The 57671-nt window shown below is 70.1% G+C and carries 48 protein-coding genes (1 of these 48 cut by a window edge); 22 read left to right on the top strand and 26 right to left on the bottom strand.

The annotated features are described in order from the left end of the window. Positions 1–2: 2 nt before the first annotated feature. The gene (locus A33M_RS01670) at positions 3–1061 is read right to left on the bottom strand and encodes an NAD(P)-dependent alcohol dehydrogenase (protein ID WP_008382701.1); all 1059 of its coding nucleotides are present in this window, start codon (positions 1059–1061) and stop codon (positions 3–5) included. 479 nt (positions 1062–1540) lie between these two features. Between A33M_RS01670 and A33M_RS01665 the strand changes: the two genes are divergently transcribed. Continuing rightward, a complete protein-coding gene (locus A33M_RS01665) occupies positions 1541–3055 on the top strand; it encodes an amino acid permease (protein WP_008382700.1) in 1515 nt (504 codons plus the stop codon). A 216-nt stretch (positions 3056–3271) separates the two neighbouring features. Here A33M_RS01665 and A33M_RS01660 read toward each other — a convergent pair whose 3' ends face one another. The 5 genes from A33M_RS01660 to A33M_RS01640 form a co-directional block, all read right to left on the bottom strand. Further along, positions 3272–3478, bottom strand: a complete 207-nt coding sequence (locus tag A33M_RS01660; RefSeq protein ID WP_008382699.1) for a hypothetical protein — start codon at positions 3476–3478, stop codon at positions 3272–3274. 225 nt (positions 3479–3703) lie between these two features. Continuing rightward, positions 3704–4138, bottom strand: a complete 435-nt coding sequence (locus A33M_RS01655) for a CBS domain-containing protein (RefSeq protein WP_008382698.1) — start codon at positions 4136–4138, stop codon at positions 3704–3706. A gap of 217 nt (positions 4139–4355) precedes the next feature. After that, positions 4356–5411 carry a TIM44-like domain-containing protein gene (locus A33M_RS25190; protein ID WP_008382697.1) on the bottom strand — a complete coding sequence of 352 codons (1056 nt, stop codon included), beginning with the start codon at positions 5409–5411 and terminating at the stop codon, positions 4356–4358. A 204-nt stretch (positions 5412–5615) separates the two neighbouring features. Continuing rightward, positions 5616–7778: an HWE histidine kinase domain-containing protein gene (locus A33M_RS22020; protein ID WP_052026799.1), complete on the bottom strand. Its 2163-nt coding sequence runs from the start codon at positions 7776–7778 to the stop codon at positions 5616–5618. Positions 7779–7957: 179 nt separating this feature from the next. Then, positions 7958–9496, bottom strand: coding sequence for an extensin-like domain-containing protein (locus A33M_RS01640; RefSeq protein ID WP_052026798.1), 1539 nt, complete (start codon positions 9494–9496; stop codon positions 7958–7960). A gap of 178 nt (positions 9497–9674) precedes the next feature. On the opposite strand from A33M_RS01640, the gene A33M_RS01635 reads away from it, so the two are divergent. Together A33M_RS01635 and A33M_RS01630 are read left to right on the top strand one after the other, a co-directional pair. Then, positions 9675–10967 carry an amidase gene (locus A33M_RS01635; protein ID WP_040618849.1) on the top strand — a complete coding sequence of 431 codons (1293 nt, stop codon included), beginning with the start codon at positions 9675–9677 and terminating at the stop codon, positions 10965–10967. A 567-nt stretch (positions 10968–11534) separates the two neighbouring features. Beyond that, complete coding sequence (locus A33M_RS01630) at positions 11535–12137, top strand: isochorismatase family protein (protein WP_040618910.1); 603 nt, start codon at positions 11535–11537, stop codon at positions 12135–12137. Here the strand turns inward: A33M_RS01630 and A33M_RS01625 are convergent. From A33M_RS01625 to A33M_RS01600, 6 genes are all read right to left on the bottom strand, one after another. Further along, positions 12062–12859, bottom strand: a complete 798-nt coding sequence (locus A33M_RS01625) for an endonuclease/exonuclease/phosphatase family protein (RefSeq protein ID WP_202801756.1) — start codon at positions 12857–12859, stop codon at positions 12062–12064. The genes A33M_RS01630 and A33M_RS01625 overlap by 76 nt on opposite strands. Beyond that, entirely contained in the window at positions 12856–15036 is a 2181-nt protein-coding gene (locus tag A33M_RS01620; RefSeq protein WP_008382692.1) for a VTT domain-containing protein, read from the bottom strand. The genes A33M_RS01625 and A33M_RS01620 overlap by 4 nt, the downstream gene beginning before the upstream one ends. A 106-nt stretch (positions 15037–15142) precedes the next feature. Next, positions 15143–18892, bottom strand: coding sequence for a methionine synthase (gene metH, locus A33M_RS01615; protein WP_008382691.1), 3750 nt, complete (start codon positions 18890–18892; stop codon positions 15143–15145). Between the two features lie 83 nt (positions 18893–18975). Next, positions 18976–19227, bottom strand: a complete 252-nt coding sequence (locus tag A33M_RS01610; protein WP_040618848.1) for a hypothetical protein — start codon at positions 19225–19227, stop codon at positions 18976–18978. Between the two features lie 70 nt (positions 19228–19297). Beyond that, a complete protein-coding gene (metF, locus tag A33M_RS01605) occupies positions 19298–20248 on the bottom strand; it encodes a methylenetetrahydrofolate reductase [NAD(P)H] (RefSeq protein ID WP_008382688.1) in 951 nt (316 codons plus the stop codon). Next, entirely contained in the window at positions 20248–21246 is a 999-nt protein-coding gene (locus A33M_RS01600; protein ID WP_008382687.1) for an ArsR/SmtB family transcription factor, read from the bottom strand. Before A33M_RS01600 ends, metF begins: the two co-directional genes overlap by 1 nt. A 267-nt stretch (positions 21247–21513) precedes the next feature. Between A33M_RS01600 and tsaA the strand changes: the two genes are divergently transcribed. Further along, positions 21514–22095, top strand: coding sequence for a tRNA (N6-threonylcarbamoyladenosine(37)-N6)-methyltransferase TrmO (tsaA, locus tag A33M_RS01595; protein WP_008382686.1), 582 nt, complete (start codon positions 21514–21516; stop codon positions 22093–22095). Positions 22096–22386: 291 nt separating this feature from the next. Here tsaA and A33M_RS01590 read toward each other — a convergent pair whose 3' ends face one another. Next, positions 22387–22599, bottom strand: a complete 213-nt coding sequence (locus tag A33M_RS01590) for a hypothetical protein (RefSeq protein ID WP_157223284.1) — start codon at positions 22597–22599, stop codon at positions 22387–22389. Here A33M_RS01590 and A33M_RS01585 point away from each other — a divergent pair. From A33M_RS01585 to thiC, 3 genes are all read left to right on the top strand, one after another. Continuing rightward, complete coding sequence (locus tag A33M_RS01585; RefSeq protein WP_040618846.1) at positions 22593–23300, top strand: L,D-transpeptidase; 708 nt, start codon at positions 22593–22595, stop codon at positions 23298–23300. The genes A33M_RS01590 and A33M_RS01585 overlap by 7 nt on opposite strands. A gap of 371 nt (positions 23301–23671) precedes the next feature. Then, on the top strand, positions 23672–26374 hold the full coding sequence (locus tag A33M_RS01580) for a bifunctional diguanylate cyclase/phosphodiesterase (protein ID WP_008382683.1): 2703 nt from the start codon (positions 23672–23674) through the stop codon (positions 26372–26374). Between the two features lie 257 nt (positions 26375–26631). After that, entirely contained in the window at positions 26632–28512 is a 1881-nt protein-coding gene (gene thiC / locus A33M_RS01575) for a phosphomethylpyrimidine synthase ThiC (RefSeq protein WP_008382681.1), read from the top strand. A gap of 257 nt (positions 28513–28769) precedes the next feature. Here thiC and A33M_RS01570 read toward each other — a convergent pair whose 3' ends face one another. Further along, positions 28770–29204 (bottom strand): hypothetical protein, encoded by a 435-nt coding sequence (locus A33M_RS01570; RefSeq protein WP_008382680.1) that lies wholly within the window; start codon positions 29202–29204, stop codon positions 28770–28772. A 293-nt stretch (positions 29205–29497) separates the two neighbouring features. Between A33M_RS01570 and A33M_RS01565 the strand changes: the two genes are divergently transcribed. Both A33M_RS01565 and A33M_RS01560 read left to right on the top strand, forming a co-directional pair. Continuing rightward, the gene (locus A33M_RS01565; RefSeq protein ID WP_008382679.1) at positions 29498–30028 is read left to right on the top strand and encodes a CvpA family protein; all 531 of its coding nucleotides are present in this window, start codon (positions 29498–29500) and stop codon (positions 30026–30028) included. 155 nt (positions 30029–30183) lie between these two features. Continuing rightward, complete coding sequence (locus A33M_RS01560; RefSeq protein ID WP_008382678.1) at positions 30184–30939, top strand: phosphatase PAP2 family protein; 756 nt, start codon at positions 30184–30186, stop codon at positions 30937–30939. Positions 30940–30973: 34 nt separating this feature from the next. On the opposite strand, the gene A33M_RS22015 is transcribed toward A33M_RS01560, so the two are convergent. Further along, the gene (locus A33M_RS22015; RefSeq protein WP_008382677.1) at positions 30974–31942 is read right to left on the bottom strand and encodes a CAP domain-containing protein; all 969 of its coding nucleotides are present in this window, start codon (positions 31940–31942) and stop codon (positions 30974–30976) included. A gap of 64 nt (positions 31943–32006) precedes the next feature. Beyond that, the gene (locus A33M_RS01550) at positions 32007–33803 is read right to left on the bottom strand and encodes a chloride channel protein (protein WP_008382676.1); all 1797 of its coding nucleotides are present in this window, start codon (positions 33801–33803) and stop codon (positions 32007–32009) included. A gap of 309 nt (positions 33804–34112) precedes the next feature. Here A33M_RS01550 and A33M_RS01545 point away from each other — a divergent pair, with 309 nt between their 5' ends. Beyond that, positions 34113–36596 carry an EAL domain-containing protein gene (locus A33M_RS01545; protein ID WP_008382673.1) on the top strand — a complete coding sequence of 828 codons (2484 nt, stop codon included), beginning with the start codon at positions 34113–34115 and terminating at the stop codon, positions 36594–36596. Positions 36597–36624: 28 nt separating this feature from the next. Here A33M_RS01545 and A33M_RS01540 read toward each other — a convergent pair whose 3' ends face one another. From A33M_RS01540 to A33M_RS01530, 3 genes are all read right to left on the bottom strand, one after another. Beyond that, positions 36625–36849 (bottom strand): DUF1328 family protein, encoded by a 225-nt coding sequence (locus A33M_RS01540; RefSeq protein WP_008382672.1) that lies wholly within the window; start codon positions 36847–36849, stop codon positions 36625–36627. Between the two features lie 230 nt (positions 36850–37079). Beyond that, a complete protein-coding gene (locus A33M_RS01535) occupies positions 37080–37664 on the bottom strand; it encodes a hypothetical protein (RefSeq protein WP_157223283.1) in 585 nt (194 codons plus the stop codon). A gap of 290 nt (positions 37665–37954) precedes the next feature. Next, positions 37955–39718: a sensor domain-containing diguanylate cyclase gene (locus tag A33M_RS01530; RefSeq protein ID WP_008382670.1), complete on the bottom strand. Its 1764-nt coding sequence runs from the start codon at positions 39716–39718 to the stop codon at positions 37955–37957. 262 nt (positions 39719–39980) lie between these two features. Here A33M_RS01530 and A33M_RS01525 point away from each other — a divergent pair, with 262 nt between their 5' ends. Both A33M_RS01525 and A33M_RS23615 read left to right on the top strand, forming a co-directional pair. Beyond that, complete coding sequence (locus A33M_RS01525) at positions 39981–41102, top strand: ATP-dependent DNA helicase (RefSeq protein WP_008382667.1); 1122 nt, start codon at positions 39981–39983, stop codon at positions 41100–41102. Between the two features lie 123 nt (positions 41103–41225). Next, on the top strand, positions 41226–41672 hold the full coding sequence (locus tag A33M_RS23615) for a hypothetical protein (protein WP_052026797.1): 447 nt from the start codon (positions 41226–41228) through the stop codon (positions 41670–41672). Between the two features lie 26 nt (positions 41673–41698). Here the strand turns inward: A33M_RS23615 and A33M_RS22005 are convergent, their stop codons facing one another. Together A33M_RS22005 and A33M_RS01510 are read right to left on the bottom strand one after the other, a co-directional pair. Next, positions 41699–44518 carry a hybrid sensor histidine kinase/response regulator gene (locus A33M_RS22005; protein ID WP_008382665.1) on the bottom strand — a complete coding sequence of 940 codons (2820 nt, stop codon included), beginning with the start codon at positions 44516–44518 and terminating at the stop codon, positions 41699–41701. Beyond that, positions 44515–44856, bottom strand: coding sequence for a PepSY domain-containing protein (locus tag A33M_RS01510; protein ID WP_008382664.1), 342 nt, complete (start codon positions 44854–44856; stop codon positions 44515–44517). Before A33M_RS01510 ends, A33M_RS22005 begins: the two co-directional genes overlap by 4 nt. 181 nt (positions 44857–45037) lie before the next feature. Here A33M_RS01510 and A33M_RS01505 point away from each other — a divergent pair, with 181 nt between their 5' ends. The 4 genes from A33M_RS01505 to A33M_RS01490 all read left to right on the top strand — a co-directional run bounded on the left by A33M_RS01505 (position 45038) and on the right by A33M_RS01490 (position 46956). Beyond that, positions 45038–45361, top strand: a complete 324-nt coding sequence (locus A33M_RS01505) for a hypothetical protein (protein WP_008382663.1) — start codon at positions 45038–45040, stop codon at positions 45359–45361. Positions 45362–45535: 174 nt separating this feature from the next. After that, a complete protein-coding gene (locus tag A33M_RS24540) occupies positions 45536–45931 on the top strand; it encodes a hypothetical protein (RefSeq protein WP_008382662.1) in 396 nt (131 codons plus the stop codon). A 240-nt stretch (positions 45932–46171) separates the two neighbouring features. Beyond that, entirely contained in the window at positions 46172–46495 is a 324-nt protein-coding gene (locus A33M_RS01495; protein ID WP_052026796.1) for a hypothetical protein, read from the top strand. Positions 46496–46605: 110 nt separating this feature from the next. Beyond that, on the top strand, positions 46606–46956 hold the full coding sequence (locus A33M_RS01490) for a hypothetical protein (protein ID WP_157223282.1): 351 nt from the start codon (positions 46606–46608) through the stop codon (positions 46954–46956). Between the two features lie 26 nt (positions 46957–46982). Here A33M_RS01490 and A33M_RS01485 read toward each other — a convergent pair whose 3' ends face one another. Beyond that, entirely contained in the window at positions 46983–48236 is a 1254-nt protein-coding gene (locus tag A33M_RS01485) for a lytic murein transglycosylase (RefSeq protein ID WP_008382658.1), read from the bottom strand. Between the two features lie 496 nt (positions 48237–48732). Here A33M_RS01485 and A33M_RS01480 point away from each other — a divergent pair, with 496 nt between their 5' ends. Continuing rightward, the gene (locus A33M_RS01480) at positions 48733–50553 is read left to right on the top strand and encodes a B12-binding domain-containing radical SAM protein (RefSeq protein WP_008382656.1); all 1821 of its coding nucleotides are present in this window, start codon (positions 48733–48735) and stop codon (positions 50551–50553) included. A gap of 57 nt (positions 50554–50610) precedes the next feature. Here A33M_RS01480 and A33M_RS01475 read toward each other — a convergent pair whose 3' ends face one another. Next, positions 50611–51183 (bottom strand): TIGR00645 family protein, encoded by a 573-nt coding sequence (locus A33M_RS01475; RefSeq protein ID WP_202801755.1) that lies wholly within the window; start codon positions 51181–51183, stop codon positions 50611–50613. Between the two features lie 204 nt (positions 51184–51387). Between A33M_RS01475 and A33M_RS01470 the strand changes: the two genes are divergently transcribed. Beyond that, the gene (locus A33M_RS01470) at positions 51388–51594 is read left to right on the top strand and encodes a type II toxin-antitoxin system HicA family toxin (protein WP_008382654.1); all 207 of its coding nucleotides are present in this window, start codon (positions 51388–51390) and stop codon (positions 51592–51594) included. Positions 51595–51608: 14 nt separating this feature from the next. Then, positions 51609–52013 carry a type II toxin-antitoxin system HicB family antitoxin gene (locus A33M_RS01465; RefSeq protein WP_040618896.1) on the top strand — a complete coding sequence of 135 codons (405 nt, stop codon included), beginning with the start codon at positions 51609–51611 and terminating at the stop codon, positions 52011–52013. Positions 52014–52285: 272 nt separating this feature from the next. Here A33M_RS01465 and ettA read toward each other — a convergent pair whose 3' ends face one another. Beyond that, positions 52286–53938: an energy-dependent translational throttle protein EttA gene (gene ettA / locus A33M_RS01460; RefSeq protein WP_040618841.1), complete on the bottom strand. Its 1653-nt coding sequence runs from the start codon at positions 53936–53938 to the stop codon at positions 52286–52288. Between the two features lie 389 nt (positions 53939–54327). On the opposite strand from ettA, the gene A33M_RS01455 reads away from it, so the two are divergent. From A33M_RS01455 to A33M_RS01445, 3 genes are all read left to right on the top strand, one after another. After that, positions 54328–54546, top strand: coding sequence for a hypothetical protein (locus A33M_RS01455; protein ID WP_008382651.1), 219 nt, complete (start codon positions 54328–54330; stop codon positions 54544–54546). 419 nt (positions 54547–54965) lie between these two features. Next, entirely contained in the window at positions 54966–55934 is a 969-nt protein-coding gene (locus tag A33M_RS01450; protein ID WP_008382650.1) for a caspase family protein, read from the top strand. Between the two features lie 560 nt (positions 55935–56494). Next, positions 56495–56947, top strand: coding sequence for a hypothetical protein (locus tag A33M_RS01445; RefSeq protein WP_157223281.1), 453 nt, complete (start codon positions 56495–56497; stop codon positions 56945–56947). Between the two features lie 124 nt (positions 56948–57071). Here the strand turns inward: A33M_RS01445 and A33M_RS01440 are convergent, their stop codons facing one another. Continuing rightward, entirely contained in the window at positions 57072–57428 is a 357-nt protein-coding gene (locus A33M_RS01440) for a hypothetical protein (RefSeq protein WP_008382647.1), read from the bottom strand. A 91-nt stretch (positions 57429–57519) separates the two neighbouring features. Then, positions 57520–57671, bottom strand: partial view of a DUF1236 domain-containing protein gene (locus tag A33M_RS01435; RefSeq protein WP_008382646.1) — the final stretch only. It continues 442 nt past the right edge of the window; only the last 152 of its 594 coding nucleotides appear in the window; the start codon falls outside the window, past its right edge; it ends in the stop codon at positions 57520–57522.

The following is a 57671-nucleotide window of genomic DNA, read 5'->3' as shown; positions in this document are numbered from 1 at the left end:
GGTCAGGCCGCCTTCTTCAGCGACGCCATGTCGATCACGAAGCGATACTTCACGTCGCTCTTCAGCATCCGCTCGTAGGCCTCGTTGATCTTGTCGATCGGGATCATCTCGATGTCCGAGGTGATGCCGTGCTCGCCGCAGAAGTCGAGCATCTCCTGGGTCTCGGCGATGCCGCCGATCAGCGACCCGGCAAAATTCCGCCGCCGCCAGATCACGCTGAACACGTCGACCGCCAGCGGCTTGTCGGGCGCGCCGACCTGCACCAGCGTCCCCTCGCGCTTGACGAGGCCGAGATAGGCGTTGATGTCGTGCGGCGCGGCGACCGCGTCGACGATCAGGTCGAAGCTTTCGGCATGTGCCTTCATCTGCTCGGGATCGGTCGACAGCACCACCTCGTCGGCGCCGAGCCGCTTGCCGTCGGCGACCTTGCTCTTGGAGGTGGTGAACAGCACCACGTGGGCGCCCATCGCGTGCGCGAGCTTGACACCCATGTGGCCGAGCCCGCCGAGCCCGACGATGCCGACCTTCTTGCCCGGGCCGGCCTTCCAGTGGCGCAGCGGCGAATAGGTGGTGATGCCGGCGCACAAGAGCGGCGCGGCGGCGGCGAGGTCGAGATTCTTCGGCACCTTCAGCACGAAGTCCTGGGTCACGACGATGTGGCTCGAATAGCCGCCGAAGGTGTGGCCGCCCACCGCCGCGTCGTCCCGGCCGTTGTAGGTGCCGACGAAGCCGGGCTCGCAATACTGCTCGAGCCCCTCGCGGCAGGCGGCGCAGGTGCCGCACGAATCGACCATGCAGCCGACCGCGGCGACGTCGCCGACCGCGAACTTCGTCACGTCGGCGCCGACCGCGGTGACCTTCCCGACGATCTCGTGGCCGGGCAGGCTCGGATAGAGCGTGCCGCCCCACTCGTTGCGGACGGTGTGGATGTCGGAGTGGCAGACCCCGCAATAGAGGATTTCGATGACGACGTCGGTCGGGCCGGGATCGCGGCGCTGGAAGGTAAACGGCGCGAGCGGCGCGGTCGCCGTCTCCGCGGCATAGCCGGTGCAAGTGAACATGAGGCGGTCGTGCTTTCGAGGAGCGAACCCGGCGCGCGGGTCGCCGGAGGCCGGCGGCGAGCGAGCGGGTCCGGAGCGTAGGGTATGAGCGAGGGTGTGGCGCCGGCAAGCGCCACCGTCCTGATCAAGGCACTGGCGGGCGGCAGTTCAAGGGGCTGCACAATCTTTGCTCACCGGCCCGGTCCCGGGCATGGCCGACCGGCCTTCCCAGCAGGGCGCCCGGGGCCGGAGCGGACGGGGCCGGCGGACGGGGGGCGGACGGTCCCGGAGCGGACGGCGGACCGACCGTCCGGCGCGGCCCGCCGGGCGACGCGGATCATACCAAGGTATCATAAAACCGTCTTGTTCGCTACCGCACGGAATTCGTGGTGGAAATCCCGCGTTTTCGGGTGGCTGAACGGCGAGATCGGCACCGTGCGGGGTACCGATCGTTGCCCTCGTGGTTTATATGCGGCCGCCCTCCAACCGACGGACCCGCCATGGCAACACCCTGGGCTCGCAAATCGATCGCCGCCCTGCAGAAGGAGGCGGCCGTCGGGCCGTCGGAACCGCGAGGGGAGACGCACGCGCTCGGGCTGCGTCGATCGCTGTCGGCGTTCGACCTGGTGCTGCTCGGGGTCGGCGCGATCATCGGCGCGGGCATCTTCATCCTCACCGGCCACGCGGCGGCGACCAATGCCGGCCCGGCGATCACGCTGTCGTTCGTGCTGGGCGCGGTCGCCTGCGGCCTCGCCGGCCTGTGCTACGCCGAGATGGCCTCCACCGTGCCGGTCGCCGGCAGCGCCTACACCTATGCTTACGCCACCATGGGCGAGCTGGTCGCCTGGGCGATCGGCTGGGACCTGGTGCTGGAATACGCGCTCGGCGCGACGGCGGTGGCGATCGGCTGGTCCGGCTATGCCGTCGGCTTCCTGAACGGCCTCGGCATCACGGTGCCGGCCGCCTTCGCGGGCGCGCCGCTCGACTACGATCCGGCGCTGCGCAGCTGGAGCGCGACCGGCGCGGTGCTGAACCTGCCGGCCATGCTGGTGGTCACGGCGATCACCGCGCTGCTGGTGATCGGCATTCACCAGTCCGCCCGCATCAACAACGTGATCGTCGTGATCAAGGTGGCGATCGTGCTGATCTTCATCGCCGTCGCCGCCCCCTACCTCTCGACCGCGAACTGGGTGACGCCCGCCAATCCGGCGGGCTTTTTCATTCCGCCCGGCGCCGACACCGGCCAGTTCGGCTGGAGCGGCGTCTTGCGGGGCGCGGCGGTGGTGTTCTTCGCCTATATCGGCTTCGACGCGGTCTCGACCGCCGCGCAGGAGGCGCGCAATCCGCAGCGCGACATGCCGATCGGCGTGCTCGGCTCGCTCGCGGTGTGCACGTTCCTCTATGTCGCGGTCGGCTTCGTGCTGACCGGCATCGTCCCCTACGACCAGCTCGAGGTGCCCGACCCGATCGCCGTCGGCATCACCGCGATCGGCATCCGGTGGCTGACGGTTCTGATCGAGCTCGCGGTGGTCTCGGGCCTCACCTCGGTGATCCTGGTGCTGCTGCTCGGCCAGTCGCGGGTGTTCTACTCGATGGCGCACGACCGTTTGCTGCCGCCCCGCGCCGCCGCCGTGCATCCGAAGTTCCGCACGCCGTATCTCGTCACCATCGGCACCGGCGCGGTGGTGGCGCTGCTCGCCGGGCTGCTGCCGATCGGGCTGGTCGGCGAGCTGGTCAGCATCGGCACGCTGTTCGCCTTTACGGTGGTCTGCCTGGGCGTGCTGGTGCTGCGGCGCCGCCAGCCCGAGCTGGTCCGGCCGTTCCGGACGCCGGCGGTCTATCTGGTCGCCCCGGCGGGCATCGTCGCCAACCTGCTGCTGATGGCCGGGCTGCCGCTCGACACCTGGATCCGCTTCCTGGTGTGGATGGCGATCGGCTTCGTGATCTATGCGCTGTACGGCGCACGCCGCAGCCGGGTGGCGCAGCAGGCCCGCGCCGCCTCCGCCGCGTCCTGACCGGGCCCGGCCGGGCGGCTCGCCGCTCGGCCGGCCGGTCATCCGGTTTCCCGATGATCGGCTCGGACCATCGGTCGGAACCCCGGCCTTCGGCTCTCCCCGGAGGGGGAGTTTCGAGCGGGTCGGCGGCGCCCACGCCCCTTCGCCCGGCAAGCCGCGCTCGCCGGGCCACTCCTCGCGGAAAGGCCAGGAGCCCGATCCGTTCAGCCGGAAGCGTCACGCCCGCGGGGCGGTCGCCGCATAAATCTTCTTGGCGAGGACCAGCGCGATCGGGATCGCCACCACGAAGCCGGCGAGGCCGGCGACCGGGATCAGGTTCATGCCCTGCGCGTAGAGCGAGGGCACCGCGACGACGACCACGATCAGCGATCCGGCGAGCGTGATCCCGAGCATCATCCAGACGAGGACGGCGAGCTTCAGCATGGGCGCGTCTCCTGCGTGAGCCGATCGACCGTTACGACGGCGGCCGGCGCGGCGACATGACCTTCGTCAACGCGACGCCCGCGTTTGCACGTCCGGACGTGATCATATCGCCGGAACCGCATGTGTCGCCGCGGCGCACCGAGGCCCACCGCGGCCGAGCGATGCTTGCCCCGATGCCTGCCCGATTCCTGCCCCGGCTCCGATCCGGCGAGCGGGCCGGCCGTCTCACCGGGTGGCGATGGCGATGTCGCGCAGCACGTTGGCCTCCAGCTCCATCTCGGAGAGGCGGGACTTCAGCACGTCGCCGATGCTGATCACGCCGACCAGCCGGTCGCCGTCCTTGACCGGCAGGTGGCGGATGCGGCGCACCGTCATCACCTTCGACACCTCGGCGACGCTGTCCTGCGGCGAGCAGGTGATCACCGCCTTGGTCATCACGTCGGACACCTGCAGCACCGGCAGCGTCTCGCCGTGCTCGGCGAGCCCGTAGGCGACGTCGCGCTCGGAGACGATGCCGTCGACCGACCGGCCGTCGCGGCTGACGATCATCACGCCGACCCGGGCCTGGCGTAACCGCTCGGCGAGCTCCGCGACCGTGTCGGTCGGCTGGACCGTCATCACGCCGGGGGATTTTCCCTTCAAGAGATCGGCGACTTTCATGCGTGGCTCCTCGGGGGATGGGCCGCTCGGGTCGTCGAGGGCGTACCACCTCCAGGATGCCTCGGCGCGGCCGCCCGCCGCAACCTTTTCGCGCGCAAATCTCGTTGCGCAATGCAGCAAAAGGTGCCGCACCGCGGCACCGGCGGCCGGACCGGCACACAAAAAAAAGGCCGTGGGCAAAAGCCCACGGCCGTGTCGGTCTCGCATGAAGACGCGATCAGCGGGTCTGCTGGATCGCCGACAGCATCCACTCGCCGCCGCGGGCGCGGCGGAAGGTCCACACCTCGGTCGCGACGTCCGGGCCGCCCTCGAGGGTTTTGCCGCTCGCCCGGTCGACCATGCGGTCGTCGAGCGAGAACTTCATCGCGACGGTGGCGTAGTCGGTGTCGCCCTCGCGCCATGCCTCGGCGAGGTCGCCCTGCTCCAGCTTCACGTTCTCGATCTTGTTGATCGCGCCACGGCTGGTGTTCTGCGCCAGCTCCTCCGAGAAGTAGGAGAGCATCTCCGGCGTCACCCGGGTGCGCAGCGCGGACAGATCCTCGGCCGAGTAGGCCGCCATCACCTCGCCGAGCAGCCGCTCGAACGCCTGGTAGTCCTCCGGACCGATGCCGATGTCGTCGGACGGCTCCGCCGGGGCGGCACGCCCGCCACCGAGGCCCCCGCCGAGCCCGCCACCGAGGCCACCGCCGAGCCCACCGCCAAGGCCACCCATGGCGCCGAGGCCGGTCGCCCCGCCCGAGCCCGTGCCGTCGCGGCGATGCGCGTCGAACTCGGCGAGCCGCGGCCCGCCGGCGGTCGCCGCCTCGCGCTTGCGGCCCTGCCACATGCGCCACAGGAAGCCGCCGACCAGCACGATCAGGCCGACCTGCAGCAGCAGGCCGAGCAGCGAGGCGAAACCGCCGAGCCCGCCCATGAAGCCGTTGCCGAACAGCATGCCCAAGAGGCCGGCGCCGAGGAAGCCGGCGGCGAGGCCGCCCAGCATGCCGCCGCCGAAGCCGCCGAACAGGCCGCCGCGATTGCCCATCGCGCCGGGATTGGTGGCGCCGGCGTTCGGCCGCACGGCGCCGGCCTGGCCCGGCTGGGTGAAGGAGCGGTCGACCGGCGCCGCCTGCGGCGCGGTGCGGGTCGGGGCCGGGGTCGAGTAGGTGCGGAACCCGCGGCTGCCAAAACTCGAGCCGCCGCCGGGGCGCGACCAGGCGTCACCGGCAGCCATCGTGAGGGCGCAGGCGATCGCGAGCGTGGCGAGAATCGGACGCAGGCGCGTACCGAGCATCATAGTCCTCCAAATCCGTTGCGGACTCGTTCGGCCGCGGAGAATTCCGGCGGCCGGACGTCCCGAGCGGTGGGCGTCGTCCGCGGTTATATCGGGGCTCGCTCCCGCCTCGGGAAGCGGCGCTTTGTCGCGACCGCGGCGGACGCAGGCCGCGCGCGCTCGCGACGCGGGGGTGCGGCGCGCCTCGTCCGGCGAGCGAGGCGATCAGTGGGTCGACAACGAGGTCGGCGGCGAGGCCGAGCGGGGCGGCGCGGCGGCGCCGATCGGGACGATCGGGAACGGGTTGCCGTCGCTCAAGATTTCGGTCGCCGGCATGTCGACCTCCCAGCGCAGTCCGGCCGGGTCGAAGGCGAGGTCGACGGTGGCGTTGAGCGAGGCGGCGGTGAGCTTCTGGATCACCGTCGAGCCGAAGCCGGTGCGCGCGGGCGGATCGACCACCGGTCCGCCGGCCTCCTGCCAGGTGAGCTTGACCCGCACGTCGCCGTCCGGCCCGCGGGTGCGGCGCCAGCGGATCGTCACCCGGCCGCCGGGCCAGCCGAGGGCGCCGTACTTGTGGGCGTTGGTGGCGAGCTCGTGCAGCGCAAAACCGAGATTCTGCACCGCCTCCGGCCGCAGCAGCAGGTCCGGCCCCTCGACCGAAAGCGACGACTGCTCCGAGACGAACGGCGCGAGCTGGAGGCGCACCAGTTCCTCGATCGAGCCACCGGTCCAGTCGGTGTGGACGAGCAGGTCGTGCGAGCGGGCGAGGCCGTGCAGGCGGCCGGTGAAGCGGTCCTCGAAATCGGCGAAATCGTCGCTCTGGCGAACGCTGCGGCGGGCCATCGCGATGATCACGGTGATCAGGTTCTTGGTGCGGTGCGACAGCTCGCGCATCACGAAGGCGACGTGCGCCTCGTCGCGCTTTCGCTGGCCGATGTCGTGGGCGATCACCGAGATGCCGACCACCGTGCCGTCGGCGCCGCGGATCGGCGCGGCATCGAGCGACACCTCGACCGGGGTGCCGTTCTTGTGCAGGCGGATCGTCTCCAGCCGCAGGCTGCGCCCCTCGCGGGCGGCGGTGGCCTTCTCCTCGATCTCGGACAGGCGGGCGGGCGGCACCAGCATGGCGTGCGAGCGGCACACCGCCTCGTCGGCGCGGTAGCCGTACAGCTCCTCGGCCGCCTTGTTCCAGGAGAGAATCTCGCCGTCGAGCGAGACCGACATGATGGCGTCGCCGGAGGAGGAGACGAGCGCGGCGAGATGGGCGTTGGCGATCTCGCCCTTGGCGCGGTCGTGCGAGGCCTGGGCGAGCGCCTGCCCGACCTCCGCCACCTCGCGGATGCTGGAGCGCACCCGCTCGATCACCGCGCCGCGGCCGATCGCCCGGGCGGCGTCGGCGAGGCCGCGCATGGCGGCGATGATCCACTCGCCGACCAGCGCGGCGGAGGCGAAGGCGATCAGCGAGAACACCACGAGGCTGAAAAACACGTCGCGGGTCCAGCGGCTCATCGGCGCGATCACCCGAGCGTGCGGCACCGCGGTCAGCACGGTCCAGCCGTTCGGCAGGTGCTGCCAGGCGGCGTCGAACGGCTCGCCGCCGGCGGCGCCGTCCGCGCCATCGCCGGCCTCGAGCGTGGTCCAGCCGTCGTCGGCCTCCGACAGTGTCGCCCGCACCGCCGCGGGGAGCCTGGTGCCGAGCGCCTCCGGGGCATCGGCGCTGCGCGCCACCACCAAGCCGTTGCGGTCGACCAGCGTCGAGGCCCAGTCCGCCGCCGTCTGGCGCCCCACCACGCGGCGCAAGTGCTCCACCGGCAGATTGCCGGACAGCACATAGGGCGTGCCGGGCACCGGGCACAGCAGCGACACCAGCGGCTGCTCGTCGAGCACGCTGCGGAAGAGGTCGGTGGTGCGGCAAGCGCCGCTCGCAGTCACCCGGCGCAGCACGTCGGCGTTGCGGCTGTCCGGCAGCGCGGCACCGAACGGCGCGCGGGTGTTGAAGATCTGGCGCCCGTCGGCGGCGAACAGCACGACCCCGCCGGGGATCTTCTCGCTGGTGCGCTTGGCCTGGGCGTACAGGCCGGCGATGTTGCCGTCGTGCAGATGAGGCGAGGTCGCCAGCACCGCGAGCTGGGTCTCCTTGACGGCGATCTCGCGGGTGACGTCGTCGGCGATCGCATGGGCGTAGACCCGGCCCTGGCGGGCGAGGTCGGCCTGCTTGTCGGCGATCAGCACCCGGTATTCGAGCGCGAAGAAGGCGAGGCACGGCAGCAACGTCCCGAGCGCCAGCAGCGCCAGGGCGAGCCGCAGCGGCACCGGCCGCCGCAGCAGGCGAAGGCCCGGACGCGGCCCGGATTTCTGTCGTCGGGCACGGGACGGGAGGACCGACACGCGGGGTGCTCCGCTACGCTGTGCCGCCGGTCCGGTCACGGCCCGGCGACTTCGACACGAGTGCGCTGCCCGGACCGGCAGGGCCGGTCGGCAACACGTTTTTTCCCCTCACGGCTTTGCTGCATAACACGATCGGGACGGCCGTGGCGCAATCGATCCGCAGGATTGGACCGGCGCGGTCAATCCTCGCCCGCCACCGCCGCCGGCAGCTCCGGCTCGTCGGAGTTCCGTCGCTCCGCCGGGCGGTTGGCGACGTGCCGCCGGCTGCCGATCGAGCCGGTGACGCCGCCGTCGTGACGGCGCGCATAGCTGCCGCCCCGTGCACGCGCGGCGACCACGTCTCCGGGGATCGCCTTGGGCTGGCAGATCTGCCGGCCGCTCGAGCGCCGCATCAGGTCGACATGAATATGGTCGTAATGGAAGACGTTGGAGCCCGGCGCCAGCACGGTGGTGAACATGTCGCAGGCCGAGCCCTGCACGTCGTGCAGAAAGCCCTGCTCCTCCGGCGTGCCGCGCCACGAGCCCTTGATGGTGATCACGTGGCCGTCGGCCAGCACGAAGCCGGCGATGTCGAGCGCGTTGCCGAACGCGTGCTCGGAGATTTTCGCGCGGGGGTTGCCGTTCATGCCGCGGCACGAATAGGCCGAGATCTGCTTGATCTGCACCACCGGCTGCCCGAACCATTTTTGGGCGGCAGGCTGGACACCCTCGGCGACCCAGCGATCGAGCGCGGAGACCATCGGACAGGCGAGCGTCGCGGCCGGCTTCAGCGCGACCGACAGGCTCGCGGTCGACAGCGGCGTCGCACGCGACGGCGACACCGGCACCCGCTCGCCCATCGCCGGCAGGCTGGGCGGAACCTCGTCGCCGTCAGACTCGGGGGTGAGGTCGGGGTCGGCGTGCACCGCCGCCTCGCGCACCGCCGAGGCCCGCACCTGCGGCGCGCCGGGCGAAGGCGGCAGCGAGCCGACGCGGTCGCCGGTCGCGCGCGACGCGCCGCGGCGCGGCACCGCCTCGTGCATCGGCACCGGCGAGAAGGTCGGATCGGAATAGTCGAACGGGCCGCGCGAGGGGCCGGACGATCCGGCACCCGACGGCGATCCGCCGGACACCGGCGGCAGGCCGCTGCGGGCGATGCCCTTCGACGACGCGCCGGCCGGGCTGCGGCGGCCGTGCGCCGACCCGCCATAGGACGGCATCGGCGGGGTGTAGCTGCCGGCGGCGTCCGGCGGCGGCGCGTCGACGCCGGGCGGCGACAGCGCGACCGGCCCATGCCCCGATCCGTATCCCGGTCCCTGCCCCGCACCCGCCCCGCCCGCGTCGGGCGAGGTCCAGCGCCGGGACGAGGAGGGCGGCGGCGCGTCGGGCACGCGCAGATAACCGGGCGGGCTGCCCAGCACCCGGCCGGCACCCGCGGCACGGCTGCCGCCCGGAACCGCACCCGGCGGCCGGATCGGCTCGTCGGTGTAGCCGAGCGTCCCGCTCTCGCCGAGCGCCGTCACCTTCAGGGGATAGGCCGCCCCGCACATGCCGGGCCCGTCGATCGGCGACAGCAGCGCGACCGCCGAGCCGGGGGTCACCGCCCCCGACTGCAGGCACTGCACTTCGGCCTCACGCCGCCACGGCTCGCGCTGGCCGCTCATGAAGTTGTGAGCGCAGCCGGCGAGCAGGACGAGAACGAGCGAGCCGACGAGATACAAACGAACGTCGCGCGTCATGCCCCGACAATGCGAGTCATTCCGTTAAGAGACGCTTGATGCTGTCGACGGAACTTCTTTGCGGCGTGTCCGATCGGTAACGGGTGGCGCGCGGGACTGGCCCGCGTCGCCGCCCCTTGATGCCCCGAAAAATTTCCGACACACGGAGCGGAAAACACCGTCACCGAGGGGAATCGCCATGCCGTCCACCATCGGGCGCCCGCTGCGTGCGCTGGAGCTCGCGAACGAGATCGAGGCCGGCGCGCTGACGCCCGCCGCCGTGGTGGATCGCTGCGCCGAGGCGATCGCGGCGTGCGAGAGCGAGATCGGCGCCTTCGCCGCCCTCGATATCGAGCGCACCCGGCGGCGCGCCGAGGCCGCCGCCGACCGGCTGATGCGCGCGCCGCTGCGCGGCCTGCCGCTCGGCATCAAGGACATCTTCGACACCACCGATCTGCCGACCGAATACGGCTCGCCCATTTACGCCGGGCACCGGCCGGCAGCCGACGCCGCGCTGGTCTCGATGATCGACCGCGCCGGCGGGCTTCTCCTCGGCAAGACGGTGACGACGCCGTTCGCCTTCCTCGATCCGGCCGGCACCAAGAATCCGCGCCGGCCGGCGCACACGCCGGGCGGCTCGTCGTCCGGCTCGGCGGCAGCGGTCGCGGCCGGCATGCTGCCGCTCGCGATCGGCACCCAGACCGGCGGCTCGATGATCCGCCCGGCCGCCTATTGCGGCGTCGCCGGCTTCAAGCCGTCGTTCCGCCTGCTGCCGATGGTCGGCTGCAAGCATTTTTCATGGTCGCTCGACACCGCCGGCATCTTCGCCGTGTCGGTCGCCGATGCCGCGTTCGGCGCCGCCGCGATCACCGGCCGCGATCTCCGGGTCGACCGGGCGACGCCCGCCGCGCCGCGCATCGGGCTGGTGCGCACCCATCTGTGGCCCGAGGCGAGCCCCGCCATGCAGGGCGCGGTCGAGACCGCTGCGAAGGCAGCGGAAAAGGCCGGCGCGACCGTGCGCGAGATCACCCTGCCGGCGATCTTCGAGGACGCCTTCCGCATCCACGCGACGATCCAGGACTACGAGGCGTATCGCGCGCTCGCCTTCGAGTACGACCACCACCGCGACCGGCTGCGGCCGCTGCTGCGCCGGCTGCTCGACGAGGCGGCGACGGTGACGCCCGCCGCCTACGACGATGCCCGCCGCACCGCCAAGCGCGCCCGCAAGGCGCTCGCCGAGGTGACGGCGGAGGTCGACGTGCTGCTGACGCCCTCGGCGCCGGGCGCCGCGCCGCAAACCCTCGGCTCGACCGGCACCTCGGTGTTCAACCGGCTGTGGACGCTGATGGGGACGCCGTGCATCAACGTGCCCGGCCTCGACGACCCGGACGGCCTGCCGCTCGGCGTGCAGGTGGTCGGCCGCTTCGCCGGCGACCGCGCCGCGCTCGAGGCGGCGCTGTTCGTCGAGCAGGCGATCGTTCGCGCCGGCTGACTTTTCCTTTCTCCGAGAAAAGCCGGTGAACCGCCGTGTCGTGTCGGTCACCGTGCAGTGAATCGACGCTGAATTCCCATAAGCGAAGATTATGAACCAGGAGCCGACAAACTCCTCCACGGCTGCCCACAGTGTCTTTTCGATCCGCTCCATGTTGCGGCAACGCAACATGTTTCTCGCTTCTGTCGGACGTCCGGTTCTGCTACAAAGGGTCGAGCGAAATTGGATGAGGAGACATCGGTGGTCCGTTCGATCGATCTGAATACCTTGGCGGTCGGCGTCGTGTTCTTGTTCGTCGCGGCGATCGTGCTGGGGGCATTCTGACCCGATCCGACACTGGGGCGTTCATCGAGGGGTGACGCTCGCGTTCATGTCGAATCGAAAGGGGCACCGGAGAACGACGTTCTCCGGTGTTTTGTTTGTTCGGTCCGCTTCTCCTCGCCGTCCCTCGGCCTCTCCTCGCGCGCCCGACCGCTGGCGTGCCCGCGGCCCGATGTCCGGCTGCAAACCGCGCACTGCCGCCTTATCTCTCCAGCGAGCCCCTGCCGATGCCGAGTGGAGACCGCGATGACCCCCAAAACCCTGCTCGAGCTCGCCGGCGCGTCGCCGGCCCTGGTCCGCCTCGCCGACGCCGTGGTCGTGGTGGTCGACGCCCAGCACGAATATGTCGACGGCGCGCTGCCGCTCGCGGGCATCGATCCGGCGCTCGACGAGCTCGGCCGGCTGCTCGCCCTCGCCCGCCGCGAGGCGGTGCCGGTGATCCACGTGGTGCATCACGGCAAGGGCGGCGGCGGCCCGTTCACCCCCGGCACCCGTGGGGTGGAGATCGTCGCGCCGGCGGCGCCGGCGCCCGGCGAGCCGGTGCTCACCAAGAGCCTGCCGAACGCCTTTGCCAGCACCGACCTCGCCGACCGCCTGCATGCGCTGCACCGCTCGTCGGTGGTGCTCGCCGGCTTCATGACCCACATGTGCATCGAGGCGACGGCGCGCGGCGCGATCGATCTCGGCATCAAGGCGGCGGTGATCGCCGGCGCCACCGCGACCCGCGACCTGCGCGACCCGTTGAGCGGCGCCGTGATCCCGGCGCACGAGGTTCACCGCAACGCGCTCGCCGCGCTCGCCGACCGCTTCGCGACGATCGTCTCGTCGTGCGACGGGCTGTCCGACTGAAGGCGCCCCGCCACGGCGACCGGCCGCACGTCGGCGATCACCGGCAGATGGTCGGAGATCGCCGCGGCGTCGCGATCGGTGAAGGCGCGCACCAGCACGCCCGCCGGCCGGCAATAGATACGGTCGAGCCGCAGCAGCGGAAAGCGCGCCGGAAAGGTGCGGAAGCGATTGCGCCCGGGGCACAGGCCGCGCAGCGCCGAGCGCACCGAGCCTCCCCAGAACCAGTCGTTGAAATCGCCGACCACCACGGTCGCCTGCGGCCCCTCGCCGATCAGCGTCGCCAGCGCCTTCGCCTGGCTCTGCCGCTCGCGCAGCGTGAGGCCGAGATGGGTGGCGATCACCCGGCACGGCCCGTGCGGCGTGTCGATGTCGGCGACTGCGGCGCGGCGCGGCTCGCGCTCCGGATAGGAGATGTCGTGCACGTCGGTGCGGCGCGGCCGCCAGCGGGTGAGCAGCATCTGCCCATAGGCGCCGTCCGCCGTGACGATGGTCTTTGCACCGAGCCCGAAATGGCCGAGCGTGCGCTCGATCGCCGTGAACGGATCGACCACGTCGGTGCGCGGGCGGCGCGAATCGACCTCCTGCAGGGCGACGACGTCGGGGTCGTGCCGGCCGATCAGCGCCAGCACGCGGGCGAGATCGAAATGCGGGTTGCGCCCGAGCGCCCCGTGAATGTTCCAGGTCATCACCCGGACGGTGCCGGGGGCGGCAGGCACGGTCACGGCTCGCGATTCCCCAGCCGCGAGACCAGCGTCTGCAGGCCGAACGCGATCGCGATCCACAGCGCCAGCAGGCCGAGCGCCAGCGCGACGCTCGCCGGGGTGGGATCGCGCAGCGCCCGGTAGGCGCTGTCGCCGAACGCCGACAGCGCGACGATCCCCGGCGCGAGGCCGATCGCGGTGCCGCCGACGAAATCCCAGAAACGCACGCCGCTCGCCCCCGACAGGAGATTGATCACCACGAACGGCGCGATCGGCAGAAGCCGGATGGCGGCGACCGCCAGCACGCCGCGCCGGGTGATCTGCCGGCGGATGCGCTCGAGCCGTGGCCCGAGCAGCGCGAGCAGCGGCTTTTGGCCGAGCGCGGCGCCGACCGCGTAGCCCGCCACCGCGCTCGCCATCGCGCCCAGCCCGGCATAAGCGAGCCCGAGCCACGGGCCGAACACCAGCGCCGTCGCGGCGATCAGCACCGTCACCGGAAAGCCGGCGAGCCCCGCCACGACGAAGATCGCCAGCACCGCGAACGGCTGGCCGATGCCGTCGAGCCCCTGCAGAAGCTCGCGCACGTGCGCCACGTCGGTGAGCGCGGCGAGCGGCGTGAAGTGCCACGCCAGAACCACCGCCGCGACCACCAGCACGGCGAGCGCGATCGGCACGAGGCGCGGCATGCGGCCCGACATGCGGCCCGACGCGCGGCCCGCCATGCGGCCGCCGCGCGCGCCGGTCGCGCCGTTTCTCATGCCGTCGACCACCTGCTCCACCGTCTCGAGGCCGAGCGGCTTGCCTGGATCGGCGAACGGCTCGATCAGCTCGGCCGGATCGTCGTCGGGATCGCTCACCGGACAGAGCCGATGCCCGCCGCCGGACAAACGCTCGGCCGCGGCGAGCAGCGAGCCAGTGCGCACCAGCATGTCGGCGACCGTTTGCTCGCAGACGCCGCAATGATCGCCGATCAGCCGATTGCGGATGCGCGCGATCGCCCGCCGCTCCGCCTCGCTCTCGGCCTCGATCGCGACGTCGCATTCGGCGTCGGCGCCCATCGAGCGGTTGTTGAGATTGGCCGAGCCGACCCGCAAAAGCCGGTCGTCGATCACCATCACCTTGGAATGCACCATGGTGTCGGCGACCTGCCCACCCTCGCGCACCTGCGGATAGAGGAAGCGCGCGCGGTCGGCGACGCCGGCCTCGGCGAGGATGCGGCGGAAGCGCGCCCGCCCCGCATGCATGGTGTTCGCCTCGATCCACGAGTGATACTCGCGCGGCGTGATCACCAGAAGCTCGAGCCCCGGCACCTCGCGCATGCGCTGGGCGAGCTTTTCGGCGACCGCGCTCGCGGTGACGAACTGATTCTCGATATAGATGCTGCGGCGCGCCCGATCGATCGAGTCGAGAAACAGCGCCTCCACCTCGCGCGCCTCGACCTGCCCCTCGCAGCACGGCACCGTGCGGGCGATGCCGAGCCTCGTGTCGACGAGATCCAGTTTCACACCCGCAGGCCAAGGATCGTGAGAGGCGACGCAGGTCGGCAACCGCTCGCCGGTCGCGCGAAACCAGCGTGCCTTCGCCACCTCGCCGAGCGCGCGCGCCGCACTGCCGTCGGCGACCAGCTGCACGTCGTGGAACGGCGCATAGGGTTTTCCGTCCGGGTCGACGCGGGCCGGATCGTCCGGGCGATGCGAGGAGGTGTCCCAGCGCCGCACGGTGAGATCGATGCCGCCGACGAACGCCACGCGATCGTCCACCAGCACGATCTTCTGATGCTGCGAGGAGCCGAACGGCAGCCGGTCGTCGAGCCGCAGGATCACCTGCTCGGGGGTGCGCTGATCGATCACGAAGGAGGGAAACCACTCGCGCTCGGCGGCGAGCAGCACGGAGTAGTTCCACAGGAGAAGGCGGATCGTCAGCTCCGGCCGGCGACGCGCGAGGGCGCCGAGGAAATCGACCAGGGTCTCGGGAAGGTCGTCGTCGGGATCGGTGCGTGGCAGCCGGGTCTTGCTGTGGATGTCCCAGCCGACGATCAGCACCGAATTCCGCGCCGCCGTCAGCGAGCGCCGCAGTGCCGAGAAGTAGCCCTCGCCGTCGATCAGGACGGCGGCGCGATCGGCCTCGGCGACCCGCCACACATTGTGGCCGGGCCGCAGGATGCAATCGGGGTCGAGTTCGACGGCTTCAACGGACATCACGCAACGGGGTTCCAGGACAGGCAAAAATCCCGGCGTCAACGCACGAGCCGCGATTTTGTGCCCTCGCCCCCTCCGTGTCGTGCATCGCGGGCCGCGGACGCGGCTATTCCGCCGCCTCCGAGCTCGCGTGCAGATTGTTGCGCGGATCGTAGTTCAGCACCGGCGCGAGCCACTTCTCGGCCTCGCCGAGCGTCCAGCCCTTGCGGCGGGCATAATCCTCGACCTGATCACGCTCGATCTTGCCGACGCCGAAATAGTGCGCCTCGGGATGGCTGAAATAGAGCCCCGAGACCGACGCGCCCGGCCACATCGCAAAGCTCTCGGTGAGCGACACGCCGATCTCGTCGGGCGCGAGCAGGCCGAACAGCGTGCCCTTCTCGGTGTGATCGGGCTGGGCCGGATAGCCCGGCGCCGGGCGGATTCCGCGATATTTCTCGGCGATCAGCTCCTCGTTGGAGAGCGTCTCGTCGGCGGCGTAGCCCCACAGCTCACGGCGCACCAGCGCGTGCATCCGCTCGGCAAAGGCTTCCGCCAAGCGGTCGGCCAGCGCCTTCGCCATGATCGCCGCATAGTCGTCGTTGGCGTGCGCGAAGCGCGACGTCATCACGTCCTCGCCGAGGCCGGCGGTGACGACGAACCCGCCGACGTGATCACGAAGGCCGGTCGCGACCGGCGCGACGAAATCGGCGAGCGCGATGTTGGCGCGGCCCTCGCGGCGGGCGAGCTGCTGGCGCAGCGTGTGCAGCACCGCGACCGTGCTCTGCCGGCTCTCGTCGGAATAAAGCAGAATGTCGTCGCCTTGCGCCGCCGCCGGCCAGAAGCCGACCACCGCGGAGGCGCGCACCCATTTCTCGCGCACCATGGTGTCGAGCATCTTTTGCGCATCGTTGAACAGCGCGCGGGCGGCGAGGCCGACCGTGTCGTCATCGAGAATCGCCGGAAAGCGGCCGACGAGCTCCCACGCCTGGAAGAACGGCGACCAGTCGATATAGGGCACCAGCTCGGCGAGATCGACGTCGGCAAAAACGCGCCGGCCGAGGAAGGACGGCGCCGGCGGCTGATAGGCCTTCCAGTCGAGCACCAGCGCGTTGTTGCGCGCATCGGCGAGCGACAGGCGGCGCTTTCGCTCCTCGCCACGGGCGTGCGCGGCGGCGAGATCTTCGTACTCGCTGCGGATTTTTGCGACGTAGCCGTCGTGCTGCGTCTCCGACAGAAGCGACGAGACGACGCCGACCGCCCGGCTCGCATCGTTGACATACACGGTCTGCCCGCGCCGATATCTCGGATCGATCTTCACCGCTGTGTGCACACGGCTGGTGGTCGCGCCGCCGATCAGCAGCGGCACCGAAAAGCCCTGCCGCTCCATCTCGGAGGCGACATTGACCATCTCGTCGAGCGACGGCGTGATCAGGCCGGACAGACCGATCACGTCGGCCTGCTCGGCCTTCGCGGCCTCGAGGATTTTTGCCGCCGGCACCATCACGCCGAGATCGACCACCTCGTAATTGTTGCACTGGAGCACGACGCCGACGATGTTCTTGCCGATGTCGTGGACGTCGCCCTTCACGGTCGCGAGCACGATCTTGCCGGCGGCGCTGCGGCCGGTGCCGCCGTTCCTGGCCTTCTCCTCCTCCATGAACGGCATCAGATAGGCGACCGCCTGCTTCATCACGCGCGCCGACTTGACCACCTGCGGAAGAAACATCTTTCCGGCGCCGAACAGGTCACCGACCACGTTCATGCCGGCCATCAGCGGCCCCTCGATCACGTCGAGCGGGCGGTTAGCTGCCTGGCGGGCCGCCTCCACGTCCTCCGAGATGAAGTCGGTGATGCCGTGGACGAGCGCATGCGTCAGGCGCTTCTCGACCGGCCAGCCGCGCCATTCGAGCGTCGCCTTCTCGGCCTGCCGCGTCTCGCCCCGATATTTCTCGGCGATCGCCAGCAAGCGCTCGGAGGCGTCGGCGCGGCGCGCGAGAATCACGTCCTCGCACGCCTCGCGCAGCTCCGGGTCGAGGTCGTCGTACACCGCCATCTGGCCGGCATTGACGATGCCCATGTCCATCCCGGCGGCGATCGCGTGATAGAGAAACACCGAGTGCATCGCCTCGCGCACCCGCTCGTTGCCGCGGAACGAGAAGGAGAGGTTCGACACGCCACCCGAGACGTGCGCACCCGGAAGGTTTTCACGAATCCAGCGCACCGCCTCGATGAAGTCGAGACCGTAGCGGTCGTGCTCCTCGATGCCGGTCGCGACCGCGAAGATGTTGGGGTCGAACACGATGTCTTCCGGCGGGAAGCCGACCTGGTTCACCAAAATATCGTACGCCCGCTTGCAGATGCCGGTCTTGCGCGCGACCGTGTCGGCCTGCCCCTGCTCGTCGAACGCCATCACCACCGCGGCGGCGCCGTAGCGGCGCACGGTGCGGGCGTGCTCGACGAACGCGGCCTCGCCCTCCTTGAGCGAGATCGAGTTGACGATCGCCTTGCCCTGCAGGCACTTCAAGCCGGCCTCGATCACCTCGAATTTCGAGGAATCGACCATCACCGGCACGCGGGCGATGTCGGGCTCCGAGGCGACGAGATTGAGGAACGTCGTCATCGCCTCTTTCGAGTCGAGCAAGCCCTCGTCCATGTTGACGTCGATCACCTGGGCGCCGTTCTCGACCTGATCACGTGCGACCGACAGCGCGGTCGCGTAGTCACCCGACTTGATCAGCTTCTTGAATTTTGCCGAGCCGGTGACGTTGGTGCGCTCGCCCACGTTCACGAACGGGATTTCCGGCGTCAGCGTGAACGGCTCGAGCCCGGAGAGCCTCAGAAAGGGTTTTGGCCGCGCCGCCTCCCGCGGCGCCTTGCCGGAAACGGCATCGGCGATCGCACGGATGTGGGCGGGCGTGGTGCCGCAGCAGCCGCCGACGATGTTCAGAAGGCCGGCGTCGGCGAACTCGCCGAGCATCTCGGCCATCGCCTCCGGGCTCTCGTCGTAGAGGCCGAACTCGTTCGGCAGGCCGGCGTTCGGATAGGCGCAGACGAGCGTGTCGGCAACGCGCGAAATCTCGGCGATGTGGGCGCGCATCTCCTTGGCGCCGAGCGCGCAGTTGAGCCCGATCGACAGGGGCTTCGCGTGGCGCACGGAATTCCAGAACGCCTCCGGCGTCTGGCCCGACAGCATGCGTCCCGACAGATCGGTGATGGTGCCGGAGATCATCAGCGGCACCTGCCGTCCCGCCTCCTCCAAAACCTCCTCGATGGCGACGATCGCCGCCTTTGCATTCAAGGTGTCGAACACCGTCTCGATCAGCAGGAGGTCGGCGCCGCCGGCCAACAGCCCGCGCACCTGCTCGACATAGGCTTCGCGCAGCTGATCGAAGGTGATGGCGCGAAAGCCCGGATTGGAGACGTCGGGCGAGATCGAGGCGGTGCGGTTGGTCGGGCCGATCGAGCCGGCGACGAAGCGGCGTCTGCCGTCCTCCTTCTCGGCTGCGATCGCCGCCTCGCGGGCGAGGCGTGCGCCCTGCTCGTTCAGCTCGAAGACGATGTCCTCGAGGCCGTAGTCGGCCTGCGCGATGCTGGTGGAGGAGAAGGTGTTGGTCTCGACGATATCGGCTCCGGCGCGGAAATAAGCGAGGTGAATGGCACGGATCGCGTCGGGCTTGGTGAGGATCAGGAGGTCGTTGTTGCCGCGCAGGTCGCGCGAAAAATTCGCGAAGCGCTCGCCGCGGAAGGCGGCCTCGTCGAGCTTCAGATCCTGGATCTGCGTGCCCATCGCGCCGTCGAGCACGAGGATTCTCTCACGCGCGATGGCGCGCAGCGCGGTTTCGGTTTCGGACACGGCGGCAGCGGGGTTCGACATGGTGTGCTTTCTTCCTCGCCCGGGTGGAGAGGCGTTTTCTTCTTCGACGACGTATCGGCGCGGGCATCTCGCCCGTCGACGGCTCAGGGCCGGCGTTCGAGCCTGGACAAGCGCTCCTCGATGGCGGCGAGCCGCTCCTCGACCTCGGCGGCCATGTAGCGGCCGACCAGCGACTCGCCGAAGGCGGCCTTCTTGACGGTCTCGACCTTGCTGTCGAGCGCCTCGAAACGACCGTCGTGCTCGGCGAGCTTCCGATCGATCGCATCGAAACGCGTCTCCATGCTGCTTCGCAGTTCACGCAACAGGACCAATATCATGTTCTCGGGCTCGGCCATGGAGGTCTCCTGCAACGGGTCTCTCTACAAATAGGCGTCTCGTCTCGATTCCGCTCCCCCGCCGCCCGCCTCACGCCACGGCTTCGGCCGCCGCAGTAGCCGCCGGGGCCGAGGCCCCGATCGGTCGCAGGCCGAGCAGATGGCAGATCGCATAGACGAGATCGGCGCGGTTCATCGTGTAGAAATGGAATTCGGTGACGCCGCGGTCGACCAGGTCGAATACCTGCTCGGCGGCGACGGCGGCGGCGATCAGCTTGCGGGTCGCCGGATCGTCGTCGAGCCCGGCGAAGCGGTCGGCGAGCCACGACGGGATCGAGGCGCCGGCCTTGGCGGCGAACGACTGCGCGAGCTTGAAGTTCTGCACCGGCAGGATGCCCGGCACGATCGGCAGCGAGATGCCGCGGGCGCGCACCTTGTCGAGGTAGCGGAAATAGAGATCGTTGTCGAAGAAGAACTGGGTGATGGCCCGCGTCGCACCGGCATCCACCTTGCGGGCGAGCATGTCGATGTCGGCCTCGTCCGACGGGCTTTCCGGGTGCCGCTCGGGATAGGCCGAGACCGACACCTCGATCTCCACCTTCTCCGCCGCGGCGAGCCGCTTGATGCCGCCGCACAGGTCGGCCGCATTGACGTAGCCGCCGGGGTGCGGCGCGTAGGGCGTGCCGATGCCGCCGACCGGATCGCCGCGCAGCGCGACGATGTGGCGGACGCCCGCCGCCACGTAGCCGCGGACCACGTCGTCGACCTCCTCGCGGGTGGCGGCGACGCAGGTGAGATGAGCGGCCGGCGTCAGGCCGGTCTCGTCGAGGATGCGCTTGACGGTCGCGTGGGTGCGCTCGCGGGTCGAGCCGCCCGCCCCGTAGGTGACCGAGACGAAGGCGGGCGAAAGCGGCGCGAGGCGCGTCACCGACTCCCACAGCGTCTTCTCCATCTCCTCGGTCTTCGGCGGGAAGAACTCGAAGGAGACGCGCATGCCGTTGCGGTGGTGCGGGACGCGGCTCGGGCGGAGCTCGGTGGACATCAGGCGACCTCACGGGGTTGTGCGTCGGCGAGCGCGACCCGGCGGTCGCGGCCGAGCCAGAGCCCGACGGCGAGTTTTCCGTCGGAACCAGCATCGGGCGGGACGATCTGGTGCGAGCACGGCTCGAGGCCGGACTGCTCGAGCCACTGCGTCACCGTCTCTTGCGAGAAGCCGAGCCGCCGGTGGGCGTGCTGCTCGCGCAAAAATTCGAGATCGTGGGGGGCGAAGTCGACCACCAGGAGCCGGCCCTGCGGGCGCAGCACACGCGCCGCCTCGCGGATCGCGCGGGCGCCGTCGTCGAGGAAGTGCAGCACCTGATGGACGATCACCAGATCGAACGAGTCGGCCGGCAGCGCGAGGTCGAAGATGTCGCCGTGGCGCACCGAGCAGTGGCGGCAGCCGGCGCGGTCGAGCCGGGCGCGGGCGAGCGCCAGCATGTCGCGCGACAGATCGATGCCGAGCCCGCGCTCGATCGAAGGGGCGAACAGCTCGAGCATCCGGCCGGTGCCGGTGCCGAGATCGAGCAGCGCGCGGAACGGCTTTTCGGCGAGCGCGGCGACGATCGCGCTTTCCACCGCCTCGTCGGCGGCGTGCAGCTTGCGGATGCGGTCCCACTCCGCGGCGTGCTCGGCGAAATAAGTCTGGGCGGCGCTGATGCGGGCGGCGCGCACGGCGGCGAGCCGCTCGCGGTCACGGCCGATGGTGCGGTCGGCCGGGTCGAGCCGGCCGATCAGATCGCGCACCAAATCGGCGGCGGCGCCCTGCTCGGCAAGCCGGAAGAACGCCCACGACCCCTCGCGGAACCGGTCGACCAGCCGGGCTTCCGCCAAGAGCTTGAGATGGCGGGAGATGCGCGGCTGCGACTGGCGCAGAATGGCGGTCAGGTCGGACACCGTCAGCTCGCTCTCGGCGAGCAACGCGAGGATGCGCAGGCGCGTCTCCTCCGCCGCCGCCTTGAGGGCGGCGCCGAGATCGTCGAAGCCGAGGGTTTGCCGCATGGTCGAAACGGTCCGTATCTGCCGGTTCCGGCGGCGGGTGGCGCCGGGCGGTCGCCTCCTATATCGCACCTCGCAGCCGATATAAAGATATCTTTATGCCTTGAACTCGGTTGCCGGCGATCGGTTCGGCTCCGCTCGGCGGGCATGCCGGCCGCGCGGCCGATCAAAGGGAAAATCTGCTAAGAGACCGTTCGGAAACCGAGACATTCTTCGCCACGAAACCGCCGACGGCCCGCTTTCCGTGACGACAGCCGCAACGGAGCCCGAATGACCTCCGCCGAACAGAAGAGCCTACCGATCCGCCCGGCCGCCGCGAGCGAGCCGCACGACGCCGACAAGCCGCGCCCCGGCGAGGTCGCGGTCGCGCTGCCCGACACCTTCGACGCCGGCCTCTATTACATCGGCCGCATCCGCACGCCCTGGACGCGGCGCGCGGATTGCCCGCGCAATGCCCGCCAGTCGGAGGCGGTGTGCACGCTCGAGCTCGATCCGCGGTTCGCGCCGGCGCTCGCGGGGGTCGAGGCCTCCGCCCGTCTGCTGGTGCTCTACTGGATGGACCGGGCGCGGCGCGACCTCGTGGTGCAGGCGCCCCGCCACGCCGATGGGCTGCGCGGCACCTTCTCGCTGCGCTCACCGGTGCGGCCGAACCCGATCGCCGCGAGCGTGGTGACGCTGCTGGGCATCGAGGGCACGCGCGTGCGGGTGGTCGGGCTCGACTGCATCGACGGCACGCCGCTGATCGACCTGAAGCCCCATTACCCCACGATCGACGGGGTGGGCGACACAGCCCGCGAGGTGACGGCGGGCGAGCCGGAGAGCGGGTCCGGCACCGCGCGGTCGGACACCTGATCCGCTCGCGGCCTCGAGCCGGGGCATGCAACGATCGCCTCGGATACAAGCATCCGTCATGCGCGGGCTCCGACCCGCGCATCCATCGAGAATGAAAAACGTCTTCGAGTTCGACGTGATGGATCGCCGGGTCTCGGCCTACGGCCGGCCCGGCGATGACGGCGGAGATATCGGCGACCCCGCCGTGTTCATCGAACCATCGTGCTCGTCGAAGCATCGTGCTCGTTGGCGACGTGCACGCCCGAGCGCCCCTGCGGCACACGAATGAAATCGGCAAATTCCCGGCGTGCTTTACGAAAGCTTGCCGCGCATTCGCTCGTCCACAGGCCGCGAAAACCACCACAATTCGGACGTTTTCGGCGCATCGCCCGCCGCCGCCGGGGACTTTTCCGCCGCCGCGGCCAAATCGATTAAAATCCTCATCGAATTGCCGAACCCCGTCTCGAGCGACCTGAACCGGTGATCGGCTACGACCACCGGGACAACGGGGGTGATCAATGCCACGTTCGATCTCGGCTCTTTCGACAACCGTCGCCGCCTTGGCGCTCGCGGGCGCCGTCGTCGCCACGCCGGCCGCCGCCAATCCGTTCTTCGTGCTTCCGCTGTTCGCGCCACCGGCCCCCGCGGCGGTGGCGGTGCCGCCCGACGCCGGCCCGGCGCCCGCCTTCGCGCCCGGCGGAACGGCGATCGAGCCCGAGCCGCAGCGCGGCGCCGCGCCGTCGCGGTTCGCCCGCCGCACCGTCGACTACACGACCGACGCGCCGGCCGGCACGGTGATCGTCGACACGCCCAATACCTATCTCTACTTCGTGCTCGGCAACGGCCGGGCGGTCCGTTACGGCATCGGCGTCGGCCGCGAGGGGTTCGCCTGGTCCGGCACCCAGGCGATCAGCCGCAAGGCCGAATGGCCCGACTGGACGCCGCCCACCGAGATGCTGCGCCGCCAGCCCTATCTGCCGCGCTTCATGGCCGGCGGCCCGCACAATCCGATGGGCGCCCGCGCGCTCTATCTCGGCGACACGGTCTATCGCATCCACGGCACCAACGCGCCGGAGACGATCGGCCGGCGGGTGTCGTCGGGCTGCATCCGCATGGTCAACGACGACGTGATCGACCTCTATCGCCGAGTCGGCGTCGGCACCCGGGTGATCGTGCTGCCGATCCGCGCGCACCACGCCGAACGCCGTCCCGACGCCCGCGGCTGATACGACTTTTTGACGACGACGAACGGGGTTTTCTCCAACACGCACGCCCCGCACACTCACTCTGAGCCTTCATCTCTCGGCCGGTCCCGGAATGCCCCCGCGGCCGGCCTTTTTTCTCTCCTTCGACCACCCGTCGTCGGGCCGCTCCACTCGCCGTTGCCAAGACGCGTGCAAGCTTCCGCAGGGAGAGGCGAGACGAGCCGGCCGTACTACGACCCACCCGACAGGTCGACGTCCGAAACAACTAGGACGGCCACCGGCCTCCATTACCACCTTTCCTTAAGCATTTTCCGAGATTACCCACGAAGTTCCGGAAGCATTAAGGTCGCACGGAATAGAACTCGACGATCGAGCAACCCATCGCTGGTCCCATGGATCTCCGGAAGAAGCTGCTCCCGTTCCAAGCTCTCATCGTCGTCGCCGGACTGATGGTCGGGTTGTCGGCCCTGGCGATCGGCGTGACCGTCGCCGCCCTGCGCACGGACGCGATCCGGGCGACCGAACGCGAATCCGAGAACACCGCGCGGTTCGTCGCCGACCAGATCGCGACCCTGGTGCGCCCGCTCGAGCGCCTGCTGACCGAGCTCGGCGACGTCGTGCCGCAGCTCGGCGTGACGACCCCGGCGGAGTTCGAGCGCACCTTCGCGGTCGGGCCGATCGCCGATCTTCTGGAAGACCGCATGCTGCACGTGCCGCAGGCGATCGGCATCCGGCTGTTCGCCCCCGACGGCCGCCTGCTGGTCGCCGCCGAGCGCGACGGCGGCGAGGCCCCGCGAACGGACGACTACCAGTTCTTCCGCCAGCTCGGCATCGCCGGCGAGAACGGCCTCTATGTCAGCCCGCCGATCCTCACGGCGAGGCCGAAGCAGTGGCGCGTCTATCTCGGCCGGCGCATCGTCGGCACCTCCGGCACCTTCGTCGGCATCGTCGCGGTGGCCGTTCCGGTCGCCTATTTCGACCAGATCTACGCGACCTATTCCCGGTTCGGGGACCGCGCCTTCGTCATCGCGCGCCGCGACGGCACCATTCTCGCCACCAACGCCGAGTCCGTCTCGCTCACCGGCCGGCGCATTCCGGGATCGTCCGCGTGGTACGACGTCGTGCGCGCGGGCGGCGGCCCGTTCCGCTCGCCGGGCTTCTTCGACGGCGTGCCGCGGATCGCCGCCGCCGCATCGGTGCCCGGCCTGCCGCTGGTGGTGAGCACGGCGGTGCCGCGGGCGGACGCGCTCGCGCGTTGGCATCAGCACGCGATCCGGATCGGCGCCGGCACGGCGGTCGCGGCGCTGTGCGCCTTCCTGCTGCTCGCCGGCGTCTATCACCAGTTCCGCCGGCTGGTCGCCTCCGAGGCCTCGCTCGCCGAGGGCAAGGCCGACCTCAAGGAGAAGTCGCGCGAGCTCGAGCGCGCCAACATGCGGCTCGACGCGGCGCTCAACAACATGTCGCACGGCCTGTGCATGTTCGACCGCACCGGCAGGCTTCTGGTCTGCAACGACCGCTATCTGCGCATGTACCGGCTCGGCCGCGAGATGGCGCAGCCCGGCACCACGCTCGAGGAGCTGATGCGCCGGCGCATCGCGGTCGGCACCTATTCGGGCGACCCGCTCGGCTATGTCGCCGAGCTGCGCCGGCTCGGCACCGGCGCCCGGCAGACGCACTTCACCACCGAGCTCGCCGACGGGCGCATCATCGCCGTTCTCAACGACCGCATGTCGGACGGCGGCTGGGTCGCCGTGCACGAGGACATCACCGAGCGCACCCGCGCCGAGCAGCGCATCGCCCACATGGCGCGCCACGACGCCCTGACCGACCTCGCCAACCGCACGCTCGCCGCCGAGCGGATGGACGAGGCGCTGGAGCGGATGGCGGCGTCCGGCCACGGCTTCGCGGTGTTCATCTTCGACATCGACCTGTTCAAGTCGGTCAACGACTCGCTCGGCCACGGCGGCGGCGACGCGCTGTTGCGGGCGGTGGCGCAGCGGCTGCGCGGCTGCATCGACGACGGCGACACCGCGGGGCGGATCGGCGGCGACGAGTTCGCGGTGGTGCAGGGCAACTCCGCCGATCCGCAGGCGGCGGCCGCCGCGCTCTCCGCCCGTCTGCTCGACGTCGTCCAGGCGCCCTACGAGATCGACGGCCAGCGGGTGGTCATCGGCATCTCGATCGGCGTCGCGCTGGCGCCCGTGAACGGCACCGAGCCGAGCCAGATCCTCCGCAACGCCGACCTCGCGCTCTACCGCGCGAAATCCGACGGACGCGGCTGCAGCCGCTTCTTCGAGCCGGAGATGGACGCCGACGCGCGGCTCCACCGCGCCTTCGAGTTCGAGCTGCGCGAGGCGCTGGTGCGGGAGGAGTTCGAGATCCACTATCAGCCGATCGTCGACATCGCCACCCGCAAGGCGTGCGCGGTCGAGGCGCTGGTGCGCTGGCGCCACCCCCGCCACGGGCTGATCTCGCCCGACAAGTTCATCCCCGTGGCCGAGGAGATCGGGCTGATCGTCCCGCTCGGCGAATGGATTCTCCAGACCGCCTGCGAGACCGCCGCCGCCTGGCCGGAGACCGTGCGGCTCGCGGTCAACCTGTCGGCGGTGCAGGTGCGCTCGGGCGGGCTGGTGGAGACGGTGCGCACGGCCTTGGCCCACAGCGGCCTGCCGGCCCCGCGGCTCGAGCTCGAGATCACCGAATCGGTGCTCCTGCAGAAGGACCGTGGCGGCCTCGCCGTGCTGCACGACCTCGCCGCGCTCGGCGTCCACATCGTGCTCGACGATTTCGGCACCGGCTACTCGTCGCTCAGCTACCTGCAGATGTTCCCGTTCAGCAAGATCAAGATCGACAAGTCGTTCGTCGCCGAGCTGTCGAGCCGAGCCGACTGCGCGGCGATCGTCTGCACGGTGATGAACCTCGCCAAGGCGCTCGACATGGCGACCACCGCCGAGGGCGTGGAGACGGTCGAGCAGGTGACGCTTCTGCGCGCCGCGGGATGTCGCGAGGCGCAGGGCTGGCTGTTCGGCCGCCCGGTCCCGGCCGACCGGCTGGTGCTCGACGCCCGGCTCGGCACCACCTCGGCCGCCGCCTGATTGCACGCGTCGCGATCGGCTCGTAGCCCCTCGTTGACACGCGAAAACCATTCCCTAGAGTGGGCCCTTCGTTCCGAGGGGAGCCCCGAAAGGGGCTGAGACACCGCGGGCCACCCGGCGCCGCCCGTCAGCGGGCGGCGAGGCCGAAGGCGAAAGCGGAAACCCTACGAACCTGATCCGGGTCATGCCGGCGAAGGGACAGGGACACTTCTCCCTCCGACGCATGCTGGTTCCGGACGGCCCACGGGAGCATCCGAATGAACAAGCACACCCCCGCCACCGAGATCGCCGTTCCGAAGATCACCACCGGCCCGATCGTGGCCTCGCGCAAGATTTACACGAGCCCCGAGGCCGCCCCCGACCTGAAGGTGCCGTTGCGTGAGATTCCGCTGACCGAAGGCGCCGGCGAGCCGCCGGTGCGGGTCTACGATCCCTCCGGCCCCTATACCGACCCGGACGCGACGATCGACCTCGAGGCGGGTCTCGCGCGGCCACGCACCGCCTGGGTCGAAGCGCGCGGCGGCGTGGAAGCCTATGACGGCCGCGAGATCAAGCCGGTCGACAACGGCAACGTGTCGGACGACCACCTCGCGCGCGCCTTTCCGTGCCATCACCGGCCGCTGCGGGCGCAGGACGGCAAGCCGGTGACGCAGCTCGAATGGGCGCGCGCCGGCGTGATCACCAAGGAGATGGTCTACATCGCCGAGCGCGAGAATCTCGGGCGGCAGAAGATGCTCGAGCGCGCCGAGGCCGCGCTCGCCGACGGCGAGCAGTTCGGCGGCGCAGTGCCGCCGTTCGTGACGCCGGAGTTCGTGCGCAGCGAGGTCGCGCGCGGCCGCGCGATCATCCCGGCCAACATCAATCACGCCGAGCTCGAGCCGATGATCATCGGCCGCAACTTCCTCACCAAGATCAACGCGAACATCGGCAACTCCGCGGTCTCCTCCTCGGTCGAGGAGGAGGTGGAGAAGATGGTGTGGGCGATCCGCTGGGGCGCCGACACGGTGATGGACCTCTCCACCGGCCGCAACATCCACAACACCCGCGAGTGGATCATCAGGAACGCCCCGGTGCCGATCGGCACGGTGCCGCTCTATCAGGCGCTCGAGAAGGTCGACGGCGATCCGGTGAAGCTCGACTGGGAGGTGTTTCGCGACACGCTGGTCGAGCAATGCGAGCAGGGCGTCGACTACTTCACCATCCATGCCGGCGTGCGGCTCGCCTACGTGCCGCTGAGCGCCAACCGGGTCACCGGCATTGTTTCACGCGGCGGCAGCATCATGGCCAAGTGGTGCCTCGCGCATCACAAGGAGTCGTTCCTCTACGAGCGGTTCGACGAGATCTGCGACCTGATGAGGAAGTACGACGTGTCGTTCTCGCTCGGCGACGGGCTGCGGCCCGGCTCGATCGCCGACGCCAACGACCGCGCGCAGTTCGCCGAGCTGGAGACGCTCGGCGAGCTGACGAAAGTGGCGTGGGCAAAAGGCTGCCAGGTGATGATCGAGGGCCCCGGCCACGTGCCGATGCACAAGATCAAGATCAATGTCGACAAGCAGCTGAAGGAGTGCGGCGAGGCGCCGTTCTACACGCTCGGTCCGCTGACCACCGACATCGCGCCGGGCTACGATCACATCACCTCGGCGATCGGCGCGGCGATGATCGGCTGGTTCGGCACCGCGATGCTGTGCTACGTGACGCCGAAGGAGCATCTCGGCCTGCCCGACCGCGACGACGTGAAGGAGGGCGTGATCGCCTACAAGATCGCCGCCCACGCCGCCGACCTCGCAAAGGGCCACCCCGCCGCGCAGCTGCGCGACGATGCGATCTCGCGCGCCCGCTTCGAGTTCCGCTGGCAGGATCAGTTCAACCTGTCGCTCGATCCCGACACCGCGATCGCCTATCACGACGAGACCCTGCCGAAGGACGTGCACAAGGTCGCGCATTTCTGCTCGATGTGCGGCCCGAAATTCTGCTCGATGAAGATCACCCAGGACGTGCGCGACTACACCGCCTCGCTCGGCGACAACGAGAAGGCGGCGCTCGACGGCATGGCGAAGATGTCGGAAAAGTTCCGCGCCATGGGCGAGGAGGTTTATGTCGACGCCGACGCGGTGAGGAAGAGCAACGAGAGCTTGTGAGGCCGACTGCGGCACTGTCACCTCATCCTGAGAGCCGCCCCCCGGGTCCGCGCTTCGCGCGGCCCGAGGGCAGGCTCCGCCGGCGTCTCGAAGGATGAGGCCCCAGCTTTGCCGTCGTCCGTGCCCTCGTCCTTCGAGACGCACTCCTGCGGAGTGCTCCTCTGGACGAGGCCCAACCCTGTCGCCTTTCGTACGAGAAGGCGACAGAGGCGTTCGGCGGATCGGGCGAAGCGCCCGGTCCGCAAAACCCGGCGCCGCTAATTCAGCGACAGCACCAGCCCGCTGAGATCGAGATTGGCGATCAGGCCGACCTGCCGGCCCTGCAGCTCGAGCACCGCGCCCTTCTCGTTGCGCAGGACGATCAGCCCGGCCCCGCGCCCCACCGCGCCGCCGGCACCGGCCGCGCCGTACACCCCGGCGACGTCGGACGGCCGGCGGATATTTCGGACGCGACCGTGCAGATTGGCCTTCGAGGCGCCGAACACCAGGCCTGCGCTCAGGCCGCCGATCGACAGCCGGTATTTTCGCCCGTTGAAGGTCAGCGTGCCGCTGCCGCCCGAGCCGCCGATGATCCAGCCGCCCTTGTAGATCGTGATCGCGATCCGCCCGCTGTCGGCGCTCGCCGCGGAGACCGCGACCAGCACCATCGCCAAGGCGACGAGAATGCTCCGAAAACCCGACATGACCCGCATGCTGCAGTCCCTCCCCGGGGCGTGACGCCCGACCGGCCGGCTTTTCCCGCGCACGGACGCGCCGGGAAATCATTCGGCCGGCTGCACCATACGTCGGTGCCGGCGCCGTTCCCAGCACCCCGTCCGCCCGTACCGGCGCCGCCGAAAACGGCCGGCGATAAACCGTGTCCGCCGATCGTGCTCCACCGCCCGGCCGGTTGCGGCTAGACTGCCGCCCGCCGCGCCCGTGCGAGACCGCCCGCGCCCGGATCACCCGCACCGAGACCCAGCCGAGGCCACCCGAGATCACCCCCGTGGACCCCTCCTCCATCAACGCCTTCGACGCGGTGATCGGCAGCTTGGCGCTGATCGCCGCGGTGATGGGATTCGCCACCGGCCTCCTGCGCAGCATGGCGACCATCATCGGCTATGTCGCGGCCGCCCCCGCCGCGGTCGCACTGACGCCGGTGGTGACGCAAACGCTCGCGGCGCGGCCCGACCTGCCGCAGGTGCCGGAATGGGGGGTGTTCGGCCTTCTGCTGCTCGTCGTCGGCATGGTGCTCGGCGCACTGATGCGGCGCACCGTCGGGCTTCTGGTCGGGACGGTGGTCGGCCTGCCGGACCGGCTCGCCGGGGCGATGCTCGGGGTCGGGCGGATCGGGCTCGTCGCGGTGGCGATGGTGCTGATCTTCGACCGGCTGGTGCCGGTGCATCTGCAGCCGCGCTATCTCACCGAATCGCGCCTCCATCCCTATCTCTCGGCCGCCGCCGCGGCCGGCGTGAAATCGCTGCCGCCGGAGGCGGAGACCCTGATCGACCGCTTGCGGCGCGACCACGGCCTCTGAGCCTCGAGGCCTCCTCCGCCGCCTCCGGCCCCTGCGCCGCTCCGTCGCGGTTTTCGCCTGCGCCCCGACGGTGGTACGTCGTTCGCTCGCTTGCCTTCGGCGCGCCGCGAACCATGCCGCGCCGACCGCGTTTCCGGGACGGAGCCTTATTCTCGATGCTGCAGGACCTTTCCCGACTGACCGCCCTTCCCCGGCGCTGGGCCGCGGCGCTGCGCGAGCGCCGCTTCGCCGAGCTCGCGCCGGTGGCGACGCTGTTTCTGGTCGCCGCCGCGCTGTTCGGCTTCTTCCAGATCGCCGACGAGGTGTTGGAGGGCGAGTCGCACGCCTTCGACGAGGCGATCCTGCGCACGCTGCGCAACCCGGCCGATCTCGCCGACCCGATCGGGCCGGCCTGGCTCGAGGTGGTCGTTCGCGACATCACCGCGCTCGGCAGCATCACCGTGCTGACGCTCGTCACCGCGATCGTGGTCGGCTATCTGGTGATGGACCGCAAGCGGGCGGCGGCGCTGTTCGTGCTGGTGTCGGTCGCCGGCGGCGCGCTGCTCACCAGCCTCACCAAGCTGGCGATCGCCCGGCCGCGCCCCGATCTCGTCGCCCATCTGGTGCAGGTCGATTCCTACAGCTTCCCGAGCGGCCACGCGACCGCCTCCGCCGTCACCTTCCTCACGCTCGGCACGCTGCTCGCGCGGGTGCAGACCGGCTGGCGCCTCAAGGCCTATGTGATCGGCGTCGCACTCGCCCTGACGATCACGATCGGCGCGAGCCGGGTCTATCTCGGCGTCCACTGGCCGACCGACGTGCTCGCCGGCTGGTGCCTCGGCGCCGCCTGGGCGATGCTGTGCTGGCAGATCGGCCTGTGGCTGCAGAGCCGCGGCAAGATCGAGACGCCGCCCGACCAGCCGCCCCGTTGATCGGCGCCTGCGCGCCGCACGCGATCGAGATGCCTCAGCGCGACGCGCCGAGCACCACCAGCGCGACCTTCTTGCCTTTCCCGTCGGTGACCAGCGCGAGGCCGAGCGCGCCGAACCGCTCGTCGAGCAGCGTGCGCCGGGAGTTGCCGCCGTCGAGCCACTGGCCGACGAAGAACCGCAGGTCGGCCGCGGTGGGCGCGGTGCCGCAGCCGCCGCAGGCGGCGGCGAGCGTCGAAAGCGTGCGCCAGTCGCGCCGCGCACCGGCCGGCAGCGCGTCGCGCAGCGACCCGCCGCCACCGATCGACAGCGCGTCGGCCTGCGGATCGGGCACCAGCGCGCGGGCCGCCGTGTCGAGCGCGTCGCTCGCCGCGAGCGGCGCGACCTTCGCCTCGCGGCGCGCCGCATTGATGCGGTCGAGCGCCACCGCCACCTGCCGCTCGTGCGGGATTTCGCCCGCCGCTTCCCCCTCCGAGGCGCCGCGTGGCGTTCCTGGGCCGGCAAAGGTCTGCACCGCATAAAGCCCCTGGTCGGCGTCGACCACGATTCCGTAGCCGAACCGCGCAAGCCCGTGTCGAAGGATGTTCTCGCGATGCTCGGGGCTGTTCATCCAGCCGCGCTCGAGCCGCTCCACGTTCGCCTCGGTCGGCGGCGGCGGGCAGTTGTCGCAGCGGGCGATGTTCTCCGCGATCAGCTCCCATTTGCTGCCGCCGGCGGCGACGTAGCGGTCCTGCACGGTGCCGCCGTCGGGCGAGGTGTGCGAATAATAGCGCCGCCGAGCCATGTCCTCGGCGTGGGCCTGCGCCGCCTCGTTCAGGTTCTCGCCGAGCGTCAGCGGCGGCAGGCCGTTGTCCGAGCGCGACTGGTTGACCGCCTCGAGCGCGCGCTGCCGCAGGGCGTCGAGATCGCCAAACGTTTCCGCCCGCACGATCGGCGTTGCGGCGATCATGCACAACGCGAGCACCACGCCGAGAACGCTCACGAGAAAAGACGTCCGCTTCGCCATCGCCGCACCTCCTGTCGGAGACCAACCCGATGGCGGCGCGCGAGTTCGCCGGCCTCGTGCGGCGTCACGCCTCGACCCGGCGCTCGCCCAACAGCTCGCGGCGACGCAGCTCCAGCTCGTTCATGTAGCGGCGCAGCGCGTGCGCCTCGCTGAGCTGGCCGACGACGCGCCGCGTCGCGTCCGACTCGACCACCGCCAGCACGTCCGCCTCGGTGCTCTCGAACACCCGGATCGCCTGCTGCACCGTCATGCTCGGCACCAGCACGTCGTCGACGTGGCGGATGATCTCGCGGACGCTCGCCCCGCCGTAGAGCGTCGGCACGTGGGCCTCGGGCACCACCACCAGGCCGGCATAGCGGCCGTCCGGCTCCACCATCACCACCTGGCCGGTCGAGCCCGGCGGAAATGTCTCGCGGAACGCGGCGACGGTGAGATCGGCCGGGGCGGTGCGCACGTCCGGCCGCATCATCACGCCGACCGTCAGCTCGCGGATCCAGCCGATGTCGGCGGCGCTGCGGATCGACTCGCCGCGCACGTGAAACCGCCAGGTGGCGAACGAGTAGCCGAAGATCTCCCGCGTCACCTGCGAGGCGAGGATCACCGCGATCAGCACCGGCGCGGTGAGCCACAGATCGCCGGTCGATTCGAGCGCGATGAAGGCCATGGTCAGCGGGCCGCCGATCACCGAGGACGACAGGGCGGTCATGCCGATCAGCGCATAGAGGCTCGGATCGAGGGTGACCGCGAGCGGCGTCGCCGCCAGCCCGCGCGAGACGACCTCGGCAAAAATCTGGCCGAACAGCGCGCCGAGCAGCAGCGAGGAGAAGAACAGGCCGCCGCGAAAGCCCGAGCCGAGCGAGGCGATCGAGGCGAGCGCCTTCAGCACGAACACCAGCGCCACCGCAGCGAGCGGCAGGCCGAGCGCACCGGAGACGTGCAGCGCGCCGTGCCCCGACGAGAGAACCTTCGGCGTGACGAGCGCCAGGAGCCCGACCAGAAGGCCACCGATCGCCGGGCGCAGCGCCGCCGGCACCTTCAGCTTCACGAACGCCGTCTCGCACAAGGTGACGCCGCGCATCAGCGCGATGCCGACGAGGGCCGCGAGCAGGCCGAGGCCGGCGGCGGCGACCAGATCGTGATTCTCGACCGCGATCCCGCCCGGCGCCACCACGCCGAGATGCGACGGCGCGAGCCCGGTCGCCACCACCCAGCCGACGACGGACGCGACACCGACCGGCGCGAGGCCGGCGATCGAGTAGTTTCCGATCACCAGCTCGAAGGCATAGAAGGCGCCGGCGAGCGGCGCCCCGAACGCACCGGCGATCGCCGCCGCCGCGCCGCAGCCGGCGAGCGTGCGCAAGTCCGCCCGACGCAGGCGGAAGGCGATGCCGAGCCGCGAGGCGAGGCCGCTCGCGAGCTGGGTGTAGCCGGCCTCGAGCCCGACCGAGGCGCCGACCCCGCTCGACCACACCGTCTGCGCCGCGACGATGACGCTGCCCGGCACCGACATCCGCCCGCCGTGCAGCGCGTTCGCCTCGATCGGGTCGATCTCGCGCTTCGGCCGGCGCTTCTTGATCAGCACGAAGGCGAGGCCGAGCATCAGGCCGCCGAGCGAGGGCACCGACAGCACCACCACCGGATCGACGAAGGGCTGCGCCGACAGCCGGGCGCCGGGCGGCAGGCCGAAGAACACGGCATGCAAAGTCTGCACACCGACCCCCATCGCCGCGACGACGACGCCGGCGACGACGCCGACGATCGCCGCCAGCAGGACGAGCCCGGCCTCGCGCGAGCGCACCGCGACGCGGATGGTGTGCGGGATCTCGAAATCGGTGACGACGTGAAGCAGCGATCTCGGCACCGGGCGGCTCACGAAGGGCAGGAGGAACTGATCACGTGCGGATCACTCGGTCGGGGTCGGTCGGTCGATATCGCTCGCAGGTCGCACGGCGCGCGCCGCCACGAGGTGGGGTGGAGTTTTGTGACGTCGCGATGACGGCGGAACGAGGGCGGAGCGGACGACGGCCTCGTCTCGCGCATCACTGCATCGCGCCGAGCCGCTGCGCTGCCCGCCGTTACGAGGCGGTCATGCATATCGGGCTAGGAGGTTTAAGTTTCCACAAACGACTCTCCGGTAACAGATCACCATCGCAACCGACAGTGCCCGGTCATGATCTCCACTGCCCGCCTCCGGCCCGGCATCGCCGCCAAGGCCGTCTTCCTGATTCTCCTGCTCGCCGGCATGTCGGTGCTCGCCAACTGGTTCTGCCTGCGCAGCGTGGACCGGCTCGACACCGTCAACAAGACACTGGCGCAGAGCGTCTCGCCGGCCCGCCTCGCGCTCGCCGAGGCGAAGGCCGCGGTGACCGCGATGGGGCTCGCGACCTACAAGACGATCGCCGCCGCAGACCCCGAGAGCGTGCGCGCCGCCGCCGGCGAGATCCGCAATCAGTACGAGGTGGCGGTCGTCTCGCTCGACAACGTGGTCGCCTACTTCCCGAGCCAGGTCGAGACGGTCGCGGCGATCCGCACGCGGCTCGACCGGGTCTACGGCCTCGCCTCGCGCGCCCGCGAGGCGGTGCTGAACGGCCGCCCCGAGGCCGCCCGCACCACCATCGATCTCCTGTTCGAGGCGGCGCTCGACGACACCGCGTTCCAGACCAACCGGCTGATCAACATTCTCGGCGCCGAGGTGAAGACGGTGGTCGCGCAGGCCGAGACCGAGCAGGCCTGGGCGTTCTGGGCCGCGGTGATCGTGCTCGCCGGCGGGACGCTCGTGACCGTGCTGCTCGCCGCCGGCGCCACCCATCTGTGGGTGTCGCGCCCGCTGCAGCGGCTCGCCGCCCACGCGGTGCGCGTTCGCGAAGCCGATCTCGTGACGCTGCCGCAGGACGATCCGATGCTCCGCCGCACCGACGAGATCGGCACGCTCGCGACCTCGTTCAACCGCACCATCGCCGAGCTCGACGCCACCCGCGCCGAGCTCGCCGCGCATTATCAGCGGCTCGATGCGGCGATCAACAACATGCCGCAGGGCATCTGCATGTTCGATCGCGATCGGCGGCTGATCGTGTGCAACCGGCGCTATGTCGAGCTGTACGGCCTCGATCCGTCGTGCGTGCGGCCGGGCACGCTGCTCGGCAGCATCCTGCAGAAGCGCATCTCGGGCGGCTCGGCCGAGACCGCCGCCTATGTCGAGCAGCAGCTCACCGCGGTCGCCGAGTCCCAGCCGCTCTATCTGATCCAGGAGCTCGACGACGGCCGGGTGATCTCGATCTCGCACCAGCCGATGCTCGACGGCGGCTGGATCGCGCTGCACGAGGACGTCACCGAGCGCCGCCGCGCCGAGGCGAAGATCGCCTATCTCGCCCATCACGACGCGCTCACCGGCCTGCCGAACCGCGTCACCTTCCGCCAGGAGATCGAGCGGGGGCTCGCCCGGGTCGACCGCGGCGAGAGCCTCGCGGTGCTGTGCGTCGATCTCGACCGCTTCAAGACCGTCAACGACACGCTCGGTCATCCGATCGGCGATCAGCTCCTGCAGGCGGTGGCCGAGCGGCTGCGCCAGTGTCTTCGCACCACCGACACCGTCGCGCGGTTCGGCGGCGACGAGTTCGTGGTGCTGCAGGTGGCGGCCGACCAGCCGGTCGGCGGCACCGTGCTGGCGACCCGGCTGATCCAGGAGCTGAGCGCGCCGTTCGAGGTCGCCGGCCATCACGTGGTGGTCGGCGCGAGCGTCGGCATCGCGGTCGCTCCGGCCGACGGCCGCGACCCCGACGTGCTGATGAAGAACGCCGACATGGCGCTCTATCGCGCCAAGGAGGACGGCCGCGGCATTCACCGCTTCTTCGAGCCGGCGATGGACGCGCGCATGCAGTCGCGCCGCACGCTGGAGCTCGACCTGAGAAAAGCGCTGGCGATGGGCGAGTTCGAGGTGTTCTATCAGCCGCTGATGAACCTGAAGTCGGAGAAGGTGTCGGGCTTCGAGGCGCTGCTGCGCTGGCGCCATCCGGTGCACGGGCTGGTGCCGCCGGCCGACTTCATCCCGCTCGCCGAGGAGATCGGCCTGATCACGCCGATCGGCGCCTGGGTGCTGCGCCAGGCCTGCGCCGACGCCGCGCGCTGGCCGAAGCCGTACAACATCGCGGTCAACCTGTCGCCGCGTCAGTTCGCGGCCGGCACCGTGGCGCTCGACGTGATCTCGGCGCTCGGCGCCTCCGGGCTGGCGCCGCAGCGGCTCGAGCTCGAGATCACCGAGACGGTGCTGCTGCAGGACACCGACGCCACCATCGCCACGCTCAACGAGCTGCGCGACCTCGGCGTGCGCATCTCGATGGACGATTTCGGCACCGGCTATTCCTCGCTCGGCTATCTGCGCCGCTTCCCGTTCGACAAGATCAAGATCGACCGCTCGTTCATCCACGACCTCGCCGAGCAGTCGGACTCGATCGCGATCGTCCGGGCGATCGCCGGGCTCGGCAGCGCCCTCGGCATCACCACGACCGCCGAGGGCGTCGAGACGCCGTTCCAGCTGCAGCAGCTGCGCGACGAGGGCTGCACCGAGGTGCAGGGCTATCTGCTGAGCGAGCCGAAGCCCGCCTCCGAGCTCGGCCCGTTGATGAGCATGTGCGGCCGCCGCCTGCAGGCGAGCTGACCGGCGGCGCGCCGGCCGACGCGCGACCTCAGCCGATCGCGGCGGCGCGGACCGCATCGATCAGCATCGCGTGCTGACCGGCGTCGAACGCCGCGCCGAGCAGATAGGCGAAGCCGAGCAGCGCGAGGAAGCCGAGAAAGAACAGCACGAAGACCCCGAGCGCCACCTGCTTGGCGATGCGCGAGACGTTGGTCAGGCCGACGGCGCCGGCAATCAGGGAAATCACCAGAGCAATGATCGCGAATTTGAGCATCCGAGCCTCCTCTGCCCTCGTGAACGGGCGATGAGGCGGCGAGTTCCCGCGCGGTCGCGAGAAAGTGGCAGCACGCTACCGGAAGAGCCGACGCCCGGCTGCCGCAGCGACGTCCTCGCGCGGCGGCTGCATGCCGTGCACCATCGGGCGCGGTCGGCCACATGGTTCGAGACGGGGCCGGCGGCCGCTCCTCGGCACGAGGAGAGAGGCAGTGCGATTGCGCGCCGCGATCACAGCCAGGTCTGCCTGCCGGCGGCGACCGAGACGGCGGTGCCGTTCCACACCAGCGCCATCGGCGTCGTACGGTGGGCGGCCATCATCTCCTGATACTTGGCGATCGCCCGCACCGGGTCGGTCTCGTTGCGGTAGGACTTGTCCGGGTCGGTCTGCTCGAGGGCGTGCGCCTGCTCGGCGATCGCCTTGGTGATGCGCAGCGACAGCGCGAGGTGCGAGTCGCCCTGCACCACCGATTCGACCGCGGCGAGGTCGTCACGGTCGCCGCTCGCATGAATGCCGGTGGAATCGATGGTGAAGGTGATCGGCGGCTCGGCCGCGAGGCCGGCACTGCCGAGCACGCGATCGAGCTCCTCGGCGAGATCGACGGCGAGCGAGGCGACGCCCTCGCGGGTCGGCTCGGCGAAGCGGTGGACGTCGCGCGGATCGATCCGAATGCCGGCCGTGCCGGCGCGGATGTCGCCGCCGGTCGACGTCGTGATGCCGGTGCCGGTGCCCGATGTCGCGCCCGATGTCGCATCCGTCGAGGCGGTGTCCACCAAGGTGTCGAAGTCGCGGTCCGCCGCAGCGGAGGACCGCACGGTGTGAAGAACTCGATTGGAGAACATGGAACTGGGCGACACGAACACGGCACGGAACTCCTGGGACGCACGATCGCCATTCCCCTAGCAATCGTCGTGCCCGCGCCGGTCGTGACTTTCCTTCTTGTTATGAAACGCTTGGCTGGTCGGACAAACGTCGAGCCGGGCAGATTGTTCCGTCCCGGGCAGCTCTTGCCGGGCTCTCGTACCGATCTCGGCGACCGATGGTTAACGCGACGGCGCGGGAAAAACCGTCGATGCGACGGCCGGCGACGCGTCGGGGGACCCGATCACGCGGAGCGCCGCTCCTGATCGCCGTGCGCGGCGGGATCGTAGACCACCGCGGTGTCGCGGCCCGAGCGCTTGGCGGCGTAGAGCGCGGCGTCGGCCTGCGCGAGCGCGGCATCGACCGTGGTGTCGCCGGCGAGCGGGCAGGCGCCGATGCTGATCGACAGCGCGACGCTGCCGCCGTCCTCGAGCCGCACCGGGCGGCCGCCGATCGCGGCGAGCAGGCGCGCGGCGACCTCGGCGAGGCTTTCGTCCGGGCGGTCGACCGCGACCACGATGAACTCGTCGCCGCCCCAGCGGCCATAGACGTCGTCCGGCCCGAGCGCGCCCTTCAGCCGCCGCGCCGCCTCGGACAGCACCGCGTCGCCGCCGTGATGGCCGTGCGCGTCGTTGATCGTCTTGAACAGGTCGAGGTCGATCAGCAGCAGGCCGAGCGCGAACTTCTCCTCGCCGGCGCGGGCGCGCAGCGCCTCCACCGCCACCAGCACGCCGCGCCGATTGTAGATCGCGGTGAGCGGATCCTGGTGTGCCAGGCGGCGGAGCTGCTCGGTGCGCTCGGCGACCATCGTCTCCAGCAGCTCGGTGTGATCGCCGACCGCGGTCGCCATGCGCGCAAAAGCGCGCGACAGCCGGCCGATCTCGTCGCGGCCCCGATCGACCGAGGCGGCGAAGTCGCCCGCCTCCATGCGGCGGATCGCCACCTCGAGCCGCGCCAGCCGGTCGAGCACGCTGCGGCGAAACAGCAGCGTCATCAGCGCGACCGCGGCGGTGGCGATCAGCGCCAGCAGCACCGCGATCGGCACGAACATCTCGCGATCGATGACGGCGTCGACGTCCATGAGTGTCACGTTGTACCACCCGACCCGATCGAGAAAGCCGATGCCGACGAGGTAGTCCTTGCCGCCGATCGTCACGAAGCTCGATTCGACCGCACCGGCGCCGCCGTCGAGGCGCTTCATCATGCCGGCGATGGTCGCCCGGCCCGCCTCGTCGTCGACCAGCGCGAAGATCGTCTTCTTCGCCTTGGTGTCCTTGGTGAGGCTGTGGAAGTCGACCATCCGCGGGTCGCGGTGCGCCTGGATCGCCCCCGACTGGTCGACGAACATGCTCTGCACCCCGGTCTGCGGGATGTCCACCACCTCGCGGATGAAGGCGGTGAGATCCACGCCCGTGCCGACCACGCCGAGGGTTTTCTCGCCGCGGCCGACGACGCAGTTGATCCAAACCTTGGTGACCAGCAGGTTGTCGTCGCGGTCGACATTGAGGCGACAGCCGCGGCCGCGGGCGATGGTGGTGAAGTACCAGCCGTCGCGCGGATTGTCGCGGCTCACGGTGTAGCGCTTCGGCGCGTCGGCATACTGCCCGGTGCGATCGTTGAAATAATAATTGCCGGAGGCGTGGACGACGAAGAACCAGCTCTCGTCCTGGAACGAGCGGCGGAACCGCTCGAACTCGGCGAGCGCCCGCTTGCGCTTCACCGGGTCGCCCTCGTCCTCGGCCCAGTCGACCACGCTCGGCGCGCGGGTGAGGTTCTCGGCGAGCGAGACCTCGCGCATCAGCGCGTCGAGGCCGCGATAGCGATCGTAGAGCACCTGCTTCTCGGCGAACAGCGTGCCGAGCTGCACCACGGTGTTGCGCACGATCCACTCGAAGGCGACATAGGCCGGCAGCGACACCACCACGAACACCGCGAGGGTGAGCAGGAGGACCCGGATCTTGAGGCTCGCCGAGACCCGGTGGTGAAGCGCAGAAAAAGCCGCGAGCATCGTGCCGTTTCCCCCACCCGTCCCCAATGGCGACGCCGATCCGCATGCGCGAGCGTGCCGACCGGTATCTCGTTCTTTAGGGGAATTCCCACACCGACCGATTAACGCCCCCACACCAGAATGCGGAAAAGTGGACCCTCGCGGCCGAGCCTCCCGTTCACCGGGCGTTAACGACCCGGACGAATCCCGGTAACACTGGAGTCCCGCCCGAACCGGTCGCGACCGGCTCGCACGAGACTTCACCGCCGGCCGAAAAAATCCCATGCCCGTCTTCTCGCCACACCAGGAAAAAGCGCTCGCCGCCGTCGGCCGCTGGCTGAAGGACAAGCCGGGCCGCGCCGGCACGCCGCAGATTTTTCGGCTGTTCGGCTTCGCCGGCACCGGCAAGACGACGCTCGCCCGCCATCTCGCCGCCGACGTCGACGGCCCGGTGAAATTCGCCGCCTTCACCGGCAAGGCCGCGCAGGTGATGCGCAACAAGGGCTGCCACGGCGCCTCGACCATCCACAGCCTGATCTACAAGGCGCAGGAGAGCGCGAGCGAGCAGCCGAGCTTCACCCTGTGGGACGACGCGCCGGCCGCCAAGGCCAAGCTGATCGTGATCGACGAGTGCTCGATGGTCGATGCCGAGCTCGGCCGCGACCTCCTCTCGTTCGGCGTGCCGCTCCTGGTGCTCGGCGATCCGGCGCAGCTGCCGCCGATCCAGGGCGGCGGCTTCTTCACCGAGCACGAGCCCGACGCGATGCTGACCGAGGTGCATCGCCAGGCCAAGGACGACCCGATCGTCCATCTCTCGATGCAGGTGCGCGAAGGCAGCCGGATCGCGCCGGGCGACTACGGCGAGAGCAAGGTGGTGCGGCGGGCCGACCTCGATCCGGCGAGCGTGCCGCGCGCCGACCAGGTCTTGGTCGGGCGCAACGCCACGCGGCGCGCCTACAACGCCCGCCTGCGCGAGCTGAAGGAGTTTTCCGATCCGCTGCCGCTCGCCGGCGACAAGCTCGTGTGCCTGCGCAACAACCGCAAGAAGGGCCTTTTCAACGGCGGGCTGTGGAGCGTGCAGGAGCGCAAGATCGGCCGCTCGCGGGCGCTCGTGACCATGCGCATCGTGCCGGACGAGGACACCGCCGAGCGCTCGGCCAAGGCGCTGAAGGTGACGGTGCGCTCGGAGTGCTTTCTCGGCGGCATCGAGGAGTTCGAGTGGGCGCAGCGCAAGGTCTACGACGAGTTCGACTTCGGCTACGTGCTCACCGTCCACAAGGCGCAGGGCTCGCAATGGGACGAGGTGGTGCTGTTCGACGAGAGCTTCGCCTTCGCCGAGACTCGCGAACGGTGGCTCTATACCGGCATCACCCGCGCCGCCAAGCGCCTCACCGTGGTGGTTTGAAGCTATCGGTGCGGCAGTGAGAGCCGGCGCCGCGCAGCGGGCGGGGCCCGGCCGGGAACATTTGCAGGATGCGGTGATTGGCGTTGCGGTCTTTCGCACGAAAAAGACCCAAGGGAGACGCCCATGACCGCCAGGACCACCAGGACCGAGACGACGCGAACGCGCGGCTCGCCCCGCCCCGCGACGACGCCCCTGAAAACCCCGGCCCCCTCGTCGCCGCGCGTGTCGGCGCGCACCGGTTTCGCCTTTCTCGGCGCGCTGGCGCTCGGCCTCGCGCTCGCCGCGCCGCCCGTCGCTCCCGTCTCGGCTGCGGAAAAGCCGGACCGCCCGGCGACCGCGCCGGCCCCCGAGCGCGACGGCACCGCGCCCGGCAACGAGGGCTCGACCGGCTGGACCGGCGGCACCGGCGGCGCCTATATCGGCACCTCGCCGCACGCGCCCGCCCCCGGCTCGCCGACCGCCCAGCCGGAGACCGCGGAGGGTGTCGCACCCGGACCCGGCGGCGGCTCGGGCTCCGCGACGGGCACGGGCACGGGCCCCGGCCGCGGAAGCTCCGACAGCGCGCGCTGACCGCTACCGGGAACGACGCTCGGCGGTCAGGCCGCGTCGGCAGAAGACCGGCGCGCCTCCGGCCGGGCGGCCGCCGCGCGGGCCTCGAGGAAGGCGCCGTCCATCCGGTCGACCAGCGTGGTCGCGACCTCCGTCGCGATCAGGTCGGCGTCGCGCTCGAGCGCGAAGGCGATGTCGGCGAGCCGGCGGAAGCCGAGCGCGCGCGCCGCCCCTTTCAGCGTGTGCGCCTCCGCCTTCATCGCCGCGCGATCCGCCTGCCCGACCAGATCGCGCAGCAGCCGCAGGCGCGCCGCCGAATCGGCGAGGAAGCAGGCGAGCGTCTCGTCGAAGCCGTCGTCGCCGATCGCCTCGCGCAGCTCCGCCGCGTCGTCGAGATCGAGCACCGGGGTGTCCGGGCCGGGCAAGCTCGAGCCGGGCAAGCTCGCGCCGGGCAAGCCCGCGCCGGGCAAGCCCGCCCCGGCCGTGTCCGAACGCGGCTCCGGCGGCGCGACCGAATGGTCGGCCTGCGGGTCGCCGGGATACGCCTCGTCCGCCGCCTCGGCGAGCAGCCCGCGCGTCACCTCGGCGAGCGTCTCGAGCAGCGTCACCTTGCGCACCGGCTTCGCCATGAAGCCGGTCATGCCGGCCTCGCGGCAGGCCCGGACGTCGTCGGGAAAGGCGTTGGCGGTGAGCGCGACGATCGGCAGGCGGGCGAAGGCGCCGCCGCGCGCGCGGATCCAGCGGGTCGCCTCGAGCCCGTCCATGCCGGGCATGCGCACGTCCATCAGCACGATGTCGAACGCCTGCTCGGCGACCGCCGCGACCGCCTGCCGGCCGTCCGGGGCGATCCTCACGGCGACGTCGAACTCCTTCAGCATGCGGGTGACGACCAGCTGGTTGGTGGCGTTGTCCTCGGCGAGCAACACCTTCAGCGGCCGGCCGAGCCGCATCAGCTTGGCGCGGAACGAGGCGTAGGAGACCGGCGCGCGCTTCTCCTCGGCAGGCGGCGCGGCGGCGACCGGCAACGTCAGCGACACCGTGAAGGTCGAGCCGGCGCCCGGCGTCGAGGCGACCGCGATGGTGCCCGCCATCTGCTCGACGATGCGTTTCGAGATCGCGAGCCCGAGCCCGGTGCCGCCGAACCGGCGATTGATCGAGGAATCGGCCTGGACGTAGTCGGAGAACAGCGTCGCCAGCCGCTCCGGCGCGATGCCGATGCCGCTGTCGCTCACCGCGCAGACGAGGCTCGCGCGGTCCCCCTCGACCGTGCCGTCCATCCGGATCGCCACCCGCCCGCCGCGCGCGGTGAACTTCACCGCATTGCCGGCGAGGTTGAGCAGCACCTGGCGCAGCCGCGCCGGATCGCCGAGCAGGTGGCCCGGCACCGCGGCCGAGACCTCGGTGCGGAACGACAGGCCCTTGGCGCGCACCTGGGTGGCGAGCACGCGCTCGACCTCGGCGACCAGCGCGCGCGGCGAGAACACCACCTCCTCGAACAGCATCCGCCCGGCGTCGAGCTTGGACAGATCGAGGATGTCGTCGACGATCGCGAGCAAACTCTCGCCCGACTGGTCGATCGCCTCGAGGATTTTTCGCTGGTCGGCGTCGAGCGGCGTCTCGAGCAGGGTCGCGGCGAGGCCGAGCAGCCCGTTGAGCGGCGTCCTGATCTCGTGGCTCATGGTGGCGAAGAACGCCGTCTTGGTCGCGCACGCCTCCTTGGCGGCGATCTCCTGCTCGCGCGAGCGGGCGGCCTCCGCCTCGGCGCGGGCCCGCTCGTCCTGGGCGCGCTTGATGTCGGTGATGTCGGTGTGGGTCGCCACCCACCCGCCGGTCGCGCGCATCCGCCGGAAGACGGCGATGAAGCGGCCGTCGGCGAGCGGGATCACCCAGTGATCGTCGACCTCCGGCACCGCGTGCGAGCGCTCGTCGACCTGTCGCTCGACGATGCCGGCGGCGATCCGGTAGCCGACGATCTCCTGCAGCGTGGTGCCGGGCTTCGGATCGAGCGGCCGCAGGCCGTAGAGATCGACGTAACGCGCGTTACACACGATCAGCCGGCCGTCGGCGTCGAACATGGCCAGGCCCTGGCCCATGCTCTCCAGCGCGTCGCGGAACCGGCGGTTCTGGTCCGACAGCTCCGCCTCGCCCGCCGCGAGGTCGCGGTTGGCGCGGCGGATGCGGCGGAGCGACACGGCGACGAAGGTGGCGATCGCCGCCGCGATCAGCGCGGTCGCCAGCGCGAGCGCGACCAGCACCCGCTCGGCCGTCAGCAGGGTCGCCCGCGATTCCGCCAGCGAGGCGGCGATGCGCTTGGCAAAACCGCGGTCGATCTCGCCGAGCACCGCCTCGGCGGTGCGGATGCCGTCGTGGATCTGCAGGAAGTGAAACGTGCGCTCGACCTCGGTCGAGCCGTCGCGCCGCCACTCGGCCACGTGCTCGTAGCTGTCGCGGATGGTGGTCATCGCCTCCCACAGGGCGATCTGCCGCTCCGGCGGCACGAACGCGGCGGAGGCCGAGAGGAGCTGGTCGAGCGGCGCGCCGAGCGCGGTCGCCCGCGCCATCTTCGCCTGCGCCGTGGCGATCACCCGGTCGCGCTCGGCCGGCTCGACGCCGATGCTCAGGGCCGCGAGCCCGGACAACACCTCGGAGAAATCGCGGTGCAGCGAGCGGGCGAGATCGTAGCGCTTGATGTCGGTCTCGATCGCCTCGATCCGCGCCTTGCCGGTCGACAGCTCCCACGCATAGAAGAACGCCGGGCCGACGATCGCGACCACCAGGAGGGCGGTGGCGATCACCAGCGGCACGGCATCGCGGGCATGCGCCCTCGCCGCCGTCGAGCCGCGCTCCGGCGGCGCCGGGGCGGTCAACGGACGGTCACCTTGACGGGCTGACCGGACACCGGGTCGAAATAGATCTCCACTCGCCGCCCGGTCTTGTCGCGCCCGTAAATCTCGTAACAATTGCCGTCGGTGGTCTTGAACACCGCGATGTCGTAGCCGGCGTCGACGATGCGCTGGCGCATGGTCTCGCGCGGCACCCAGGCGGCCTCCGGCGAGGTGGTGCAGACCGGCGAGGCGTGCGCGGCCGAGGCGACGGCGACGAGGGCGGCAACGGCGACGAGTGCGGCGACGGGGACACCGCCGGCGAGAGCCGGCCGGGAGACGACCACCCCGCCGATCTGCGGCAGCGGAAAACGGGAACTCACGGCGGCCTCTCCGAACGCTGGCGAACGACCAAAACCGGATACGAGTCTAGGAATTGGCCGTTAAGCCTTCCCTACCTCGAGCGCTACGGCGATGACCGAAAAAGGTTGTTCCATGAATACGAAAATACCCTCTTCGAGGTTTTGGCCGGGGCACCGCCGGCCGGCCGCACCGGCCGTCTCGGTGCTCCTCGCGGGCCTGCTCGCGACCGCGACGGCGCTGCCGGCGAATGCCGCCGACCTCCACCGCGCCGGCCCGACACACCACGCGCGCGCGAAAGTCTCGGCGGGTCCGATCGTCGGCGGCATCGTCGCCAATACCGGCAATTACGCCTACGGCCCGTACGTCGTCGCCGATCCCCTGGCGGCGCCCGCGCCGCGTCCGTGGCCGGGACCGGTGGTGCGGCCGGGCGTCGTCCTGCCGGTGCCGCCCGGCTGCTTCGTCGCGCGCCGGCGGATCTGGACGGAGTATGGCTGGCGGTGGCGCACCGCGCCGATCTGTTACTGAAGGATTGCTGAACAAGTATTCACGATCGTTGAGCTTTCACGCGATGCTCTCGGTCGCCGTGGCAGCGTATTCGCCCCACTGTCGACAAAATGGCGGAGCCATTTTCCTGCCCTCGGCCGGGCCCACCGCGCACGGTGTCGATCCGCCGCCGATACGAGGTTCAACGAGGGGACCATGACGAAAACCCTGACTGCTCTCGCGGCGGCGGCGCTCGCTGCCGCGGTCACGCTGCCGGCGGGCGACGCGAACGCCCAGTGGCACTACCACCACGACAACGGCGGAGCGGTGGCGGCCGGGGTGATCGGCGGGCTGGCGGCCGGCGCGATCCTCGGCGGGGCGATCGCCAACTCGCGGCCCGCCTACGGCGTGCCGGTCTATGCCGCACCGCCGCCTCCGCCCCCGCCGCCGCCGTATCGCGCCTATGCGCCGGTCGCCGGCTGGGTGCCGTATCCGGCCTATGCCGAGCCGATCCCGGTCGGCTGCCCCGGCGGCTACTGGGCGCGCCAGCCGATCTACGGGCCGTACGGCGAGTTCATCCGCTACTCGCGGCCGCACTTCTTCTGCCCGTGAGGGGCTCGCCCGCAGCGGCGCATGACAGAAACGTGACCAGCGGCCGGCTCTCGCCGGCCGTTTTCGTTCCTATGTCGAAAGAATGGGGTTGGCCCTCGCCTCCACGACCGGCGTGACGGCGCCTCCGACCGCATTACGCGCCTCGGTTGCGCGCGTTGACAATTCGCCACCGAGAAGCCCAATGTTGCACATCGTCGACAGGTCACCGATGTCCGACTCCCGTGGGGGGCGAAGGTCCGGATGGCGAAGGATCGGTTTCACCGGCTGCAGAACCCGTGGACGCAGACGGACCAGGATGCCGTGCGGCAGGTCGAAACCGGAGAGATTTGGGGACGGCCGGCGCGGGGGAGCGACATCCCGAGCGTCAAGGCCTATCGCGGCCCGATGCCGGACGGCCGTCGGGGAATCGAGTTCACGACCCCCGTCGCGCCGCAGCCGGGCAGCGGATCCCTCTACGAAGCGCGGTGGTATTATCCCCTGACTCCGGGAGTATTGTTGAAGCGTAATTTGGAGAACGAGGAATTCGCTGTTATTCCCGCAGTGGTGAAGAATTTTCAGCCATGACAACGTGCCCTTTACGGCCACTGCCTAGAATCCGCGATCCGGAAACGGCGGCCTCGGTGCTCGAGGACCAACCGCGGGCCGATCCGCTCGACCCGCCGGAGGAGGAGCACATGGCATCCATGAAAATCGCCGACCTGAAAAAGCTTCTCGAACGCGAGCCTCTCGTTCCTCAGGCCATCGTCGGAGAAGCGATCGACCTGCTGGCGAAGCACGCCGGATTTCCGCTCGAGTCCGGGCAAGACGACTTCGACTGCTATGACGGCGCCGGGTTCGAGCTGGACGGGATGCCGTTCGCCCTGATGCGTTACCAGGGCCATCCCGCCGACAGCTCCACGATCTACTTGCCCCGCCACCTGCGTGACGTCGCCGACATCACGGCCGCCGTGCATCGCATCACATCGCGGCTGAACATTCCCGATACCGCGATCGTATGGGAGCGGCGCGACGGCCCGGATCTCTGATCCGCCGACCGCCGCGCCTCATCGTCTCACCGCCGCGCCGCCTTGCCGCGCATGTGGTCGAGCACCGCCGCGGTCGGCCAGCAGTCGCGCTTCAGGCCGTTCGCCTTCTGATAGGCGCCGACCGCGAGCCGCGTGCGCATGCCCGCCTTGCCGTCGATCTTGTCGTCGTAGAGGCCGAGCGCGGCGAGGTGGCGCTGCATCTCCTCGAGATCGCGGCTGTGCAGCTGCACCACCTTCTCCCACGGCGTCGTGAACGGCCCGCCGCCGGCGATCCGGTCGGCGACGTTGCCGACGAACAGCACGTAGAGATCGGAGAAATTGTAGTCCTTGATCACGTAGTAGTTTCTCAGGATCAGGAACGCCGGGCCGTAGAGCCCGGCCGGCATCAAAAGCGACGCCTCCTCGCCGAGATCGGCTTTTTGCGGCTCTTTCCCGACCGGCCGATAGCCGTCGGCGAGCCAGGCGCGCAGCGGCCTTTTGTGATCGGGATCGGCGATGGTGCAGTCGAGGCTCGCCGGCACCTTCACCTCGTAGGCCCATTGGTGGCCGGGCTGCCAGTGCTTGTGGGCGAGCTGCTCGGCGGCGGAGGCGAGCGCGTCCGGCACCGAGTGCCAGATGTCGGGATGGCCGTTGCCGTCGAAATCGACCGCGTGCTGGTAATATTCGGACGGCAGGAACTGGGTCATCCCCATCGCCCCACCCCACGACGAGCGCATGTCCCCGCGGGCGACGTGGCCGTCCTCCAGCATCTTCATCGCGTACAGAAACTCGTTGCGGAAATAGTCGGCCCGCTTGCCATAAAAACCCTGCGTCGCCAGCACCTGCAGCGCGTCGTGCGGCAGCCTGTAATTGCCGAACGAGGTCTCGCGGCCCCAGATCGCCAGCACCACCGAGGCCGGCACGCCGTAGCGCGTCTCGATCGCCGCCAGCGTGTCGCGATGCTGCCGGTAGAGCCGCTTGCCCTGGCCGGCGAGGTTGGCGAGCGTGCGCTCGCGCAGATACTGCTCGGGCGTCTGCACGAACTCCGCCTGCCCGCGCGGCGGCTTCTCCGCCCGCCCCGGCACCCGCAGATCCGGCAAGGACAGATCCGGCTCCAGGCCGCGGATCGCCGTCTCGAAGGTTTTTCGCGAGACGCCGAGCTTTTGGGCGTCCGGCCACAGGCTGTCGAGCCATTGGCGGAACGCCGCGTCGGCGGCAGCCGCCGGCGCCACCGCCGCGCCGAGCCACACGACGGCCGCCAGCAGCAGAACGGCGGTGCAGAGCAGGTTTTTCCGGGTCATCCGGGCCTCTTCGGGAACGTTCCGGGAATTCGGACGAATCGGAAACGGAGAGAGGCCGGTAAACAAGGTTTTAATTTGGAGACCGCGAGATTACCGGCCGCCCGACGCGCCCTGCGGTGGGCGGAGGAGACGCGGCGCGCCATGCCCGCTCGCCACCTCGTCGGTCACGTCCGACGATCCGCAGGGTCCGCCTCGCCCGCCGGAACATTCCGTGATTTCAGACGAATCGGAAACGGACAGGGGGCGGTTAACAAATCCTCGAGATCCGCGAAGCCGCATGCGACGGGCATTTGCGAGGGCTTCGTCGGTATGTTCGTGCTCCGGTCTCGGAACACGAATCGGAAACGGAGCGTGGCCGGTGAAGATTCGGTTGACGAAAGGGCGCGGCGGGCGCGATTTCGCGGACGCGATTGACACCTCGGCCCGCACGGCGTCACGTTCGCGGGTTCGGCAGTGCCCGTATCCGGCGCCGCATGCCGTGCGACAACCATGGGACGTGCAATTGCCCGAAACGTCGACCCCCGACCGCCCCCACCGCTTCTGCCTGGTGCTGATCAAGCCCTCGCACTACGACGACGACGGCTACGTGATTCAGTGGCTGCGCTCGCCGATCCCCTCGAACTCGCTCGCCGCGGTTTTCGGCATCGCCGCCGACTGCGCGTCGCGCGACGTGCTCGGGCCGGACGTCGCGATCGAGATCCAGGCGTTCGACGAGACCAACACGCGCATCCGCCCGGCCCGCGTCGCCCGCGCGATCGAGACGGCAGGCGCCGGCATGGTGATGCTGGTCGGCGTGCAGTCGAACCAGTTTCCGCGCGCGCTCGACATCGCCCGTCCGCTGCGCGAGCGCGGCATCGCGGTCGCGATCGGCGGGTTCCACGTGTCGGGCGTCACCAGCATGCTGGGCGGCGAGGACACCGACCTCGATCGCGCGCGAAACATGGGCATCACGCTGTTCGCCGGCGAGGCGGAAGGCCGGCTCGACGCGGTGCTGCGCGACGCCTATGCCGGGACGCTCGCGCCGATTTACGATCACATGCGCGACCTGCCCTCGATCGCCGGCGCGCCGATCCCGATTCTCTCGGCCGAGCGCGTGCGGCGCACCGCCGGCGGCGCCACCACCTTCGACGCCGGGCGCGGCTGCCCCTACCAGTGCTCGTTCTGCACCATCATCAACGTGCAGGGCCGCATCTCGCGCCGCCGCTCGCCCGACGACGTGGAAAAGATCGTCCGCGCCAACTACGCCCAGGGTTTGCACAGCTTCTTCATCACCGACGACAATTTCGCCCGCAACAAGGACTGGGAGCCGATCCTCGACCGGCTGATCCATCTGCGCGAGGTGGAGAAGCTGAGGATCGGCTTCATCATCCAGGTCGACACGCTGTGCCACAAGCTGCCGAACTTCGTGGAGAAGTGCGCGCGGGCGGGCGTGCGGCGGGTGTTCATCGGCCTCGAGAACATCAGCCCCGAAAATCTCGCCGGCGCCAAGAAGCGGCAGAACAAGATCACCGAGTATCGCAAGATGCTGCTCGCCTGGAAGGCGGTGCGGGTGATCACCTATGCCGGCTACATTCTCGGCTTCCCCAACGACACGCCGGAGTCGATCCGCCGCGACATCGACACCATCAAGCGCGAGCTGCCGGTCGATCTCTTGGAGTTCTTCTATCTCACGCCGCTGCCGGGCTCGGAGGATCACCAAAAACTGGTGCGGGCCGGCACGCCGCTCGATCCCGACCTCAACAAGTACGACCTCAATCACGTCTGCACGGCGCACCCCAAAATGTCGGAGGCCGACTGGAACGCCGTCTATCTCGACGCCTGGCGGCACTATTACACGACCGAGCACATCACCACGATCATGAAACGGGTGGCGGCGAGCGGCGGCAACGCCTCCAATGCGCTGTTTCTGATCACGTGGTTCAAGGGCTCGATCGATTTCGAGAAGATCCACCCGCTCGAGGCGGGCTTTCTGCGCAGAAAATTCCGGCGCGACCGGCGGCCGGGTTTTGCGCTCGAGCCGGCGGTGACGTTCTATCCGCGGTATTGGGCGCACACCGCGTCGAAGCTCGTGAAGCTCGGGCTTTTGTATCTGCGACTGCGGCGGATCTATCTCGGCATCAAGCACGACCCGAACAAGGGCGCCTATTCCGACCGCGCGACCAGCGACTGGGACGACGCGGACGGCGAGGCCGCGCTGTTCGGCACCGCCGCCGCGCGCGATTTCGTCGATGCCCAGCACCGGCTCGCCGCCGCACGTGAGAAAGGCGTCGCCGTCACACGCGAAACGGAGGCCGCGACGCCGCCGCACGGCGCCTGAGCCGGGCGGCGACGCGCATCGCGGGCACGAGTGCCACGCAGCCGCAGGCGGCGTGCGTCAGTGCCCCTCGGGCGGCTGGCTCAGGCGGTCGACATAGGCGATGCCGATCGCCGAGAGAATGAACACGCAGTGGATGATGGTCTGCCACATCACGCCTTCGGTGGTGACCGCGGCGCGCGCCGACGACAGGCCGCCGGCCTCGATGAAGGTGCGCAAGAGATGGATCGACGAGATGCCGATGATCGCCATCGCGAGCTTGATCTTCAAGACGCTCGCATTGACGTGACTGAGCCATTCCGGCTGGTCGGGGTGCCCCTCGAGCCGCAGCCGCGACACGAACGTCTCGTAGCCGCCGACGATGACCATCACGAGAAGGTTCGAGATCATCACCACGTCGATCAGGCCGAGCACCAGCAGCATGATCTGCTGCTCGGTGAAGTCGAACGAGTGCGCCACCAGGTGCCACAGCTCCTTCAGGAACAGCACCACATAGACGCCCTGCGCCACGATCAGCCCCACATAGAGGGGCAGCTGCAGCCAGCGCGATCCGAAGATCAGCGCCGGCAGCGGCTTCAATTCCTTGAACGCCACCGCGTCGGCGCGGTCCAGCATTCGGGTCGTCTCGGTCATCTCGTCCTCGTCGTCGGCAAGCCGCTCGAAATGAAGCCGGCGGCGCAATCGCGAGCTTCAATATAGGAAACGCTCTGCGCGCTGCCGGAGACGTTTCGCCGCAGGGTGGCGGAAGGGGACATGGCCCGTTCTTCGCTGGCATCGAGCGCCACGGCTCGGCCCACCCGCATTGCGGGCGAACACGACGACTCCTATGCTCGGGCGATGGCGCGCACCCCTCGCCTCTACGAAACGCGGGCGCTGATCCGCCGGCTCGAGCAGGACGGCTGGATCGGCCGGCCCGGCAAGGGGGACCATATCGTGTTTCGCCATCCGACCCGGACCGGACGCGTGGTGGTCGATCCGGGAAAGAAGGAGATCCCGATCGGGACGCTCCGCGCGATCTACCGGATGGCGGGTTGGGAGTGGTGACGGCGGAGACCGGCATGACGACACATGCGATCGCGATCGTTCACGAGGAAGCCGGCGTCTACGGCATCGCCTTCCCGGACTTTCCGGGATGCATCGCGGCGGGCGACGACCTCGACGACGTGCTCCGCCGTGGCGCGGCGGCGCTCGCCGCCTATATCGACAGTCTACTGGAGGACGGCGAACCCGTTCCGACCCCGCGAAGCCTCGACCGGCTCAAGGCCGATCCCGTCTTCCGGGACGATGCAGAGGGCGGGATGATCGTCGCGCTGCCGGTCGATCTGTCCGGCAACAAAATCGTGCCGCTCGACGTGGCGCTCGACGAAAAGCTGATCGCCGCGGTGGACCGCGCCGCCGAGCGCGCCGGCCTGTCACGCTCGGACTTTCTCGCCGCGGCCGCCAAGGCGAAGCTCGGCGCTTGATACCGGCGTGCACTCCAAAGGACCTCTCTCCGCCTCACCCTGAGGAGCACTCCGCAGGAGTGCGTCTCGAAGGGCGAGGGCGGCCTCATGGTTCGAGACGCGGCCTTCGGCCGCTCCTCACCATGAGGAGAAAGTCACTGCAATCGCGCGCCGGTACGAGGCATCGGCCGCGGTCCGGCTGGTCGCTTTCGCCGCCACGCAGCACCGGCCTCGGCCGATGACCGATCCGGTCGCTTCCCACGAGGCCGGGCCGAGCCCGGCCGCCCGCCCCGTCAGCGGGTGAACTTCTTGTACTTCAGCCGGTGCGGGATGATGGTGTCGGTGCCGAGCCGGCGCATCTTGTCCTTCTCGTAGTCCTGGAAATTTCCCTCGAACCACTCGACGTGGCTGTCACCCTCGAAGGCGAGGATATGGGTGGCGATGCGGTCGAGGAACCAGCGATCGTGGCTGATGATCACGGCGCAGCCGGCAAAATCCTCCAGCGCCTCTTCGAGCGCGCGCAGCGTGTCGACGTCGAGGTCGTTGGTCGGCTCGTCGAGCAGCAGCACATTGGCGCCCGACTTCAGCATCTTCGCCAGATGCACGCGGTTGCGCTCGCCGCCCGAAAGATTGCCGACCTTCTTCTGCTGATCGGCGCCCTTGAAATTGAAGGCACCGCAATAGGCGCGGCTGTTCACCTCGCGCTTGCCGAGCATCAACAGGTCGAGCCCGCCGGACAGCTCCTCCCACACGGTGTTCGCGGGGTCGAGCGATTCGCGCGACTGGTCGACATAACCGAGATGCACGGTGTCGCCCACCGTGATGGTGCCCTTGTCGGGCTGCTCCTGGCCGGTGATCATGCGGAACAGCGTGGTCTTGCCGGCGCCGTTCGGGCCGATCACGCCGACGATGCCGCCGGGCGGCAGCGAGAAGGTGAGATCGTCGATCAGAAGGCGGTCGCCAAAACCCTTGGTCAGCCCCTCGAAGTCGATCACGTTCTGGCCGAGACGCTCGGCCACCGGAATGACGATCTGGGCGGTGGTCGGCGCCTTCTCGTTGGCTTTTGCGAGCAAGTCCTCGTAGCGCTGGTACCGCGCCTTGCTCTTGGCCTGACGGGCCTTCGGCGAGGCGGCGATCCACTCCTGCTCGCGGGCCAGCGTCTTCTGGCGAGTCTCCTCCTCGCGGCCTTCCTGCTCGAGGCGCTTCTGCTTCTGCTTCAGCCAGGAGGAATAGTTGCCCTCGTAAGGGATGCCGCGGCCGCGATCGAGCTCGAGGATCCAGCCGGTCACGTTGTCGAGGAAGTAGCGGTCGTGGGTGACGATCAAAATCGCGCCCGGATAGGTGCGCAGATGGCCTTCGAGCCAGTTCACCGTCTCGGCGTCGAGATGATTGGTGGGCTCGTCGAGCAGCAGGAGCTCGGGCTGCTCGAGCAGCAGCTTGCACAGCGCGACGCGGCGGCGCTCGCCGCCCGAAAGGTTCGTCACGTCGGCGTCGTCCGGCGGGCAGCCGAGCGCGTCCATCGCCTGCTCGACCTGAGAATCGAGGTCCCACAGATTCTGCGCGTCGATCTTGTCCTGGAGCGCGGCCGCCTCGTCGGCGGTCTCGTCCGAGTAGTTCATCATCAGCTCGTTGTAGCGGTCGAGAATCGCCTTCTTCGCCGCCACGCCGAGCATCACGTTCTCGCGCACCGAGAGTTCCGGATCGAGCTTCGGCTCCTGCGGCAGATAGCCGACCCGCGCGCCCTCGGCGACCCAGCCGTCGCCGGTGTATTCGGTGTCGATCCCCGCCATGATGCGCAGCAGCGTCGACTTGCCGGCGCCGTTGACGCCGAGCACGCCGATCTTGGCGTCCGGATAGAACGAGAGATTGATGTTCTCGAGCACCTTGCGGTTGCCCGGATAGGTCTTGGTCAGACCCTGCATGTGGTAGATGAACTGCCGGGCCATTGCCGCCTCGTTGTCGCCGGGTTGTCGGGATTTTCGCTGATGTAGCGAGCGGCGAGGCAAAGGGCAAGCCGGCCGGATCGCACCATCCGCCGCCGTCGTTCGCCGCCGGGCGCCGCCGCCTTGCGCCGACCGGCGCCGGCAGTCCCCTTCGTGATGTCGCTCACGGTTCGCCGGCGTGCCGCCGCGCAAGGTGCCGTCCGTGGCTCGGCCGGCGCTCTCCGGCACGCCTCCCGGTAACCGGACGTTAACGCCGCTTCGATCCGCGCGAAATCGCGGACGGCCGTGAACCGGATTTTAGCGATCGTGACGTACAAAATCGCATGTTGCGACAACAGCGACCCTTCACCGGCAGAAAGCCGGTTTCGGCCGCACGAAGGATGGAGTGCGCCATGACCGTCTCCAAGAAGTCGGCCCCTCCGCTCGGACACACGCTCCTGGCCGCCTGGCGCTCGCTCGCCGCCGACCTGTTCGGCGGCTATCGGCCGGAGCGGCACTACATGCGCGGCCCCGGCCCGAAATGGCGCGAGAAGAACACCGTGCAGCATCTGGTGATTCGGCCCGACCGCACGGCGCGGCCGCGGCTCGCCCGCATCCGCATCCGGATCTGACGCGACGACGTCGGCCACCCTCGCCGCCCGCCGGGCGTAGTCGCGGAGGATGCCACCGGGCGGTGAGAGCCTGATCCCCCGCCCGGCCATTGTTGCGCCGCAGCAAAAGCCGCACCGTCCTCGCAGCGATGTCGGACCGGCCGAGACGAGGCTGGAAAACCTCGGCCGGTCTCGCGTCTTCGACTTGCCGACGATTCGTGTCGTGGCCCGAGGAATCGCCCCTTCTTCAATTCAGTCGGCCAGTACACACGCGGCTTGCTCGAATATTTCTGTGGTTTAAAATTCGTTACACGCAACAATACTTCGATTCACCGCAGCCATCGCATCGCCGCAATCGGGTCACGATTCAGAATTGCTTGCCATTTCGCCGAATTCTTCGTATGGCCCCGGCGACCATACGAAACACGTTCGGAGGAGACATGCGGACCGCGACGTTCGCCGGTGCCGCGGCGCTCGTGCTGGTGAGCACGATGCTCGTGTCGACCGCAATCATCGGCCCGGCATTCGGCCAGCCGCGCGAGACGAGCGCGCCGGCCCAAACCGCCGACCAAGCCGCCGACCACAGCACCGACCGGGCCGCCAGCCGGCGGGTCGCCGCGCTGTCGGCGCGCGACGCAGGCGATTCCACGGCGGCCGCTGCCGCGTCCACCGCCGCCCCCGAGGCCGCCACCGCGGTGCCGCCGCAGGTCGCGCTGGTGATCGGCAACGCCGCCTATCCGGACGGCGACGCGCCGCTCGCCACCCCCCGGCACGACGCCCGCGCGCTCGCCGAGGAGCTGAAGAGCCACGGCTTCGACGTCGAGCTCGGCGAAAACCTCTCCAAGCAGGGGCTGTCGCAGGCGATCGCCCGCTTCGAGGCCAAGATCCGGACCGGCGCCACCGCGCTCCTGTTCTTCGCCGGGCACGGCGTGCAGCTCGGCCGCGAGAGCTACCTGATCCCGGTCGACGCCCAGATCTGGCGGCCCGAGGACGTCAAGCGCGACGGCATCGCGCTCGACCCGCTGGTCGCCGAGATGAACACCCGCGGCGCCGCCAACAAGCTCGTCGTGCTCGATGCCGCCCGCCGCAACCCGTTCGAGCGGCGCCTGCGCGGCTACTCCTCCGGCCTCGCGCCGATCGCCGGCCCCGAGGGCACCCTGGTGCTCACCTCGGCCGCCCCCGGCACGGTGGTCGAGGAAACGTCCGGCGACACCAGCCTGTTCGTGCGCGAGCTGATCGGCCAAATCCACGCCCCCGGCACCAGCGCCGACCAGGCGTTCAACCGCACCCGCATCGCGGTCGCCAAGGCGAGCGGCGGGGCGCAGGTGCCGGCGGTGTTTTCCGCGATGACCGACGACCTGTATTTCCGCGAGCCCGGCACGCCGACCACCCGCCAGAGCGCGCGCTGAGCCGCTCCCGGCCGCTCGCGGCCGCTCGCGGCTTTCGCGACCCGAGAGACCGATGGACGAGCCGGCCGCCGCGCCGGCTCGTTCCCGTTTTTCGGGGCGCGCGACATCGGGCCGGTGGACGACGGGCGCCGGCGGCGTGGTGCGCCTTGACGGGTCCTCTCGAATCGCGCGCACAATGCTCGCGCGTCGTGTCAGGCGGCGGACCGGTCCGCCGGCCCGCCAGCGGCCGTCCGATATTGCAGGGCCGACCGTCCGGGCACGTTGTTTTCTCGACCCCCGGTGCGGTGGCGACATTGAACGCGTGTGCGCTGTGGACCCGCGACCTCGACCGCCCCGACGCGCGCGCCGCGAGACGGCCGAGCGTCGGCTGCCACACGAACGACGCGCCACCTCGTTACCGTTCGACCGCCGCCCGACCGCTCGTCCGCGCGACGCCGCACCGTCGACCCGCGGCAGGCCACACCATCGGCCCGCGGCACGCCGCACCGGCCGCCTCACGATCGCCGCGCCTCGGCCGGCGTCGATCGCCATTCACGATGCCGCATCAGGAGCATCCGACCATGTCCGACCCGACCTCGCCGAAACCGACCGTCAGCCCGCCGCCGGCCGAGACGGTCTCCGACCCGGTGCCGCCCGAGACCGGCCCGGTCGCCGCCGATCCGGTGCCGCCGCCCGCCGCAAAGCCCGAGCCGGTGCGCGTGCACGAGACGGTGGTCGAGGTGGAGCCGACCCCCGATCCGTACCGGTCCGCGCCGCATCGGGCCGAGCCGCCCCGGGTCGAGCCGGCCGCCGACACGCCGCCGGGCTACGAGCCGCTGAAAAAGCCCCAGCCGCCGAAGTCGATCGTCGACCACGCGATGGAGTTCACCCAGGCCTATTCCAAGGTCTTGCTCGCCGATCTCCGGATCCTGTGGATCGACATCAAGCCCGGCCTGTTCGCCTTCGCCGCCAAGCAGAAGTATTTCCTGATCGGCCTGGTGGTGCTGCTGATCCTGATCCTCTGGATCTTCTGATCGGCCGAGCGGCGCGCCCCGACGTTTTCTCCGCGGCCGGCGCAGGCCGGCTGCGGTGGTGTCGTTCGCCGCTGCCGATCCGGTGCGCGCTCCGCTCGGCGAGTGCGGGGCGCGCCGGCGCCGGTCAGCGCCGGCGAAAACCCTCGCGGATCGAATCGATCCGGTCCGGCATGCCGCCGGACGCGCCGGGCGACGGCGGCGGATCGGTGCACGGCACCACGCCGTTCGGCGTCATCACCCCGGAATCGTTGTCGAAGCGGAATTGCGGGCAGAGGCCGGAAGGGTCCGGCCACAGCCGCACGGTGCCGACATGGGCCTGCGGGTCGCGCTCCGGCCCCGGCACCGGGGCGGTCGGGGTGACGAAGTGCTGCCGGACGACGACGCCGAGCACCACCGTCGCGACGATGATCACCGAGACCAGCGCGATCCGCCGAGCCTGGCTCGGCCGGGTTTTCGCAGCCTTGGGCGTGCTCTGCTGCATCGGACCACCGAGAAGCGGACCGACCCCCGCGGCCGATCGTATCGAGGGTTGCACGGGCTCCTCGAGAATTCGTTAACCGCGTGGGACGGTCTCAGCCGCCGTCCGAAAGCACGTCCGGCACGATCGCCACCATCCGGCGGGTTCCGTGCTCCACCACCACCAAGCGGTCGCCGACCACCAGGAAGAGGTCGCCGCGATACTCCGGCAGCGCCTGGTCGAGGCCGGGCGAAACGTCGTGCAGCG

The organism is Rhodovulum sp. PH10, from assembly GCF_000293785.1.
In the GTDB taxonomy this organism is placed as follows: domain Bacteria; phylum Pseudomonadota; class Alphaproteobacteria; order Rhizobiales; family Xanthobacteraceae; genus Rhodoplanes.
The sequence above is the reverse complement of the archived record's forward strand: the minus strand, read 5'-3'. Positions and strand labels throughout refer to the sequence as shown.

Bases quoted from the DNA above. Each gene is read 5' to 3' on its own strand.
- A33M_RS01485 (WP_008382658.1), bottom strand. From the start codon at position 48,236: ATGACCCGGAAAAACCTGCTCTGCACCGCCGTTCTGCTGCTGGCGGCC.
- A33M_RS01570 (WP_008382680.1), bottom strand. From the start codon at position 29,204: ATGCGGGTCATGTCGGGTTTTCGGAGCATTCTCGTCGCCTTGGCGATG.
- ettA (WP_040618841.1), bottom strand. From the start codon at position 53,938: ATGGCCCGGCAGTTCATCTACCACATGCAGGGTCTGACCAAGACCTAT.
- A33M_RS01490 (WP_157223282.1), top strand. From the start codon at position 46,606: ATGGCATCCATGAAAATCGCCGACCTGAAAAAGCTTCTCGAACGCGAG.
- A33M_RS01530 (WP_008382670.1), bottom strand. From the start codon at position 39,718: ATGCTCGCGGCTTTTTCTGCGCTTCACCACCGGGTCTCGGCGAGCCTC.
- A33M_RS01455 (WP_008382651.1), top strand. From the start codon at position 54,328: ATGACCGTCTCCAAGAAGTCGGCCCCTCCGCTCGGACACACGCTCCTG.
- A33M_RS01560 (WP_008382678.1), top strand. From the start codon at position 30,184: ATGCTGCAGGACCTTTCCCGACTGACCGCCCTTCCCCGGCGCTGGGCC.
- A33M_RS01660 (WP_008382699.1), bottom strand. From the start codon at position 3,478: ATGCTGAAGCTCGCCGTCCTCGTCTGGATGATGCTCGGGATCACGCTC.
- thiC (WP_008382681.1), top strand. From the start codon at position 26,632: ATGAACAAGCACACCCCCGCCACCGAGATCGCCGTTCCGAAGATCACC.
- A33M_RS24540 (WP_008382662.1), top strand. From the start codon at position 45,536: ATGACGAAAACCCTGACTGCTCTCGCGGCGGCGGCGCTCGCTGCCGCG.
- A33M_RS01655 (WP_008382698.1), bottom strand. From the start codon at position 4,138: ATGAAAGTCGCCGATCTCTTGAAGGGAAAATCCCCCGGCGTGATGACG.
- A33M_RS01470 (WP_008382654.1), top strand. From the start codon at position 51,388: ATGGCGCGCACCCCTCGCCTCTACGAAACGCGGGCGCTGATCCGCCGG.
- tsaA (WP_008382686.1), top strand. From the start codon at position 21,514: ATGACCTCCGCCGAACAGAAGAGCCTACCGATCCGCCCGGCCGCCGCG.
- A33M_RS01670 (WP_008382701.1), bottom strand. From the start codon at position 1,061: ATGTTCACTTGCACCGGCTATGCCGCGGAGACGGCGACCGCGCCGCTC.
- A33M_RS01465 (WP_040618896.1), top strand. From the start codon at position 51,609: ATGACGACACATGCGATCGCGATCGTTCACGAGGAAGCCGGCGTCTAC.
- A33M_RS01495 (WP_052026796.1), top strand. From the start codon at position 46,172: ATGGCGAAGGATCGGTTTCACCGGCTGCAGAACCCGTGGACGCAGACG.
- A33M_RS01665 (WP_008382700.1), top strand. From the start codon at position 1,541: ATGGCAACACCCTGGGCTCGCAAATCGATCGCCGCCCTGCAGAAGGAG.
- A33M_RS01600 (WP_008382687.1), bottom strand. From the start codon at position 21,246: ATGCGGCAAACCCTCGGCTTCGACGATCTCGGCGCCGCCCTCAAGGCG.
- A33M_RS01545 (WP_008382673.1), top strand. From the start codon at position 34,113: ATGATCTCCACTGCCCGCCTCCGGCCCGGCATCGCCGCCAAGGCCGTC.
- A33M_RS01450 (WP_008382650.1), top strand. From the start codon at position 54,966: ATGCGGACCGCGACGTTCGCCGGTGCCGCGGCGCTCGTGCTGGTGAGC.
- A33M_RS22015 (WP_008382677.1), bottom strand. From the start codon at position 31,942: ATGGCGAAGCGGACGTCTTTTCTCGTGAGCGTTCTCGGCGTGGTGCTC.
- A33M_RS01580 (WP_008382683.1), top strand. From the start codon at position 23,672: ATGGATCTCCGGAAGAAGCTGCTCCCGTTCCAAGCTCTCATCGTCGTC.
- A33M_RS01630 (WP_040618910.1), top strand. From the start codon at position 11,535: ATGACCCCCAAAACCCTGCTCGAGCTCGCCGGCGCGTCGCCGGCCCTG.
- A33M_RS01540 (WP_008382672.1), bottom strand. From the start codon at position 36,849: ATGCTCAAATTCGCGATCATTGCTCTGGTGATTTCCCTGATTGCCGGC.
- A33M_RS01620 (WP_008382692.1), bottom strand. From the start codon at position 15,036: ATGTCCGTTGAAGCCGTCGAACTCGACCCCGATTGCATCCTGCGGCCC.
- A33M_RS01440 (WP_008382647.1), bottom strand. From the start codon at position 57,428: ATGCAGCAGAGCACGCCCAAGGCTGCGAAAACCCGGCCGAGCCAGGCT.
- A33M_RS01610 (WP_040618848.1), bottom strand. From the start codon at position 19,227: ATGGCCGAGCCCGAGAACATGATATTGGTCCTGTTGCGTGAACTGCGA.
- metH (WP_008382691.1), bottom strand. From the start codon at position 18,892: ATGTCGAACCCCGCTGCCGCCGTGTCCGAAACCGAAACCGCGCTGCGC.
- metF (WP_008382688.1), bottom strand. From the start codon at position 20,248: ATGTCCACCGAGCTCCGCCCGAGCCGCGTCCCGCACCACCGCAACGGC.
- A33M_RS23615 (WP_052026797.1), top strand. From the start codon at position 41,226: ATGACCGCCAGGACCACCAGGACCGAGACGACGCGAACGCGCGGCTCG.
- A33M_RS01475 (WP_202801755.1), bottom strand. From the start codon at position 51,183: ATGACCGAGACGACCCGAATGCTGGACCGCGCCGACGCGGTGGCGTTC.
- A33M_RS01525 (WP_008382667.1), top strand. From the start codon at position 39,981: ATGCCCGTCTTCTCGCCACACCAGGAAAAAGCGCTCGCCGCCGTCGGC.
- A33M_RS25190 (WP_008382697.1), bottom strand. From the start codon at position 5,411: ATGCTCGGTACGCGCCTGCGTCCGATTCTCGCCACGCTCGCGATCGCC.
- A33M_RS01585 (WP_040618846.1), top strand. From the start codon at position 22,593: ATGCCACGTTCGATCTCGGCTCTTTCGACAACCGTCGCCGCCTTGGCG.
- A33M_RS01635 (WP_040618849.1), top strand. From the start codon at position 9,675: ATGCCGTCCACCATCGGGCGCCCGCTGCGTGCGCTGGAGCTCGCGAAC.
- A33M_RS01640 (WP_052026798.1), bottom strand. From the start codon at position 9,496: ATGACGCGCGACGTTCGTTTGTATCTCGTCGGCTCGCTCGTTCTCGTC.
- A33M_RS01445 (WP_157223281.1), top strand. From the start codon at position 56,495: ATGTCCGACCCGACCTCGCCGAAACCGACCGTCAGCCCGCCGCCGGCC.